This window comes from Pseudomonas sp. YQ_6, from assembly GCF_043103245.1.
Taxonomy (GTDB): domain Bacteria; phylum Pseudomonadota; class Gammaproteobacteria; order Pseudomonadales; family Pseudomonadaceae; genus Aquipseudomonas; species Aquipseudomonas alloputida.
This window is the reverse complement of the sequence record NZ_JBICJR010000006.1, coordinates 1-45,317: the sequence shown is the minus strand read 5'-3', so window position 1 is coordinate 45,317 and position 45,317 is coordinate 1. Positions and strand designations below refer to the sequence as shown.

The following is a 45,317-nucleotide window of genomic DNA, read 5'->3' as shown; positions in this document are numbered from 1 at the left end:
CTTCTTGGGGGCAGTCCATCCGTGTGGGAGCGGGTGTGCCCGCGAAACAGGCGCCGCGGTGCATGGCACCGGCTTTGCCGGTGTTCGCGGGCACGCCCGCTCCCACAGACTGATTGCCATTAAGCGGGCCTGTCGCTACAGTGACGGCCCGTTTTTTGTTGCCTCGCTAACGAATCATGACTCCCTTAGAACGCTATCAAGCAGATCTGAAACGTCCCGACTTCTTCCATGACGCGGCGCAGGAAACTGCGGTGCGTCACCTCCAGCGCCTGTACGACGACCTGGTGCATGCGCAGAACAACAAGCCGGGCGTGTTCGGCAAGCTGTTCGGCAAGAAGGAGCAGACTCCGGTCAAGGGCCTGTACTTCTGGGGTGGGGTGGGGCGAGGCAAGACCTACCTGGTTGATACCTTCTACGAAGCGCTGCCGTTCAAGCAGAAGATGCGTACGCACTTCCACCGCTTCATGAAGCGTGTGCACGAGGAGATGAAAACCCTCAAGGGCGAGAAGAACCCGCTGACCATCATTGCCAAGCGCTTCAGCGAAGAAGCCAAGGTGATCTGCTTCGACGAATTCTTCGTGTCGGACATTACCGACGCCATGATCCTCGGCACCTTGATGGAAGAGCTGTTCAAGAATGGCGTGTCGCTGGTGGCCACCTCCAACATCGTGCCGGACGGCCTGTACAAGGACGGCCTGCAGCGTGCGCGCTTCCTGCCGGCCATCGCCATGATCAAGCAGTACACCGACGTGGTGAACGTCGATAGCGGGGTCGACTACCGCCTGCGTCACCTGGAGCAGGCCGAACTGTTCCACTTCCCGCTCGATGACGCGGCGCACCAGAGCATGCGCGCCAGCTTCAAGGCGCTCACCCCTGAGTGCACCCAGGCGATCGAGAACGACGTGCTGATGATCGAGAACCGCCCGATCAATGCCCTGCGTACTTGCGACGACGTCGCCTGGTTCGACTTCCGCGCCCTGTGCGACGGGCCGCGCAGCCAGAACGACTACATTGAGTTGGGCAAGATCTTCCACGCCGTATTGCTGAGCAACGTGGAGCAGATGGGCGTCACCACCGACGACATCGCCCGCCGCTTCATCAACATGGTGGACGAGTTTTACGATCGCAACGTCAAGCTGATCATCTCGGCCGAGGTGGAGTTGAAGGACCTGTATACCGGTGGGCGTCTGAGCTTCGAGTTCCAGCGTACCCTGAGCCGGTTGCTGGAGATGCAGTCGCACGAATTCCTGGCGCGCGCACACAAGCCCTGACGCCAGCGGCAAGCTTCAGGCGGCAAGGAAAATTCAGGGCAATGCGCGATCCGCTCTGGTTTTTCTTGTCGCTTGAAGCTCGAAACCTGCCGCTCTGGAAGCCTTTCAGGCTTCCTGCATGAACTGCTGCCGATACTGGTTCGGCGACAACTCGGTGTGCTGGCGGAACAGTCGCGCAAAGAAACTGGCATCGTCATAGCCCACCTCGTAACTGATGGTCTTGATGCTCTTGCGCGTACTCGACAACAACCCCTTGGCTGTCTCGATGCGTAGCCGTTGCAGGTAGTGCAGCGGCTTGTCACCTGTTGCGCCCTGGAAGCGGCGCATGAAGTTGCGGATGCTCATGCCGTGGTTGCGGGCCACATCCTCGAAGCGGAACTTGTCGGCGAAGTGCTCCTCCAGCCAATGCTGGATCTGCAGGATGATCAGGTCCTGGTGCAGCTTCTGCCCGCCAAAGCCCATGCGCCCCGGGGTGTAGTTGCGTTGCACTTCGTAAAGGATATCGCGGGACACCGCACGGGCCACGTTGGCACCGCAGAAGCGTTCGATCAGGTAGATGTACAGGTCGCAGGCTGAAGTTGCACCGCCGGCGCAATAGATATTGTCGGCATCGGTCAGGTGCTTGTCCTGGTTCAGGCGGATCTGCGGGAAGCGTTCGGCAAAGCTGTTGAAGAAGCGCCAGTAGGTGGTCGCCTCCTTGCCATCGAGCAAGCCGGATTCGGCCAGCCAGAACACACCACTGGCCTCGGCGCACAGCACCGCGCCACGCGCGTGCTGTTCACGCAGCCACGGCAGCACCTGTGGATAACGTTGCAGCAGGTTGTCGAAATCATCCCAGTAGGCAGGGAGGATGATCACATCAGCGTCGTCCAGGCCGCCGTCAACCGGTAACTGCACATTGCTGAAGCTGTCCACGGGCTGGCTGTCGGGGCTCACCAGGCGGATTTCGAACATGGGCTGCAAGCCCAGGCCCAGCTGCTTGCTGTAGCGCAGGCTGGCGAGGTGGAAGAAGTCCTTGGCCTGCATCAAGGTCGAAGCGAACACCTTGTCAATGGCCAGGATGCTGACGCGCCGCAGCGACGCTGAGGGTTGGGTAAACATCATTGTCATTGTTCTTATAGGGTAGAGTGGTCAATCACCGGCTGGATCGTCTTATTTTTTGGCGATTGTGTCTACCCCATGTAACAGCGGCGCGAAGCGGGGCGCAGTGTTTGGCTCAAGGCGCCGGGTTGGGCTGCTCCTGATGAATGGCTTCGATCGCTGTCAGCAGATCGGCGCTCAGGTTCAGTTCAAGGCTGGCCAGGTTGCTGTCCAGTTGCTGCAAGCTGGTGGCGCCAATGATGTTGCTGGTCACGAACGGCTGTCGGGTGACGAACGCCAGGGCCATTTGCGCCGGGTCCAGGCCGTGCTCGCGGGCCAACTGCACGTAGCGGCTACAGGCCGCCACGGTCTGTGGGTTGGAGTAACGGGCAAAGCGGCTGAACAGGGTCAGGCGTGCATTGTTCGGCCGTGCGCCGTTCTCGTACTTGCCCGAGAGCATGCCGAAGGCCAGCGGCGAATAGGCCAGCAGGCCACACTGCTCGCGTATGGCCACTTCTGCCAGGCCCACCTCGAAGCTGCGGTTGAGCAGGTTGTAAGGGTTCTGGATCGATACCGCCCGTGGCCAGCCGCGGCTCTCGGCCAGCTGCAGGAATTTCATGGTGCCCCACGGCGTTTCGTTGGACAGGCCGATGTGGCGGATCTTGCCCGCACGCACCTGCTCGTCTAGCACTTCAAGGGTTTCTTCCAGTGGGGTGAAGTGATCTTGGGGCAGGTGCTGGTAGCCCAGCTTGCCGAAGAAGTTGGTGCTGCGCTCTGGCCAGTGCAGCTGGTACAGGTCAATGCGATCGGTCTGCAGGCGCTTGAGGCTTTCGTCCAGCGCCGCGACGATGTGCTGACGGTTGTGCTTGAGCTGCCCGTCACGGATATGGCTGATGCCGTTGCCCGGGCCTGCAACCTTGCTGGCCAGGATCCACGCGTCGCGGTCGCCATGGTCACGGAACCAGTTGCCGATGATGCGCTCGGTGGCCGCGTAGGTCTCCGGGCGGGGAGGGACCGGGTACATCTCGGCGGTGTCGATGAAGTTGACCCCGGCAGCCTTGGCCCGGGCAATCTGTTCGTAGGCCTCGGCCTGGATGTTCTGCTCGCCCCAGGTCATGGTGCCCAGGCACAGGGCGCTGACGTTGAGGTCGGTACGGCCGAGCTTGCGGTATTCCATCGGTTATTCACTCCTTGGCGATAGAAGCCAATCAAAGCAGGTTGAAATTTTTCGCGCAATCTGGATAATTCAGCCCCTCTCCGCGTGGCGGAAGTGATGCACCATCACGCAGGAAGAACCCCGTCGAACATTGGCGTGCCCGACCCGAGCCCCCAAAAGCGTCTGTGTTCGGCTGCGCGCTTGCCCTTGGCAAGCTGTGCACTATCCAGTAAGATTCGCCGTCTATTTTTCGCTGGGCGGCCTCTGAGGCTTTAGAGAATGAAAACTTTTACTGCTAAACCGGAAACAGTAAAGCGCGAGTGGTTCGTAGTCGACGCCGCTGGCCAGACCCTGGGTCGTCTGGCTACCGAAATCGCTACCCGTCTGCGTGGCAAACACAAACCAGAATACACCCCTCACGTTGACACCGGCGACTACATCGTCGTTATCAACGCCGAGCAGGTTCGTGTGACTGGTGCCAAGTCTTCCGACAAAATGTACTACTCCCACTCCGGTTTCCCAGGCGGTATCAAGGAAATCAACTTCGAGAAGTTGATCGCCAAGGCCCCTGAGCGTGTTATCGAAACTGCGGTCAAAGGCATGCTGCCTAAGAACCCGCTGGGTCGCGACATGTACCGCAAGCTGAAAGTGTACGCGGGTGCTGCTCACCCTCACACTGCTCAGCAGCCTCAAGAACTGAAGATCTAACGGGATAGTTCATTATGTCGGCGACTCAAAATTACGGCACTGGCCGTCGCAAGACCGCAACCGCTCGCGTATTCCTGCGTCCGGGTACTGGTAACATTTCCATCAACAACCGTTCTCTGGACGTGTTCTTCGGTCGCGAAACCGCTCGCATGGTTGTTCGCCAGCCGCTCGAGCTGACTGAATCCGTTGAGAAATTCGACATCTACGTCACCGTTTCCGGTGGTGGTGTCAGCGGTCAGGCCGGTGCGATCCGTCACGGTATCACCCGCGCTCTGATGGAATACGACGAAACCCTGCGTGGCGCTCTGCGTCGTGCTGGCTACGTCACCCGCGACGCTCGTGAAGTTGAGCGTAAGAAAGTGGGTCTGCGTAAAGCGCGTAAGCGTCCTCAGTACTCCAAGCGTTAATACCGCTTCGGCAGTCGAAAAAGCCCGGTTCCTTGGAACCGGGCTTTTTTTTTAGCCTTGAACTAACCTGTCAGCAGTCAGTGGCCGCTTGTCGCATAGACGTAGATCAAGCAAAGCGTGGGTTGTCGCCCTTGCCGGGGTAATCACCTTGTCAGTGTGTGGATTTGTTTCTTACCATGGCGGCCAATTTTTAGTGCCATTGACACAACCTAAGTACAGGCCAGGTCCAACTGGCCAAGCAAGCTGATGGGAGAGGACTGAATGAGCAATGACGGCGTCAACGCAGGCCGGCGCCGCTTCCTCGTAGCCGCGACATCCGTGGTCGGGGCGGCGGGGGCAGTGGGGGCTGCGGTACCGTTCGTGGGGTCATGGTTTCCCAGTGCCAAGGCGAAAGCCGCGGGTGCACCGGTGAAGGTCAACATCGCCAAGGTCGAGGCGGGGCAGCAGATGGTGGCCGAGTGGCGTGGCCAGCCCGTATTCATCGTGCGGCGAACGGAGGAAATCCTTGGCAATCTGAAAAAAATCACGGGTGACCTGTCCGACCCTGAGTCCAAGGCCTCGGTACAGCCAGCGTACGTCGACCCTGAGGTTCGCTCGATCAAGCCGGAAATTCTCATTCTCGTCGGCCTGTGCACGCACCTGGGCTGCTCGCCCACCTTCCGACCAGAAGTGGCGCCAGCCGACCTTGGGCCGAAATGGGTAGGTGGTTACTTCTGCCCGTGCCACGGCTCTCACTATGACCTGGCTGGCCGTGTCTACAAGTCCCAGCCAGCGCCTCTCAACCTGCCCGTGCCACCGCACTCTTATGAGTCGGACGAGATCATCGTCATTGGCGTCGACCAGGAGAACGCATGATGAGCAAGTTCATGGACTGGATTGATGCTCGCTTCCCCGCCACCAAGATGTGGGAAGACCACCTCAGCAAGTATTACGCACCCAAGAACTTCAACTTCCTGTACTTCTTCGGCTCCCTGGCATTGCTGGTGCTGGTCAACCAGATCGTGACCGGCGTGTGGCTGACCATGAGCTTCACGCCCTCGGCGGAAGAGGCGTTCGCCTCCGTCGAGTACATCATGCGTGACGTGGAATACGGCTGGATCCTGCGCTACCTGCATTCCACGGGGGCGTCAGCGTTCTTCATCGTGGTCTACCTGCACATGTTCCGCGGCCTGCTCTATGGCTCCTATCAGAAGCCACGCGAACTGGTCTGGCTGTTCGGTATGCTGATCTATCTGGCGCTGATGGCTGAAGCGTTCATGGGCTACCTGCTGCCATGGGGGCAGATGTCGTACTGGGGCGCCCAGGTGATCATCTCGCTGTTCGGTGCCATCCCGGTGATCGGTGATGACCTTACCCAGTGGATCCGTGGTGACTATCTGATCTCGGGCATCACCCTGAACCGCTTCTTTGCCCTGCATGTGGTTGCCCTGCCAATCGTGATTCTTGGCCTGGTGGTATTGCACATCCTCGCCTTGCACGAAGTGGGTTCGAACAACCCTGATGGCGTCGACATCAAGAAGAAAAAGGACGAAAACGGTATTCCGCTGGATGGTATTCCGTTCCACCCGTACTACACCGTCAAAGACATTGTCGGCGTGGTGGTGTTCCTGTTCGTGTTCTGCGCGGTGGTGTTCTTCTTCCCTGAAATGGGTGGTTACTTCCTGGAGAAACCTAACTTCGAGCAGGCCAACGCCTTCAAGACCCCAGAGCACATCGCGCCGGTGTGGTACTTCACACCGTTCTACGCAATCCTGCGTGCGGTGCCTGACAAACTGATGGGCGTCATTGCCATGGGGGCGGCCATCGCCGTGCTGTTCGTACTGCCTTGGCTCGACCGCAGTCCGGTGCGTTCCATGCGTTACAAGGGCTGGATCAGCAAGGTCTTCCTGCTGGTGTTCTGCGTGTCCTTCGTCATCCTCGGCGTGCTGGGCGTACTGGCACCGACACCTGGGCGTACTTTGCTGTCGCAGGTATGCACGGTGCTGTACTTCGCCTACTTCCTGCTGATGCCGTTCTACACAAGGCTCGAGAAGACCAAACCGGTTCCGGAAAGGGTGACTGGCTGATGAAAAAGTTGATTGCAGTATTTTTGCTGGCAGTGATGCCTGCCTTTTCCTTCGCTGCCGAAACTGGCCTTGAACTGGACAAGGTCGATATCGACCTGACTGACAAGGCCGCCATGCAGGACGGCGCGCGTACCTTCGCCAACTATTGCATGGGGTGTCACAGTGCCAAGTTCCAGCGTTACGAGCGGGTGGCTGATGATCTGGGTATCCCGCATGAATTGATGCTCGAGAAGCTGGTGTTCACAGGTGCCAAGATCGGTGACCACATGCAGATCGGCATGAAGCCCAGCGACGCCAAGACCTGGTTCGGTGCCGCGCCGCCCGATCTGACCCTGGTCGCCCGCGTGCGCGGTACCGATTGGCTTTACACCTACCTGCGCAGTTTCTATGAGGACCCATCGCGCCCTTATGGGGTGAACAACAAGGTATTCCCGAACGTCGGCATGCCTAACGTGCTGGTGGGTCTGCAGGGTAACCAGGTGGTGGGTTGCAAGCAGGTGCAGACGGTGGTCGATGGCAAGAAGCAATTCGACCCGTTGACCGGGAGCCCGTTGACCCATGAAGCTTGCGATCAGCTGACCATTACGCCGAATTCCGGTACCCTGACGGCCGAGCAGTTCGACGAGAAGGTCAAGAACCTTGTGACCTTCCTGGCCTATTCGGCCAACCCAGTCAAACTGGAAAGCCAGCGCATCGGCACCTATGTGTTGCTGTATCTGGCTTTCTTCTTCGTATTCGCCTACTTGCTCAAGCGTGAATACTGGAAGGACGTGCACTGATCACGCAGTAGTTTCTGGTTGTTGAACGCGCCCGGGGTGGCCTAGCAGTATTGCCAGGCCACCCCGGGCGCGTTTTCATTTAAAGTTGCACAAGCATCCGTGCGAGGAGCCGCTACATGGGCGCAACCAACAGGTTAGCCTGCTATTCCGATCCCGCTGATCACTATTCTCATCGGGTGCGCCTGGTTCTGGCCGAGAAGGGCGTCAGCGTGCAGTTGATCGATGTCGATCCCGCCCGCCTGCCGCCGAAGCTGGCCGAGGTCAACCCCTATGGCAGCGTGCCGACCTTGGTCGACCGTGACCTGGCGTTGTATGAATCGACCGTGGTGATGGAATACCTCGAGGAGCGTTACCCGCACCCGCCGCTGATGCCGGTATACCCGGTGGCGCGTGGCAACAGCCGTCTGCTGATGCACCGCATCCAGCGCGACTGGTGTGCCTTGGCCGATACCGTGCTTGACCCGCGTAGCAGTGAAGCTGCCCGAACCGAAGCGCGCAAGGCCTTGCGCGAAAGCCTGACCGGGGTCTCGCCGTTGTTCAGCGAGTTCGCCTGCTTCATGAGTGATGAGCAAAGCCTGGTCGATTGCTGTCTATTGCCCATACTCTGGCGTTTGCCGGTGTTGGGTATCGAATTGCCGCGGCAAGCCAAGCCGCTGCTGGATTACATGGAGCGCCAGTTCGCCCGCGAGCCTTTTCAGGCGAGCCTGTCCTCCGTAGAACGTGAAATGCGCAAGCTTTAAGGAGCCGTTGATGAACTCCAGTCGCCCCTATCTGGTTCGAGCACTGTACGAGTGGATCGTCGACAACGATTGCACGCCCCATATGCTGGTCAATGCCGAATTCCCGAAAGTTCAGGTGCCGGATGGTTTCGCCAGTGATGGCCAGATCGTCTTGAATATCTCGCCAAGTGCCGTGCGTAGCCTGCACATGGACAATGACGCAGTCAGCTTCGAGGGCCGCTTCAGTGGCGTGGCTCACTCGCTGTTCGTGCCGGTTGGTGCAATCCTGGGTATCTACGCCCGCGAAAATGGCCAGGGTATGGTCTTCGAGCTGGAGCCGTCTTCGATGGATGGCGACGAGCTGGAAGACGATGATGTGCAGCCGGATGACGATGGCCCGCCAGACGATGGAGGGCAGCCGCCGCGTCCGACTGGCCGGCCAAGCCTGAAAGTGGTCAAGTAACAAAAAAGGCGATCCGGATGGATCGCCTTTTTGTTTGGCCTGTCCAGGCAATCACTGAGTCAATCGATGTACTCGAACAGCTTGACGATCTTCTGCACGCCCGACACGCCCTGCACCACGGCAGTGGCCGAGTTGGCTTCTTGACGGGTGACCAGACCCAGCAGGTAGACGATCCCGTTTTCGGTAATCACCTTGATGCGCGAGCTGGGCACGGCGCTGTCGGTCAGCATCTGGGTCTTGATCTTGGTGGTCAGCCAGGCGTCGTTGTTGCGCGCCAGAATGGAGGAGGGCTGCATCACTTGCAGCTCGTTGTGGACTTTCTTGACCCGCTGGACCTGGCTGGCGGTTTGCTCCGCGAGGCTCTTGAGGTCGGCGCGCGGGGTCTGACCGGCCAGCAGAACGATGCCGTTGTAGCTGCTGACAACGATGTGCGAGCCCTTGTCCAGGTCTGGGTTGGCTTTGGAAATGTTCACGGCGGCCTTGGTCTCGATCAGCGAGTCGTCGATCTTGCTGCCGATGGTGCGCGTGCCGCGATCGTCCTCGATCGGCGAATTGCGGGTAGAGGTGAGTACCGAGCTGCAACCAGTGACGCTCAGGCACAGGGTCAGGGCCATCAGGCCGAGGCGCATAGGGGTCATTCTTCACTCCCGAACAGTTGGCTGTCGATCAGATCGCACAGGCAGTGGATCGCCAGCAGGTGGACTTCCTGGATACGCGCGGTAACTGTCGAAGGTACGCGGATTTCCACGTCCTCGGGCAGCAGCAGCGAAGCCATGCCGCCGCCGTCGCGACCCGTCAATGCTACGACAATCATTTCACGGTCATGTGCGGCCTGGATCGCCTGGATCACGTTGGCCGAATTGCCGCTGGTAGAGATCGCCAGCAGAACGTCACCGGGCTGGCCCAGGGCGCGGATCTGCTTGGAAAAGACTTCGTTGTAGCTGTAGTCGTTGGCGATCGAGGTCAGGGTCGAGCTGTCGGTGGTCAGCGCGATGGCCGGCAGGCTGGGGCGCTCGCGCTCGAAGCGGTTGAGCAGCTCCGATGAAAAGTGCTGGGCATCGCCGGCCGAGCCGCCGTTGCCGCAGGCGAGCATCTTGCCCTCGTTGAGCAACGCATTGACCATGACCAGGCTGGCCTGCTCGATGTGCGGTGCCAGGATGTCCATTGCCTGTTGCTTGGTTTCGATGCTGGCCTCGAACAGCCGGCGAATTCGGGATTGCATGTCCATCTGGTGACCTTAAATGGGGCGGTGGCCTTTGCTACGCGCAACAACGACCAGCCCGCGATACATAGAGCAAAAAAAACGAAGTGGGTTCAGCATTCGAAGGCGTTTTTCAGCCATTGAAGCGGTCTGCCTGCATGGTGGCTACCCTGCAGGGCGACCACGTCGAAGCGGCAGGGATAGTTGCCCCAGTGGGCCTCCTTCTGCAGGAACAGGCTGGCGGCAAGCACCAACCGTTTCTGCTTGCGCCCGTCGATACTGTCGAGGGCGCCTCCGAAGCCCGCGTGCAACCGGTAGCGGACTTCGACGAATACTACTGTATCGGCGTCGAGCATGACCAGATCAAGCTCACCGCCTTTGCATCGCCAGTTGCGTGCCAGCAACTGCAGCCCTTGCCCCTGAAGGTACTCAAGGGCTTGGGTTTCTGCCGCTTGCCCGGCACGGGTAGGCGATGCTGCGGCCATCAACGCACGGTGTCAGGCAGGCGCTTGACCTGGCCGCCGGCAAACTCGGCCCATGGCAGCTGGCGTTCGACGCGCTGGTTGGCATTGATGCTCAGGCTGCCCGAAAGGCCAAGGACGCGGTTGTCCGGTAGCGCTTTCAGTTGGCCCAGGCGCGGCGCCAGGCTGTAGGCATCGACGCCCATGGCATACAGGCGGCCGAGGCTGCCGGCGGCTTGCGGCCATTGCTGTACAACCTGTTGACGCAGGCTGTTGCTGGTGTCGAGCAGCCAGGGTGTTTCGCAGAAGCGGATGCCGTTCATGTCATTGTACTGGTTGACGTCACCGCTGGCGCTGTACAGGTTCGAGGTGGCATAGACCGGCACGTCACCGGCGTACTGGAAGTTCAGGGTCGGCTTGATCTGTTGCGCCTGTTGTGGGGTCGAGGCGAGGAAGATGAAGTCGATGTCCTGGCGGCGCGACGGTTGTGCAGCGATGCTGCCGCCCACCGTGCTTTGCAGGCTCTTGGCGCGGCCTTCGCTCTGGCGCAGCTGGAACAGGTCGGCAATTTGCTGGGCCAGGGCGACTGGCTGGGCGATGCGCTCGGCGGCGAGCAGGGTTCCGCCATTGCCTTCCCAGTCCTGGCGGAAGGCGGCCAGGACGCGGTCACCCCATTCGCCGCTCGGCACCAGGGCAACGGCGCGGACCATGCCATCGGCGCGGGCGCGGCGGGCCACTTCGCGGGCTTCGTCCTCGGCAGCCAGGCCGAACTGGAACAGTTGTGGCGGCGCCTTCTGACCGGCGTCGGCGTAGTTCAGGGCCAGTGTGGTGATCGGCAGCTGTGGTTTGGCGGCCAGTTGTTTGACCAATGGCTTTTCAAGCGGGCCGATGACCAGTTGCACGCCGGCGGCTTGCGCCTGGCGATAGAAGTCGTCCAGCGAGCCGATGCGTGAGCTGTCGAACACCTGCACCGCAGGCGCTGGCTGGCCGCTTTGCTGGGCCTGGAAGTGGGCGGCCATGAAGCCATCGCGCAGGGCGCGGGCTACACCGGCCAGCGGGCCTTCCTGAGGCAGCAGCAGGGCGATCTTGGTCAGCGGCTGGCTGGCCAGCTCCTTGAGCTTGGTCAGGGCCAGCGGCAGTTGCTGGGCGGCAGGGTGGTCCGGGTGCTGTTTGACCCAGGCTTCGATGGCCGCTTGCTGCTGCTCCAGGGTGCCGGCGCTTTTCACGGCGAAGGCCAGGCTGGTCCAGCCAGCCAGGGTCTGATCGTTGGTTGGCTGCTGCAGTTGCTCTGCAGGCAGCGAGGCGACCAAGGCCCAGATGGCGTCATTGTTGGTGCTGGCGGCCTGGCCGCCGAGCAGCGGGGCCAGCAGGATGCGCTGCTGTGCGGCAGCCAGGGCCTGGCCATCGGCTTCGAGCGCGGCAGCGTGCACACTGTAGGTGCGCGCTTGCAGGTCTGCCGGCAGTTCGGCGAGGCGCTGCAGGCTGGGGTGGGCCAGTGCGGTCAGCGCTGCCTTGGGCTGGTTGCGGCTCATGGCCAGCTCGGCCGCGAGGGTGCTGGCGAACACTTGCTGGGCCGGCTTGAGCGTATCCAGCGGGACCTGCTCGAGAATGCGTGCGGCGCGTGGGAAGTCCTTCTGCTTGTAGGCCAGGTCGGCTGCGCTCAGGCGCAGCAGTGCGGCGTCTTCAGCAGACGTGCTGGAAGCGGCCTTTTCGAGCAGTTGCTCGATGCTGGCGTCCGGGGTGCGTGGCAGTTCGCCCAGGCTGGATGAGGGCGAGCTGGCGCAGGCTGCCAGCAGGGCGGCGAGGCAGAGGGCTGTGAGCAGCCGCAGGCAAGCGATCATGTAAAGGTCCTGTTACTCGATCAAGTTGGCCGGCAATTGTACCCAAGCGCTGGCCGGGGCGCGATGTTGCTGTGTCGATCCTTCACTATAGGTGGCTTGTTCCTGATCGCTGGCGAAGTTCTTTGCGCCCTGTTGCAGGCGCTCGGGCTACAATGGCGCCTTTGATCCGAATGACAGGTGTGCGCAGTGACTGATGTGGCAGGGGCTTCGAAATCCACGGTGGGGACGCTGTATGTGGTGGCAACCCCCATCGGCAACCTTGACGACATGAGCGCCCGGGCGCTGAAGGTGCTGGCGGACGTGGCGCTGATCGCCGCCGAAGACACCCGTCATTCGATCCGCCTGCTGCAACACTTTGGCATCGATACGCCGTTGGCCGCTTGTCATGAGCACAACGAGCGTGACGAGGGCGGGCGTTTTCTCTCCAAACTACTGGCGGGTGAAAATGTGGCGCTGGTCTCCGATGCCGGCACGCCTCTGATTTCCGACCCGGGCTATCACCTGGTGCGCCAGGCCCGTGCTGCGGGGGTGAGTGTGGTGCCGGTGCCGGGCGCCTGTGCCTTGATCGCCGCGCTATCGGCGGCAGGCCTGCCCTCGGACCGCTTCATCTTCGAAGGCTTCCTGCCGGCCAAACAGGCAGGTCGCCGGGCGCGCCTGGAGCAGGTGAGGGAAGAGCCACGCACGTTGATCTTCTACGAAGCCCCGCATCGAATCCTGGAATGCCTTGAAGACATGGAGGCGGTATTTGGTGGCGATCGTCCGGCGTTGCTGGCGCGCGAACTGACCAAGACCTTCGAGACCCTAAAGGGCTTGCCGCTGGCTGAGTTGCGCGCCTTCGTAGCCGGCGACAGCAATCAGCAGCGTGGTGAATGCGTGGTGCTGGTCGGCGGCTGGAGTGCGCCGGAGGGCGAGCAGGCCATCAGTGCCGAAGCACAGCGCGTGCTCGACCTGCTATTGGCTGAGTTGCCACTGAAACGGGCGGCGGCGCTTGCAGCGGAAATTACCGGGGTGCGCAAGAACCTGTTGTATCAACTGGCCCTTGAAAAGCAGAAAGCCGAATAGTGGCAGTTTGATATAAATGGCGTTAGCGCTTGTTCTTGCGCCCGCGTGTCGGTAACCTTGGCGGCGGAGAGTCGATCGGACAGTCGCTGCCTGTTTTTGTTCCGCAACTTTTTGTTGTGTGAGCAGCAGGGGGAGGAAAGTCCGGGCTCCATAGGGCAGAGTGCCAGGTAACGCCTGGGAGGCGTGAGCCTACGGAAAGTGCCACAGAAAATAACCGCCTAAGCACTTCGGTGCCGGTAAGGGTGAAAAGGTGCGGTAAGAGCGCACCGCACGGCTGGCAACAGTTCGTGGCTAGGTAAACCCCACTCGGAGCAAGACCAAATAGGGTTCCATCAGGCGTGGCCCGCGTCGGAACCGGGTAGGTTGCTAGAGGCGTCCAGTGATGGCCGTCGTAGAGGAATGACTGTCCTCGACAAAACCCGGCTTACAGATCGACTCTCCACCTTTCTTTCCCTGCTTGAATCGATAGCAGATCCTCTCTGGTAATACCGAAAAAATCTTACTCTTAATAAATTACTTTAACTTCGAACTCCATTCGCTTGCGTGGGTTTGATTTTTCTCGTGTTTTTTTCTCTCTGGCAGTCCTTCCACATTCCGTTGTTGCGCTAAATCTCGGTCCTGTAAGGCTTTTCCTTATGAACGTGCCTTGACGGTGCTGCGGGCGGATTCCTATAGTGTGCGCAAGTGGCAGAAAGTGGGATGAAGTGGGTTTTCTGACACAAAAAAGCTAACATTGTGGGGAATCACAGCCGTGTTCCGCGGAGCCAACGCCGTCAGCCTCGATGCAAAGGGCCGTCTCGCCATGCCGAGTCGGTACCGTGACGAGCTCGACTCACGTTGCAATGGCCAACTGATCGTGACCATTGACGCCGTAGACCCCTGCTTGTGTGTTTATCCCCTCGATGAGTGGGAACAGATAGAAGCCAAGTTGCGTGCCTTGCCATCGTTGCGTGAGGAAAACCGCCGCCTGCAGCGTTTGCTGATTGGTAATGCGGTTGACCTGGAGCTCGATGGCAGTGGGCGTTTCCTGGTGCCGCCCCGCCTGCGTGAGTACGCCAAGCTCGACAAGAAGGCGATGCTGGTGGGGCAACTGAACAAATTCCAGCTGTGGGATGAAGATGCCTGGAACACGGTTTCGGCAGCTGACCTTGCAGCTATTCAACAACCGGGCGCCATGCCCGACGAATTGCGTGACCTGATCCTGTGACCATAGATAGCGGCTTCAACCACATCACCGTCCTGCTCGACGAAGCTGTCGAGGCATTGGCCCTGCGCGCCGACGGTTGCTATCTGGACGGTACTTTCGGCCGGGGCGGACACAGCCGTCTGATTCTCAGCAAGCTCGGGCCGCAAGGGCGGCTCCTGGGCTTCGACAAAGATCCACAAGCGATTGCCACGGGGCAAGCGCTGGCGGCCGAAGACGGCCGCTTTGTCATTGTGCAGCGCAGTTTTGCCGAGTTGGGTGCAGAAGTGGCAGCGCGCGGCCTGCACGGCAAGGTCAGTGGTGTGTTGCTGGACCTGGGCGTGTCCTCGCCGCAGCTGGATGACCCGGAGCGTGGCTTCAGCTTCCTCAATGATGGCCCGCTGGACATGCGCATGAACCCGGACCAGGGCATCAGTGCCGCTGAGTTCATCGCCACTGCGCCCGTGGAAGAAATCGCCCGCGTCTTCAAGGAGTACGGCGAAGAACGCTTTGCCGGGCGCATGGCGCGTGCAGTGGTCGAGCGCCGTGAAAAACAGCCCTTCACCCGTACCGCCGACCTGGCGGAGGTGCTCAAAGTGGCCAACCCGGCATGGGAAAAGGGCAAGAACCCGGCTACCCGTGCCTTCCAGGGCCTTCGCATTCACGTCAACAACGAACTGGGCGACCTGGAGGCCGGCCTTGAGGCTGCGCTCGATGCGCTCGAAGTCGGTGGTCGCTTGGCGGTCATCAGTTTCCACTCGCTGGAAGATCGTATCGTCAAGCTGTTCATGCGCAAGCTGGTGAAGGGTGAAGCCGACAACCTGCCGCGTAACCTGCCGGTTCAGCACAAGGCCTTCGAGCCGAAAATCAAGCTGATCGGCAAGGCTCAGTTCGCCTCCGAGGCCGAGCTCAAGGCCAACCCGCGGTCGCGTAGCGCCGTGATGCGCGTGGCGGAGAAGCTGCGGTGAGCAGGCTACTTGCCAAACCCTTGCCAGGCGGAAGCTTCCTGATGCTTTTGCTGTTCGTCGGCGTACTGGTTTCGGCCATTGCCGTGTCCTACAGTGCGCACTGGAACCGTCAACTGCTCAACACCCTGTACGGTGAATTGAACGAGCGCGACAAGGCTCAGGCCGAATGGGGCCGGCTGATTCTTGAGCAGAGTACCTGGACCGCTGCCAGCCGCATCGAGAGCCTGGCCTCCGAGCAGTTGAAGATGCGCGTGCCGTCAGCTGACGAAGTCCGGATGGTGGCGCCATGATGAAGCTCGAAGGCGCACTCTACCCGTGGCGCTTCCGCGTAGTGATCGGCTTGCTGGCGATCATGGTCGGCGCCATTTGCTGGCGCATCATCGACCTCCAGGTGGTTGACCGTGACTTCCTCAAGGGCCAGGGCGATGCACGCAGCCTGCGTCACATCCCCATCCCGGCGCACCGCGGCTTGATTACCGACCGCAACGGTGAGCCGTTGGCCGTGAGTACCCCGGTCACCACGTTGTGGGCCAACCCCAAAGAGATGCAGGCCTCCAAGGAGCGCTGGCCGCAATTGGCCGCTGCGCTGGGGCAAAACCCGCAGCAGTTGATCGAGCGCCTGACCCAGCAGGCCAACAAAGAGTTCATCTACCTGGTCCGGGGGCTGACCCCAGAGCAGGGGCAGCACGTGCTCGACCTCAAAGTGCCTGGCGTGTACGGCCTGGAAGAATTCCGCCGCTTCTATCCGGCCGGTGATGTGACTGCACACATGGTCGGCTTTACCGACCTCGACGACCACGGTCGTGAAGGGGTGGAGCTGGCCTATGACGAGTGGCTGGCCGGTGTGCCCGGCAAGCGCCAGGTGATCAAGGACCGGCGCGGTCGGCTGATCAAGGACATTCAGGTAACCAAGAACGCCAAGGCCGGGAAGACCTTGGCGTTGTCGATAGACCTGCGCCTGCAGTACCTGGCTACCCGCGAGTTGCGCAACGCCATTGCCGAACAGGACGCCAAGGCCGGCAGCCTGGTGATCATGGACGTCAAGACCGGTGAGGTCCTGGCCATGGTCAACCAGCCGACCTACAACCCCAACAACCGCCGTAGCATGTTCCCGGCGGCCATGCGTAACCGGGCGATCATCGACGTGTTCGAGCCGGGCTCCACGGTCAAGCCGATCTCCATGAGTGCGGCGCTGCAGAGTGGCCGCTGGAAGCCGACCGACAAGGTCGAGGTGTACCCTGGCAGCCTGCAGATCGGCCGCTACACCATCAAGGACGTGTCGCGCAGCGAGGGCCCGATTCTTGATTTGACCGGCATCCTGATCAACTCCAGTAACGTTGGCATGAGCAAGATCGCCTTCGACATCGGCGGCGAGGCCATCTACCGGGTCATGTCCCAGGTCGGCCTGGGCCAGTACACCGGCCTTGGCTTCCCGGGCGAGCGTGTCGGCAACCTGCCCAACCACCGTGAGTGGCGCAAGGCCGAGACCGCCACCCTGTCCTATGGCTACGGCGTATCGGTGACCGCCCTGCAGCTGGTGCATGCCTACGCGGCGCTGGCCAACGACGGCAAGATGGTGCCGCTGTCGATCATCAAGGTCGACAAGGCGCCGGAAGCCGTGCAGGCCATTCCGAAGGAAGTCGCCGAAACCGTTCAGGGCATGCTGCAGCAGGTGATCGAAGCGCCGCGTGGCGTCTTCCGTGCCCAGGTGCCGTTCTATCACGTGGCCGGCAAGTCCGGCACCGCGCGTAAGGCCACCGTGGGTGCCAAGGGGTACACCGAAAACGCCTACCGCTCGCTGTTCGCCGGCTTCGGGCCAATGAGCGACCCGCGCTACGCCATCGTCGTGGTCATCGACGAGCCAAGAAAGGGCGGTTACTTCGGTGGCCTGGTTTCGGCGCCCGTATTCAGCAACGTCATGTCCGGCACCCTGCGCCTGATGAACGTGCCGCCAGACAACCTGCCGCCACCTGCACCAGCCGTGCCATCACAAGTCAATGCAGCAGCCGCCAAGGGAGGGCGTGGATGATGACAATGCCATTAAGCAAACTTTTCGCCCACGCCAGCCGTGATCCGTTGATTCGCGAGCTGACCCTGGACAGCCGTAGTGTGCGCCCGGGGGACTTGTTCCTGGCGGTGCCGGGTGCCAAGGTCGATGGTCGCGAGCATATCGCCGATGCCCTGGCCCGTGGTGCTGCTGCCGTGGCCTATGAAGAGCAGGGCGCCAACGTGCTGCCGCTGACCGATGTGCCCCTGATTCCGGTCAAAGGCCTGATAGCTCAGCTGTCAGATATCGCCGGGCGCTTCTACGGTGAACCGAGCCGCCAGTTGAATCTGGTCGGCGTGACCGGCACCAACGGCAAGACAAGTGTTACCCAACTGGTCGCCCAGGCGCTCGACCTGCTTGGCCAGCGCTGCGGCCTGATTGGCACCCTGGGTACCGGTTTCTACGGCGAGTTGCAGAGCGGCCGCCTGACCACGCCGGACCCGATTGCCGTGCAATCGACCCTCAACGACCTCAAGAAAGGCGGCGCCAAGGCCGTGGCCATGGAAGTGTCTTCCCATGCCCTGGAGCAAGGCCGGGTTGCCGCACTGGAATTCGACATCGCGGTGATGACCAACCTGTCCCGCGACCACCTCGACTATCACGGCAGCATGCAAGCCTATGAGGCCGCCAAGGCCAAGCTGTTCGCCTGGCCGAGCCTGCGTTGCCAGGTGGTCAACCTGGATGACGGGTTTGGTCGTCGTCTGGCCGCCGACTTCGCTCGCCGCCCGAGTGTCGACCATATCGAAACCCGGCTGCTGAGCTACAGCCTGGAAAGCCCTGAGGCCTCGTTGTTCTGCCGCGAAGCCGTGTTCAGTGACGATGGCGTGCGCGCCACGATCGTCACTGCCCAAGGTGAACGTATCCTGCGCAGCCAACTGCTGGGCCGCTTCAACCTGAGCAACATGCTTGCCGCTGTGGCGACCCTGCTGGCGCTGGACTATGCGCTGGACGAGATCCTCAAGGTCACGCCGCAACTGCAGGGGCCGGTAGGCCGCATGCAGCGCCTGGGTGGCGGCGACAAGCCGCTGGTGGTGGTCGACTACGCGCACACACCGGATGCACTTGAAAAAGTGCTCGAGGCCCTGCGCCCGCACGCTCATGGCAAGCTGTTGTGCCTGTTCGGCTGCGGCGGTGACCGTGATCGCGGCAAGCGCCCGCTGATGGCCGAAGTGGCCGAGCGCCTGGCCGACCGCGTACTGGTCACCGACGACAACCCGCGTACTGAAGATCCGTTGCGCATCTTCGATGATATCCGCCCCGGTTTCACCAGGCCTGACGACGTCGAGTTCGTCGCCGGCCGTGGCGAAGCCATCGCGCACCTGATTGCTACCGCCGCTGCCAACGATGTGATCGTGCTGGCCGGCAAGGGGCACGAGGATTACCAGGAGATCAATGGCGAGCGCCATGACTTCTCCGATTTGACCGAAGCCGAAAAGGCACTTGCAGCCTGGGAGGCTCCACATGCTTAAGCCGCTGTCACTCAGCCAGCTGACCACCGCACTGAAGGGGCAACACATCGGTGGCGACGCCACGTTCACCGGCGTCAGCATCGATAGCCGCAGTGTCAGCGCCGGGCAACTGTTCGTCGCCCTGGCCGGCCCGCGTTTCGACGGCCATGACTACCTGGCAGATGTGAAAGCCAAAGGCGCAGTAGCCGCCCTGGTCGAGCGTGAAGTAGCCGATGTCGACCTGCCGCAGTTGCAGGTGGCCGATTGCCGCCTGGCCCTCGGCCAGCTCGGTGCATTGAACCGCGCCGCTTTCGACAAGCCGGTGGTGGCCATTACCGGTTCCAGCGGCAAGACCACGGTCAAGGAAATGCTCGCCAGCATCCTGCGTACCCGTGGCCTGGTGCACGCCACCCGCGGCAACTTGAACAATGACCTCGGTGCACCGCTGACACTGCTGGAGATCGCCCCGGAACACAGCGCGGCAGTGATCGAGCTGGGCGCCTCGCGCATTGGCGAAATCCGCTACACCGTAGGCCTGACGCAACCGCAGGTGGTGATCATCAACAACGCCGGTACTGCCCACGTTGGCGAATTCGGCGGCCCGGACAAGATCGTCGAAGCCAAAGGCGAGATTCTCGAAGGCCTGGGCCAGGGCGGTATTGCCATCCTCAACCTGGACGACAAAGCCTTTGACATCTGGAAGGCGCGTGCCGGTGCGCACAAGGTCGTCAGTTTCGCACGCGGCAACCCGAAGGCCGATTTCCACGCGTCAGACATTGGTCGCGATGCCCGTGGCTGCCCGTCCTTCACCCTGCATGGCGCCGGTGAAACGGTAGCCGTGCAACTCAATGTGCTGGGTGAACACAACGTCAGCAATGCCTTGGCCGCCGCCGCCGCTGCACATGCCGTTGGTCTGAGCCTGAGCGGCATCGCCGCCGGCCTGGCTGCGGTGCAACCGGTCAAGGGGCGTACCGTGGCGCAGATCGCGCCGAACGGGGTACGGGTAATCGACGACAGTTACAACGCAAATCCCACCTCTATGTGCGCAGCGATTGATATACTCGCCGGCTTTTCCGGACGCACCGTTCTGGTGCTTGGGGATATCGGCGAATTGGGGCAATGGGCGGAAGAAGGCCACCGTCAGGTGGGTGACTACGCGCGTGGCAAGGTTGACGCCCTGTACGCAGTGGGTTCCAACATGGCACATGCGGTCAAGGCGTTCGGCGCCAATGGCCGCCATTTCGCTACTCAAGCTGAGCTGATCGATGCGGTTAGCGCCGAGAATGCCAGTGACACCACTATCTTGATCAAGGGCTCGCGCAGCGCTGCGATGGAAAACGTCGTGGCGGCATTGTGCGGTGCCAGCGGGGAGAAACATTAATGCTGCTGCTGTTGGCCGAGTATCTGCAACAGTTCCACAAAGGCTTCGCGGTCTTTCAGTACCTGTCCCTGCGCGGGATTCTTGGTGTACTGACCGCGTTGTCTCTGGCGCTGTGGCTGGGCCCCTGGATGATCCGTACCCTGCAAATTCGCCAGATCGGCCAGGCCGTGCGTAACGACGGCCCGCAATCGCACCTGTCCAAGTCCGGCACCCCGACCATGGGTGGGGCGCTTATCCTGTCGGCCATCGCCGTCAGCACCTTGCTGTGGGCCGACCTGAGCAACCGCTATGTATGGGTTGTGCTGATCGTTACCCTGGCGTTCGGTGCCATTGGCTGGGTCGATGACTACCGCAAGGTGATCGAAAAGAACTCGCGTGGCCTTCCAAGCCGCTGGAAGTACTTCTGGCAGTCGGTGTTCGGCCTGGCGGCGGCGGTGTTCCTGTACAAGACGGCGCCAACCAGCGTCGAGACCACGCTGATCCTGCCGTTCATCAAGGATGTCACCATTCCGCTGGGCGTCGGCTTCGTCGTACTGACCTACTTCGTCATTGTCGGTTCGAGCAACGCGGTCAACCTCACCGATGGCCTTGACGGCCTGGCAATCATGCCGACGGTGATGGTCGGCGGCGCGCTGGGCATCTTCTGCTACCTGTCGGGTAACGTGAAGTTCGCCGAGTACCTGCTGATCCCCTACGTGCCGGGCTCGGGCGAGCTGATCGTGTTCTGCGGCGCGCTGATCGGTGCCGGCCTGGGCTTCCTGTGGTTCAACACTTACCCGGCGCAAGTGTTCATGGGCGACGTCGGCGCGCTGGCGCTGGGTGCCGCGCTGGGCACCATCGCCGTCATCGTGCGCCAGGAAATCGTGCTGTTCATCATGGGCGGCATCTTCGTGGTGGAAACCCTGTCGGTGGTGATCCAGGTCGCCTCCTTCAAGCTGACCGGCAAGCGCGTGTTCCGCATGGCGCCGATTCATCACCACTTTGAACTCAAGGGCTGGCCAGAGCCCCGGGTGATCGTCCGATTCTGGATCATCACCGTGATCCTGGTACTGATTGGCCTTGCAACCCTGAAACTGAGGTAGATGAGCGTGTCTTTGATCGCTTCCGACCAATTCCGCATCGTTGTCGGCCTCGGCAAGAGCGGCATGTCCCTGGTTCGCTTCCTGGCGAGCCGGGGCATTGCCTTTGCGGTCGCCGATACCCGCGAGCAACCGCCGGAACTGGAAACCCTGCGCCGTGATTACCCGCAGGTGGAAGTGCGCTGTGGTGAACTGGACGTGGACTTCCTGTGCCGCGCCAACGAGTTGTACGTGAGCCCCGGTCTGGCCTTGGCCACGCCGGCCTTGCAGCAGGCGGCCGCGCGTGGCGTGAAGCTGTCTGGCGACATAGAGCTGTTTGCTCGCCATGCCAAGGCGCCGATCATTGCCATCAGCGGCTCCAACGCCAAGAGCACCGTTACGACGCTGGTCGGTGAAATGGCCGCCAAGGCCGGCAAACGCGTGGCCGTGGGCGGTAACCTCGGTACCCCGGCGCTCGACCTGCTGGCCGATGACATCGAGCTGTACGTGCTGGAGCTTTCCAGCTTCCAGCTGGAAACCACTGACCAGCTCAACGCCGAAGTGGCGACCGTTCTGAACATCAGCGAAGACCACATGGACCGCTATAGCGGCCTTCCGGCCTACCACCTGGCCAAGCACCGGATTTTCCGCGGTGCCCGCCAGGTGGTGGTCAACCGCCAGGACGCCCTGAGCCGGCCGCTGCCGGTGGAAGGCCGTCCATGCTGGACCTTCGGCCTCAACCCGCCCGACTTCAAAGCGTTTGGCCTGCGTGAAGTGGACGGTGAGAAATACCTGGCATTCGAGTTCCAGACGCTGATGCCGGCGCGCGAACTGAAGGTTCGCGGTGCTCACAACCAGAGCAACGCCCTGGCGGCGCTGGCCCTGGGGCATGCTGCAGGCCTGCCGTTCGAGCCCATGCTCGAGGCCCTGCGCGAGTTCGGTGGCCTGGCCCACCGTTGCCAGTGGGTACGCGAGCGTAATGGCGTGAACTGGTATGACGATTCCAAGGCCACCAACGTCGGTGCAGCCCTGGCCGCCATCGAAGGCCTGGGCGCCGATATCGAAGGCAAGTTGGTGCTGATCGCCGGTGGTGACGGCAAAGGTGCTGAATTCACTGCGCTGCGCGAGCCGGTCAAGCGTTTCTGCCGCGCCGTGGTACTGCTTGGCCGTGATGCCGAGCGCCTGGCCGAGGCCTTGGGCGATGCCGTGCCACTGGTTCGGGTCAAGACCCTTGACGATGCCGTACAGCAGTGTGCCGAGCTGGCCCAGGCCGGCGATGCCGTGCTGCTGTCGCCAGCATGCGCCAGCCTCGACATGTTCAAGAACTTCGAGGAACGGGGGCGCCTGTTCGCCCAGGCAGCGGGAGGCCTTGCATGATCTTCGGCATCTTCAAACCCTACCCGTCGCCGCTGATCAGCGGCCGTGGCGTCGACCTGGACTTCCCGATGCTCGCCGGTTGCCTGGCCTTGCTGGGCCTGGGCCTGGTGATGATTACTTCGGCCTCCTCGGAAGTGGCTGCGGTACAATCCGGAAACCCGCTGTATCACATGTTCCGCCACCTGGTGTACGTGTTCCTTGGCCTGGTGGCCTGTGGTGCAACCATCCTGGTGCCGATCGCCACTTGGCAGCGGATGGGCTTCATGATGCTGCTTGGCGCCTTCGGCTTGCTGGTACTGGTACTGGTGCCGGGTATCGGCCGTGAGGTTAACGGCTCCATGCGCTGGATCGGTTTCAGCTTCTTCAACGTACAGCCTTCGGAAATCGCCAAGGTGTTCGTGGTCATCTACCTGGCCGGCTACCTGGTACGCCGACAGACCGAGGTGCGCGAAACCTGGATGGGCTTCTTCAAGCCGTTCATCGTGCTTCTGCCCATGGCCGCATTGCTGCTGATGGAACCGGACTTCGGCGCCACGGTGGTGATGATGGGCGCGGCGGCGGCCATGTTGTTTTTGGGAGGGGTGGGGCTGTTCCGCTTCAGCCTGATGGTGGTGCTGGCGGTGCTGGCGGTATTTGTTCTGGTTCAGGCGCAGCCCTACCGGATGGCGCGCCTTATTACGTTCACCGACCCCTGGGCCGATCAGTTCGGCTCCGGCTACCAGCTGACCCAGGCACTGATTGCCTTCGGCCGTGGCGAGTGGCTGGGCGTTGGCCTGGGCAACAGCGTGCAGAAGCAGTTCTACCTGCCTGAAGCGCACACCGACTTCGTGTTCTCGGTCCTGGCGGAAGAACTGGGCGTGGTCGGCTCGCTGCTGACCGTCGCGCTGTTCGTGTTCGTCACCGTGCGCGCCCTGTACATCGGCCTGTGGGCCGAGAAGGCCAAACAGTTCTTTGCCGCCTACATGGCGTTCGGCCTGGCTTTCCTGTGGATTGGCCAGTTCCTGATCAACATCGGTGTGAACGTCGGCCTGCTGCCGACCAAGGGCCTGACCCTGCCGTTTCTCAGTTACGGGGGCAGCTCGCTGGTGATCTGCTGCGCCTGCGTAGGGCTGTTGCTGCGCATCGAGTGGGAGAGCCGCACGCATCTGGGCAGTGAGGAGCACGAATTCAGCGAAAGTGATTTTGCCGAGGAGACCAGTCATGGCCGCTGAAGGCAAAAATGTATTGATCATGGCCGGCGGCACCGGGGGGCACGTATTCCCGGCGCTGGCCTGCGCCCGTGAGTTCCAGAAGCGCGGTTACAGCGTGCACTGGTTGGGCACCCCACGTGGGATCGAAAACGAGTTGGTGCCACAGGCGGGTTTGCCATTGCACCTGATTCAGGTCAGCGGCCTGCGCGGCAAGGGCAAGTTGTCGTTGCTCAAGGCGCCTTTCACGTTGGTCAAGGCCGTGCTGCAGGCACGGCGCATCATTCGCCAGCTCAAGCCCGTATGTGTCTTGGGCTTTGGCGGCTATGTGACCGGCCCCGGCGGCGTGGCCGCGCGGCTGTGCGGCGTGCCACTGGTGATCCATGAGCAGAACGCCAGGGCCGGTACCGCCAATCGGTTGCTGGTGCCCCTCTCGGCGCGGGTCTGCGAAGCTTTCCCGAACACCTTCGAGGCCAGCGACAAGCGTCGCACCACCGGCAACCCGGTGCGTCCGGAACTCTTCATGGACGCGCAACGCGTGCCCTTGGGCGAGCGCCGCGCACGCCTGTTGGTGCTGGGTGGCAGCCTGGGTGCGGAACCATTGAACAAATTGTTGCCTAAGGCCCTGTCTGAAGTGCCCGCGGCGCTGCGGCCTGAAGTGTTCCACCAGGCCGGCAAGCAGCACGCACCGATCACCGCCGAGCGTTATCACGAGGTGGGCGTCGAGGCTCAGGTAGAGCCCTTCATCAACGACATGGCCCAAGCTTATGGCTGGGCCGACCTGGTGGTGTGCCGGGCCGGTGCCCTGACTGTCAGCGAACTGGCGGCAGCAGGCCTGCCTTCGATGCTGGTGCCTTTGCCCCACGCGATCGACGACCACCAGACCCACAACGCCCAATATCTGGCCCGCGAAGGCGCTGCCTTCCTGATGCCACAAGCGACAACTGGCGCAGCGCAACTCGCTGAACGCCTGAACGAGGTGCTGATGCAACCCGAGAAACTCAACGTCATGGCTGGCACCGCACGGCGCCTGGCCAAACCTGCTGCAACCAGCACCGTGGTCGATATCTGCCTGGAGGTGGCCCATGGTTGAGAGCCAGAAAGCCATGCCCCAGCCGAAGATGGGCCGTATTCGCCGTATTCACTTCGTCGGCATCGGCGGCGTGGGCATGTGCGGTATTGCCGAAGTGTTGCTGAACCTGGGCTATGAAGTGTCCGGTTCGGACCTTAAAGCCTCGCCGGTCACCGAACGCCTGGAGTCCTTCGGCGCTGAGATCTTCGTCGGCCACCGCGCCGAGAACGCCGCCACCGCCGATGTGCTGGTGGTGTCCAGCGCCATCAACCCGGCCAACCCGGAAGTTGCCACCGCCCTCGAGCGGCGCATACCGGTAGTGCCGCGTGCCGAGATGCTCGCCGAGCTGATGCGTTACCGCCATGGCGTGGCCGTTGCCGGTACACACGGCAAGACCACCACGACCAGCCTGCTGGCTTCAGTGTTCGCCGCCGGTGGCCTGGACCCGACCTTCGTCATTGGTGGCCGCCTTACCGCTGCCGGCACCAATGCGCAGCTGGGCACCAGCCGCTACTTGATCGCTGAAGCAGACGAAAGCGATGCCAGCTTCCTGCACCTGCAGCCGATGGTGGCGGTTGTCACCAACATCGACGCCGACCACATGGCGACCTACGAAGGTGACTTCAACAAGCTGAAGAAAACCTTCGTCGAGTTCCTGCACAACCTGCCGTTCTATGGTTTGGCGGTGATGTGCCTGGACGACCCGGTGGTTCGCGAGATCCTGCCGCAGGTCAAGCGTCCTACCGTGACCTACGGCTTCAGCGAAGAGGCCGACATCCGCGCCATCAATGTGCGTCAGCAGGGCATGCAGACCCACTTCACCGTGCTGCGCCGTGACCGCGAGCCGTTGGAGGTTTCGGTGAACATGCCCGGCAACCACAACGTGCTCAACGCCCTGGCTACCATCGCCATCGCCACTGACGAAGGCATTACTGACGAGGCTATCGTCCAGGGCCTGTCCGGCTTCCAGGGTGTTGGTCGTCGCTTCCAGGTATACGGCGAGCTGCCGGTCGAGGGCGGCAGTGTGATGCTGGTCGACGACTACGGCCATCACCCCACCGAAGTGGCGGCGGTGATCAAGGCTGTGCGCGGTGGCTGGCCAAGCCGCCGCCTGGTGATCGTCTACCAGCCGCACCGCTACAGCCGCACCCGTGACCTGTACGACGATTTCGTCCAGGTACTGGGCGATGCCAACGTGCTGCTGCTGATGGAAGTCTACCCGGCCGGCGAAGAGCCGATCCCCGGTGCCGACAGCCGTCAGCTGTGCCACAGCATCCGCCAGCGCGGCAAGCTGGACCCGATCTACATCGAGCGCGGCGCCGAACTGGCACCGCTGGTCAAGCCACTGCTGCGCGCTGGCGACATCCTGCTCTGCCAGGGTGCCGGTGATGTCGGCGGCCTGGCCCCCCAGTTGATGAAAAGCCCGCTGTTCGCAGGCGCCAAGCAGGAGAAGTCGAAATGACCAGCGCCTACGACAAGCTGCACTCGACCCTGGACGTCAAGGCGTTCGGCCGCGTCGCCGTTCTGTACGGTGGCAAGAGCGCCGAGCGTGAGGTGTCGCTGAAATCCGGCGCGGCAGTGATCGATGCGCTGAGCACTGCCGGCGTCGACGTGGTCGCCATCGACGTCGGTGACGACCTGCTCGCTCGCCTGCAGAGCGAGAAGATCGACCGCGCCTTCATCATCCTCCACGGCCGTGGCGGTGAAGACGGGAGCATGCAAGGTTTGCTGGAGTGCCTGGGCATCCCCTACACCGGCAGCGGCATCCTGGCTTCGGCGCTGGCGATGGACAAGCTGCGCACCAAGCAGGTGTGGCAGAGCCTGGGCATTCCCACGCCACGCCACGCGGTGCTGGCGAGCGAAAGCGATTGTTTGCAGGCCAGTACGGAACTGGGCTTCCCGCTTATCGTCAAACCCGCCCATGAAGGCTCTAGCATCGGCATGGCCAAGGTGAACAGCGCCCAGGAACTGGTCGCCGCCTGGCAGGACGCCGCCAAATACGATTCCCAGGTACTGGTGGAGCAGTGGATCCACGGCCCGGAGTTCACCATCGCGGTACTGCGCGGCCAGGTGCTGCCGCCGATCGCCCTGGGTACGCCGCACGTGTTCTACGACTACGACGCCAAGTACATCGCCAACGATACCCAGTACCGCATCCCGTGCGGGCTGGATAGCGTCAAGGAACAGGAACTGATCGACCTGACCGCGCGCGCCTGCGATGCCATTGGCATCGAAGGCTGGGGGCGGCTGGACGTGATGCAGGACGAGCAGGGCCGGTTCTGGCTGCTCGAAGTCAACACCGCACCAGGCATGACAGATCATAGCCTGGTGCCCATGGCGGCCCGCGCGGCTGGCCTGGACTTCCAGCAACTGGTGCTGGCAATCCTGGCCGAAAGCGTGGCGACGCGAGGTTAATAACCATGCAAGGCGCGATGATACGTCAGCAGCAACCCGTTACCGGCCGTAGCAAGCCGGTGCCGCGTGGTGCCAGCCGGCTGGTGGCCGACGAGCCCGTATCGGCGCGCCTGCCCCGGCCAAGCCTGGGCGGCCTCAAGCGCTTGCTGTGGCCGGTGTTGCTGGTGGCGGCCGGCTTTGGTGCCTACGAGGGCGCCATTCGCCTGATGCCGTACGCCGACCGCCCGATCACCAAGATCGATGTGCAGGGTGACCTCAGCTACATCAGTCAGCAATCGGTGCAGCAGCGTATCGCGCCCTACGTGGCGGCGAGCTTCTTCAGCGTCGACCTGCCGGCGATGCGCGCCGAGCTCGAGCAGATGCCGTGGATCGCCCACGCCGAAGTGCGCCGGGTGTGGCCCGACGAGGTGGTGATCCGCCTTGAAGAGCAACTGCCGGTGGCACGCTGGGGGGACGCAGCCCTGCTCAACAACCAGGGTCAGGCTTTCACCCCGCGCGAGCTGGCCAACTATGAGCACCTGCCGCAGCTGGCCGGGCCGCAGCGTGCTCAGCAACAAGTCATGCAGCAGTATCAGGTATTGAGCCAGATGCTGCGCCCCTTGGGCTTTTCCATCGCTCGCCTGGAGCTGCGCGAGCGAGGCAGCTGGTTCCTGACCACCGGTGCGAGCAGTGCCGGGCCAGGCATCGAGTTGCTGCTGGGGCGCGATCATCTGGTGGAGAAGATGCGCCGTTTCATTGCCATTTACGACAAGACACTCAAAGACCAGATCACCACTATCGCCCGCATTGATCTGCGTTATTCCAACGGACTTGCCGTTGGTTGGCGGGAACCGATTGCACCGACGACGGCCCAACCCGCCGTTGCGAAGAATTAGAGAGAGGCAGGACCATGGCAAACGCGCATAGCGGCAAAATGATCGTCGGGCTGGACATTGGCACCTCCAAGGTGGTGGCGCTGGTGGGCGAAGTGGGCGAAGACGGCACCCTGGAAATCGTCGGGATCGGCACCCATCCGTCCCGTGGCCTGAAAAAAGGCGTGGTGGTGAACATCGAGTCCACCGTGCAGTCGATCCAGCGCGCCGTGGAAGAGGCGCAGCTGATGGCCGGCTGCCGTATCCACTCGGCGTTCGTCGGTGTGGCCGGTAACCACATCCGCAGCCTGAACTCCCACGGCATCGTCGCCATCCGTGACCGCGAAGTCAGCCTGGCCGACCTGGAGCGCGTACTCGACGCTGCCCAGGCCGTGGCGATTCCGGCCGACCAGCGCGTGCTGCATACCTTGCCGCAGGACTACGTGATCGACAACCAGGAAGGCGTGCGCGAGCCGCTGGGCATGTCTGGTGTGCGCCTGGAAGCCAAGGTTCACGTGGTCACTTGCGCAGTCAACGCCGCCCAGAACATCGAGAAGTGTGTGCGCCGCTGCGGCCTGGAAATCGACGACATCATCCTCGAGCAGCTGGCCTCGGCCTACTCGGTACTGACCGATGATGAAAAAGAGCTGGGCGTGTGCCTGGTGGACATCGGTGGCGGCACCACTGACATCGCCATCTTCACCGAGGGTGCCATCCGCCACACGGCGGTCATCCCGATTGCTGGCGACCAGGTGACCAACGACATCGCCATGGCCCTGCGTACACCGACCCAGTACGCCGAAGAAATCAAGATCCGCTACGCCTGTGCCTTGGCCAAACTGGCTGGCGCTGGCGAGACCATCAAGGTGCCGAGCGTGGGCGATCGCCCACCGCGCGAGCTGTCGCGCCAGGCCCTGGCCGAGGTGGTGGAGCCACGTTACGACGAGCTCTTCACCCTGATCCAGGCCGAACTGCGCCGCAGTGGCTACGAAGACCTGGTGCCCGCCGGCATCGTCCTCACCGGCGGCACCGCGAAGATGGAAGGCGCCGTGGAACTGGCCGAGGAAATCTTCCACATGCCGGTACGCCTGGGCGTGCCGCACAGCGTTCGGGGGCTGAGCGACGTGGTGCGCAACCCGATCTATTCCACTGGCGTGGGCTTGCTCACCTACGGCCTGCTGAAGCAGTCCGAGGACTTGGCCCTGACCGGTAACAGCAACAGCAGCAGCAACAGCTATGGCGATGAACCGAAGGCCCCAGTGCTTGAACGCTTCAAGAAGTGGGTCCAGGGCAACTTCTAAGTTTCAAAGCAGTAGTGGTAGGCGCAACAACTAGAGAACTGTAAGGAGAGGGAAAATGTTCGAGCTCGTAGACAACGTCCCGCAAAGTCCGGTCATTAAAGTGATCGGCGTTGGTGGTGGTGGCGGCAACGCCGTCAATCACATGGTCAAGAGCAGCATCGAAGGCGTGGAATTCATCTGCGCCAACACCGATGCCCAGGCGCTGAAAAACATTGGCGCGCGCACCATCCTGCAATTGGGCACGGGTGTGACCAAGGGCCTGGGTGCCGGTGCCAATCCGGAAGTCGGCCGTCAGGCCGCGCTGGAAGACCGTGAGCGCATCGCCGAAGTGCTGCAGGGCACCAACATGGTGTTCATCACCACCGGCATGGGTGGCGGTACCGGTACCGGTGCAGCGCCAATCATTGCCGAAGTGGCCAAGGAAATGGGTATCCTCACCGTAGCAGTGGTGACCCGTCCGTTCCCGTTCGAAGGCCGCAAGCGCATGCAGATCGCCGATGAAGGCATCCGCATGCTGGCTGAAAGCGTCGACTCGTTGATCACCATCCCCAACGAGAAGCTGCTGACCATCCTGGGCAAGGATGCCAGCCTGCTGTCCGCCTTCGCCAAGGCTGACGATGTACTGGCTGGTGCCGTACGCGGTATCTCCGACATCATCAAGCGCCCAGGCATGATCAACGTCGACTTCGCCGACGTGCGCACCGTGATGGGTGAAATGGGCATGGCCATGATGGGTACTGGCTGCGCCAGCGGCCCGAACCGTGCGCGTGAAGCCACCGAGGCAGCTATCCGTAACCCGCTGCTGGAAGACGTCAACCTGCAGGGCGCCCGCGGTATCCTGGTGAACATCACCGCAGGCCCGGACCTGTCGCTGGGTGAGTACTCCGACGTGGGTAGCATCATCGAAGCCTTCGCCTCCGACCACGCGATGGTCAAGGTCGGCACCGTGATCGACCCGGACATGCGTGACGAACTGCACGTGACCGTGGTGGCCACTGGTCTGGGCGCACGCATCGAGAAGCCTGTGAAGGTGGTCGACAATACCCTGCAGACTGCCCAGCAGGCGTACGAAGCGTCCAACCCTGCACCGGTACGCCAGGAGCAGCCAGCGGTCAACTACCGTGACCTGGAGCGCCCGACCGTCATGCGCAACCAGGCGCATGCAGGTGCTGCCGCAGCCGCTAAACTGAACCCTCAGGATGACCTGGACTACCTCGATATCCCAGCATTCCTGCGTCGTCAGGCTGATTAATGGAATTTATCAGGGGTATAAAGGTGATTGGTATTCATCAAAGGTTGGGTCTGTTATCATCCCCAGCCTTTGTTGATACCTGTTCGCAATTTGCGCTGAAGCGGCCAATGCCATGATTAAACAACGCACCCTGAAGAATACCATCCGTGCCACAGGTGTCGGTCTGCACTCCGGGGAGAAGGTTTACCTGACCCTCAAGCCTGCACCTGTTGACACCGGCATCGTCTTCCGCCGCGCCGACCTCGACCCTGTCGTCGAGATCCCTGCGCGTGCGGCCAACGTCGGCGAGACAACCATGTCGACGACGTTGGTCAACGGTGACGTCAAGGTCGATACGGTCGAGCACCTGCTCTCCGCCATGGCGGGTTTGGGCATCGATAACGCCTACGTCGAGCTCTCCGCCTCGGAAGTGCCGATCATGGATGGCAGCGCCGGTCCTTTTGTATTCCTGATTCAGTCTGCCGGCCTGGAAGAACAGGACGCAGCCAAGAAGTTCATCCGCATCCTGCGTGAGGTAACCGTGGAAGAGGGCGACAAGCGCGCCACGTTCCTGCCTTTCGAAGGTTTCAAGGTGAGCTTCGAGATCGATTTCGATCACCCGGTGCTTCGCAACCGGACCCAGAGCGCCAGCGTCGACTTTTCCAGCACGTCGTTCGTGAAGGAAGTCAGCCGCGCGCGTACTTTTGGTTTCATGCGTGACATCGAGTACCTGCGCAAGCACAACCTTGCGTTGGGTGGCAGTGTCGAGAACGCCATCGTGGTCGATGAGGACGGCGTGCTCAACGAAGACGGCCTTCGTTACGAAGACGAATTCGTCAAGCACAAGATCCTCGACGCCATCGGCGATCTGTACCTGCTGGGCAACAGCCTGATCGGCGAGTTCAAGGGCTTCAAGTCCGGCCACGCGCTGAACAACCAGCTGTTGCGCAAGCTGATTGCTGAAACCGATGCCTGGGAAGTGGTCACTTTCGAAGATGCCAGTACGGCACCGATCTCGTACATGCGCCCTGTTGCGGCCGTGTAAGTTCGAACACTCTCTAGTTCATTAAGGCCACCTTCGGGTGGCCTTTTTTATGGCTTGCCCTCGGCGTGGGCGGCCAACCGTTCCAGTGCTGCGCGCAGTTTGGGGTCGGTAATGCCCTCGGCGGTGTCACGCAGGCTCTCGGCCGCGCTGTTCGAAAGCTCGGCCGCATGCCCGCCACGCTTGGCCGGTACCAGCGGCGGTTGCACCTTGTACAGGATGCGCCTGAGGTTGCCGAATGCTTCCATGGCCTGCAGGGCCGCCAACAAGCGCTTCTGCTGGTAGCGCAGGCGGGTTGCCCAATGGCCGTCGGTAACCACCAGCAACAAAGTACCATCGCGCCAGGACGCCACATGGCAGTGCTCGCGGGCAGCCGGTTGCAACTGGCTTTCCAGCAGGCGCTGCAAGTGTTCCAGGCGCTCGGCCTGGTTCAGCAGCAGGCGCAGCGGGCGCACCTGGCGCAGCAGGGCGGAGGGCGGCTGGGCGGGGGAGGGTTTGTAGGCCATGGGGGTACGCGTGAGGTGACGTGGGCACAGTCTAACATCTCCGTTGCCTGTGCCGGCCTCTTCGCGGGTTAACCCGCTCCTACAGGGTTATCGATACCTCGTAGGAGCGGGCTTGCCCGCGAAGAGGCCGGTACGGGCGACACAAGATAGGAGTCATTCTCGATACGTTTCATGATCCCGGGCCTTGAACTCAGGGAAAATGCCCCTATCTAAAACAGGCCCCCGCCAAAACGCTGTATCAGCATCGTGGAAATCCACCACTTTCCTCACCATCGTTTCCGGGTAGAATGCTCGTTCGCATGCGGCCTATGGGCTGCACGGGCGACTCATGGGGCCGCCCTCCATCCCTACGTGTGGAAGATCCTGCCGATATGTTTGCGCCTTTGTTAAAAAAACTTTTTGGAAGCAAGAACGAGCGTGAAGTCAAACGCATGCTCAAGACGGTGAGTATCGTCAATGCCTTCGAAGAGAAGATGGTGGCCCTCTCCGACGAGCAACTGCGGGGCAAGACTGCAGAGTTCAAGGAGCGCCTGGCCAAAGGCGAGACACTGGACCAATTGCTGCCCGAAGCCTTCGCCGTGGCCCGCGAGGCCGGCAAGCGCGTAATGGGCATGCGCCATTTCGATGTGCAGCTGATCGGCGGCATGACCCTGCACGAGGGTATGATCGCAGAAATGCGCACCGGTGAAGGCAAGACCTTGGTCGGTACCCTGGCCGTCTACCTCAACGCATTGTCCGGCAAGGGCGTGCATGTGGTCACCGTCAACGACTACCTGGCGCGCCGTGACGCCAACTGGATGCGCCCGCTGTACGAATTCCTCGGTCTGTCGGTCGGTATCGTCTCTGCCTTCCAGCCGCCGGAAGAAAAGCGCGCCGCCTATGCGGCCGACATCACCTACGGCACCAACAACGAATTCGGGTTCGACTACCTGCGCGACAACATGGCGTTCAGCCAGGACGAGAAGTTCCAGCGTGAACTGAACTTCGCCGTGATCGACGAAGTCGACTCCATCCTCATCGACGAAGCGCGTACCCCGCTGATCATTTCCGGTCAGGCCGAGGACAGCTCCAAGCTGTACATCGAGATCAACCGCCTGATCCCGCGCCTCACCCAGCACATCGAAGAGGTCGAAGGCCAGGTCACCCAGGAAGGCCACTTCACCATCGACGAGAAGAGTCGCCAGGTGGAGCTGAACGAAGCCGGTCACCAGTTCATCGAAGAGATGCTGGCCCAGGCGGGCCTGCTGGCTGAGGGCGAGAGCCTGTACTCCGCGCACAACCTGGGCTTGCTGACACACGTCTACGCCGGTCTTCGCGCACACAAGCTGTTCCACCGTAACGTCGAGTACATCGTCCAGGACGGCCAGGTTCTGCTGATCGACGAACACACCGGCCGTACCATGCCGGGCCGTCGCCTGTCCGAGGGCCTGCATCAGGCCATCGAGGCCAAAGAGAACCTGAACATCCAGGCCGAGAGCCAGACCCTGGCTTCGACCACCTTCCAGAACTACTTCCGCCTGTACACCAAGCTGTCCGGCATGACCGGTACCGCCGACACCGAAGCATTCGAGTTCCAGTCGATCTACGGCCTGAACGTGATGGTCATTCCGCCGAACAAGCCACTGGCGCGCAAGGACTACAACGACCTGGTGTACCTGACCGCTGACGAGAAGTACGCCGCAATCATCGCCGACATCAAGGAAAGCATGAAGCTGGGCCGTCCGGTGCTGGTAGGTACCGCGACCATTGAAACTTCCGAGCACATGTCCAACCTCCTGAAAAAGGAAGGGATCGACCACAAGGTGCTCAACGCCAAGTATCACGAGAAGGAAGCCGAGATCATCGCGCAAGCAGGCGCGCCCGGTGCACTGACCATCGCCACCAACATGGCTGGCCGTGGTACCGACATCCTGCTGGGCGGTAACTGGGAAGCCGAAGTGGCTGCCCTGGAAAACCCGACAGCCGAGCAGATCGCCCAGATCAAGGCCGACTGGCAGAAGCGTCACCAGCAAGTGATCGAGACGGGTGGCCTGCATGTAATCGCTTCCGAGCGCCACGAATCGCGCCGTATCGACAACCAGCTGCGCGGCCGCTCCGGTCGTCAGGGCGACCCGGGTTCCAGCCGCTTCTACCTGTCGCTGGAAGACAGCCTGATGCGCATCTTCGCCTCTGACCGGGTGAAGAACTTCATGAAGGCACTGGGCATGCAGTCGGGCGAGGCCATCGAGCACCGCATGGTCACCAACGCTATCGAGAAAGCCCAGCGCAAGGTCGAAGGCCGCAACTTCGACATTCGTAAGCAATTGCTCGAATATGACGACGTCGCCAACGAGCAGCGCAAGGTGATCTACCACATGCGCAACAGCCTGCTGGCCGCCGACAACATTGGCGACACCATCGTCGAATTCCGCAAGGAAGTCCTGGACGCTACCATCAGCCAGCACATTCCGCCGCAGTCGCTGCCAGAGCAGTGGGACGTAGCCGGCCTGGAGGCTTCGCTGGCCAGCGATTTCGCCATCAAGTTGCCAATCCAGCAATGGCTCGACGAGGACGATCACCTCTACGAAGAGACCTTGCGCGAGAAGCTGCTGAACGAGATCACCACTGCCTACACCGAGAAGGAAGACCAGGCCGGTCTCGAGGCCCTGCGAACCTTCGAGAAGCAGATTCTGCTTCGCGTACTGGACGACCTGTGGAAAGACCACCTGTCGACCATGGACCACCTGCGTCATGGTATTCACCTGCGTGGTTATGCGCAGAAGAACCCGAAGCAGGAGTACAAGCGCGAGTCGTTCAGCCTGTTCCAGGAGCTGTTGGAGTCGATCAAGCGCGACACCATCCGCGTGCTGTCACACGTACAGGTTCGCCGCGAAGACCCGGCCGAAGAAGAAGCCCGCCTGCGCCGCGAGGCCGAAGAGCTGGCGAGTCGCATGCAGTTCCAGCACGCCGCTGCACCGGGCCTGGGAAGTGAGCAACTGAGCGAGGAGGGTGCCGAAGTAGCGGTAGCCTCGGCGCCAGTACGCAATGACCAGAAGCTGGGCCGCAACGAGCCGTGCTGGTGTGGTTCGGGCAAGAAGTTCAAGCATTGCCACGGTCAGATCGAGTGATCTGAACCTTACGTTGTACAAGCCTGGGGTCGCTTTGCGGCCCTTTCGCGACACAAGGCCGCTTCTACAGGTACCGCGCTCGTCCATGAACGGGCGCGATCCTTGTGGGGGCGGCCTTGTGTCGCGATGGGGTGCGAAGCGGCCCCTTTTTCGACATCATCGTTTTTTCTAGGAGCGCTCTAATGGCTGTTGGTCTTGGTCCTTTGCCCACCCTGCACCCGGTTCCGGGTTTTGAACTCGGTATCGCTTCTGCCGGTATCAAGCGCCCGGGGCGCAAGGATGTGGTGGTCATGCGCTGTGCCGAAGGCTCCAGCGTGGCTGGCGTGTTCACCCTCAACGCCTTCTGCGCAGCGCCGGTGATCCTGTCCAAGCAGCGTGTACAGGGCACCGTGCGCTACCTGCTGACCAACACGGGAAATGCCAACGCCGGCACCGGCGCGCCAGGCCTGGCCGCCGCCGAGCGCACCTGCGCCAAGCTGGCCGAACTGGCTGGCGTACCGGCCGAGTCGGTACTGCCGTTCTCCACCGGCGTGATTGGCGAGCCGCTGCCGGTCGAAAAGATCGAAGGCGCGCTGCAGGCCGCCCTCGACAACCTGTCGGAGAACAACTGGGCTGAGGCCGCTACCGGCATCATGACCACCGACACCCTGCCCAAAGGGGCCAGCCGCCAGTTCCAGCACGATGGCGTGACCGTCACCGTTACCGGTATCAGCAAGGGTGCAGGCATGATCCGCCCGAACATGGCGACCATGCTGGGCTACATCGCCACCGACGCCAAGGTGGCGCCAAAGGTACTCAAGGACCTGATGCTGGACGGCGCCAACAAGTCGTTCAACCGCATCACGATCGATGGTGACACTTCGACCAACGATTGCTGCATGCTGATCGCTACCGGCAAGGCCGACCTGCCGGAAGTGACCGAAGCCAGCGGCGCGCTTTTCGAAGCGCTGAAAAAGGCCGTGTTCGAAGTGTGCATGGAAGTGGCCCAGGCCATTGTCCGTGACGGCGAAGGCGCGACCAAGTTCGTGACCGTGCAGGTCAACGGTGGTGGCAACCACCAGGAGTGCCTGGACGTCGGCTACGCCGTGGCCCACTCGCCGCTGATCAAGACCGCGCTGTTCGCTTCCGACCCGAACTGGGGCCGTATCCTCGCTGCGGTAGGCCGTGCCGGTGTACCGGAACTGGATGTAAGCCTGATCGATGTTTACCTGGACAGCGTTTGCATTGCGAGCAAAGGTGGCCGCAGCCCGAGCTATACCGAAGCGCAGGGTTCGGCAGTGATGGCCCAGGAAGAGATCACCATCCGAATCGAGCTGGGCCGTGGCCAGTGCAGCGAAACCATCTGGACGACCGACCTGTCCCACGAGTACGTGAAGATCAACGCCGAGTACCGTACCTGATCTACTGATCCGAAGGCCTCTTCGCGGGCACGCCCGCTCCCACAGGTGTTGCAATGCCTGCAGGAGCGGTGCGGTCCCTGCAGGAGCGGGCTTGCCCGCGAAAGGCCGCGCAGCGGCCTGCGGGTTTTGCAATACAAACCTGATGGAGCCGAACCATGAGCTATCACCTGATCATCGGCGACAAGCTGTACTCCTCCTGGTCGCTGCGTGGCGCCCTGGCCCTCGAGCTGGCTGGCGTGCCCTACGAAGAAACCCTGATCAAGCTGAACCAGCCTGATACCCGCCAGCGCATCCTCGCTTTCTCCTCCACCGGCAAGGTGCCGCTGCTCAAGAGCGAGCACGGTGTGATCGCTGACTCGCTGGCCATTGCCGAATACCTCAACGAACGCCACCCCGAAGCCCAGCTGTGGCCTGCCGATGTGGCGGCGCGTGCTCAGGCCCGTTCGGCCTGTGCGCAGATGCATAGCGGCTTCTTTGCCCTGCGCGGCGCCATGCCGTTCGACTTGTCGCGCGACCAGGCGCTGGACAGCGTGCCGCTGGACGTACAAATCGACATCGACCGTATCGTTGCGCTGTGGTCCGAATGCCGTCTGGTGGCCAAGGACAGCGGCCCGTTCCTGTTCGGCAAGCCAAGCCTGGCCGATGCCTTCTTTGCCCCGGTAGCCGTGCGCCTGCGCACCTACCGCGTAGAAGTCCCCGCCGAGGCGGCAGCCTACATCGAAACCATTTATCAGTGGCCAGCCTTCCAGGCATGGCAACAGGCAGGCCTGGAGGAGCGTGAAGCGTGAAACGGATTCATGTAGTGGCTGCCGTCATTCGCGGCGCTGATGGCCGTATTCTGATCGCACGCCGTGCCGATACCCAGCACCAGGGCGGCTTGTGGGAGTTCCCCGGTGGCAAGGTGGAAGAAGGCGAAAGCGTCGAAGTGGCGCTTGCCCGCGAGTTGCGCGAGGAGCTGGGCATTGAGGTAAGCCATTCGCGTGCGCTGATCAAGGTCAGCCATGACTACTCGGACAAGCAGGTGCTGCTGGACGTGCGCGAGGTCGAAGCGTTCACTGGCGAACCGCATGGTGCCGAAGGCCAGCCGCTGGAGTGGGTTGCCCCGCGCGATTTGCCGCAGTACGAATTCCCCGAGGCCAACAAGCCGATCGTCGCCGCTGCGCGCCTGCCGGACCAGTACCTGATCACCCCGGACGGCCTGGAAGTGCCGCAAATGCTCAAGGGCATCCAGAAGGCGGTGGCCAATGGTATTCGCCTGATCCAGTTACGTGCCCCGGACATGTACGACCCCAAGTACCGCGACGTGGCGGTGGATGCGGTCGGGCTGTGTGCGGGCAAGGCGCAGCTGATGCTTAAAGGGCCACTGGAATGGCTGGGTGATTTCCCGGCGGCCGGTTGGCACCTGACGGCCGCGCAGCTGCGCAAGTACGCCGCCAGGGGCCGGCCGTTCCCCAAGGAGCGCTGGTTGGCGGCATCCTGCCACAGTGCCGAAGAGCTGGCGCTGGCTGAGCAGATGGGGGTGGACTTTGTCACCTTGTCGCCAGTGCAGGCTACCCAGACTCACCCTGAGGCGGTGCCGTTGGGATGGGATGAGGCGCAGCGGTTGATTGCCGGGTTCAACAAGCCGGTTTACCTGCTGGGTGGGGTAGGGCCGGGTGAGCGCGAGCATGCTTGGGAAGCCGGGGCACAGGGCGTAGCCGGGATCCGGGCTTTCTGGCCCGAGGTTTGAGTCCCCTGTAACAGGGGCCGCTGCGGGGCCCATTCGCGGGGCCCGCTCCTACAGGAAACTCACAAGCTTCAAGCCTGCTCGAAACCTGTGGGAGCGGGCAAGCCCGCGAATGGGCTGCAAAGCAGCCCCAGAAGTATCAGCCTTTCGGTTTCTCTGCGGGCTGCCACAAAACCTCAGCCACCCCCTGGCGCCGCCCGATGATCCGCGCCGCCACGAACAATAGATCGGAAAGCCGGTTGATATACGCCAAACCAACGCCTTCCAGCGGCTCCATGGCATTCAACTGCTGGCACCGGCGCTCTGCACTGCGCGCCAGACTGCGGCACACATGCGCCTGCGCCACCAGCGCCGAACCACTGGGCAGAATGAAGTTCTTCAGTGGCCCCAGCTCTTCGTTCCACACATCGATGGCCGCCTCCAGGCGTTCCACTTCCGCCAGGTTCAACGCCTGGTAACTGGGCATCGCCAGCTCGCCACCCAGGTCGAACAAGCGGTGCTGACACGGCGCCAATACTGCGGTCACTTCATTCAGCCCGTGCTCGGCGAGCCCCGCCAGCAGCAACCCCAACTGGCTGTTCAGGCTGTCCACCTCGCCAATCGCTTCGATCCGCGGGTGGTCCTTGGGCACCCGGCGGCCGTCGCCCAGGCCGGTTTCGCCTTTGTCGCCGGTGCGGGTATAAATCTTCGAAAGGCGGTAGCCCATGTCATTGCTCCGTTCTGGCCGGCACCGCCGCTGCCGGCTGGGTGAGGGGCAGGCGTAGGGTAAAGCAGGTGCCTTGGCCTGGCGTGGATTGCACTTCCATCTGCCCCTTGTGGTTGTTGGTGATGATGAAGTAGGAGACCGACAGGCCCAGGCCGGTACCCTGGCCGATTTCCTTGGTGGTGAAGAACGGCTCGAAGGTGCGCTTGCGCACCGCCTCGGGCATGCCGACGCCGTTGTCTTCGACCTGGATTTCGGCCCATGGCGGGCTTAGCCGGGTGCGCAGTGTGATGCGTCCGGGCTCGCTGGGTTGCGGGCGTTGGTGGATGGCCTGGGCTGCATTCTTCAGCAAGTTGAGCAGTACTTGTTCCAGCTCGTTGGCGGTGCATGGCACCGGCCCCAGGTCGGGGTCGAACTGGCGCACGATGGCTTGCCCCTTGAAGTCGAAGCCGATGGCCAGATCGAAGTCATTGCCGGCAATTTCAAGCGCCTGATCGATCAGTGCCGGCAGCTCGCATGGCACCAGCTGGCGGTTGCTGCGGCGGCTGAAGCTGAGCATGTGGGTGACGATCTTCGCCGCCCGGGCGCCGGCCTGCTGAATGCCGTCGAGCAGTTGCGGCACCTCGCGGCTGTCCAGGTAGCGGTTGATCGTGGCCAGGTCGATGCCCAGCTCTTCGGCCTGTTCCTGGTTGCGCGGCAGGTCGGACGACAGGCGTCGGCGAATGTTCTGCACGTTGTGCAGGATAGCGCCCAGCGGGTTGTTGATTTCGTGCGCCATGCCGGCAGCCAGCCCCCCGACCGAGAGCATTTTTTCTGACTGCACCATCATCTCTTCCAATGACAGACGCTGGGTGATGTCGTCGATACGAATGACCACGCCGCGCCCGCCGCCGCCCGTCAGTGGGTAGAAGGTCAGGGCGTAGTGGCGTAGGTCGTCGCCCTTGGGCCAGGTTACCCGCTCGATCTTCGCCACTCGATGTTTTTCCACGGTTTCCTTCAGTTGCGGGAGGAACGGCTTCAGCGGCTCGAACGCAATGAACACCGGCTGGTTAAGTGCCTCGTCCAGTGGCGTGCCGGAAAGCACCGTGGCTTCGTGGTTCCATTGGGTCACGTAAAGCTGTTCGTCGAGGGCGATCAGTGCCGAGGGCATCGAGTCGATGATGCTGTTGAGGTAGTTCTGAAAACCGGTGAGCTTTTTCTCGATCTTGCTGCGTACCTGTACTTCCAGTTCCAGCTTGCGGTTGGTGTGGCGGGTTTCTTCGGCAAGGCCCTGAGCCTGGTCGTAGGCACTCTGGAACTCGTCGCGGGCGCTCTTGAGCTGCTGCTCGCGGGCCTCGATGCGCGACAGCATGGTGTTGAAGGCCTCGGCCAGGCTGCCGATTTCATCATCGTTGCCGCGTTGGGCGCGCAAGGCGTAGCTCTCTTCGCGGGTAACCTGGCGGCTGAGTTCCTCAAGCTGGTTGATCGGTTGGGTGATCAGGCGTTTGATCTGCCGGGCGATGACGATCCATAGCAGGACACTGAACACCAGGATGCCCAGGCTGGCGCTGAGTGTGCCGGTGTAGAAGGCCGTGGGCAGTTCGCTGCTGGCTACCAGCAGCAAGTGTGCCGGTGGGTTGGCATCGCGGGGGATGCGGATCAACTGAGTGCTGCGAAACTCCATCAGGCGCCAGCCGTCGATGTTGCGAAAACGTTTGGGCAGGGCCAGCGGCTCGCCATGCTGCAACTGCGCCAGCATTCGGCCATCGCCACCGTAGACCGCGGCGGCGCGCAGCGGTGTGTAACTGTCCAGTTCCTTGAGCAGGGCACGGGCGGTTTCCGGGGTGTCGCCGGCGCGGGCTGCAAGCTGAGGATTGGCCACCAGCCGGCCGATGGTCTGCATGGCCTGGGGCGCCATGCTTTCCTGGGTGATCCAGTAGGCGGCGCTGATGAAGGTGAGGTTGGCCATCAGCAAGATGGTCACCAGCAATACCAGCAGGGCCGCCAGCAGCTTCTGCCCGACCGGGAGGTTTTCCAGGCGTTGGCGCAAGGTCATGGGCAAGGCAATGTCCGTATCCGGTTGAAGGGCCGCGTCAGTCGCAGGGCAAACCACGCGCGCGCAGGTTTTCGACCAAGCGCTGCAGCAGGTGTTCCAGCTGCGGCAAGTGCAGGCCATGACGGCCCGCAGCGCGGCAAGCATGGCCGAGCAGGTAGTGCAACTCGGTGCGTCGTCCTGCATGCACGTCCTGGTACATGGAAGAGTAGTTGGCTGCGGTGGCGAGGATTACCCGCTGCACTTCTTCCTCCAGCCCCTCGGCTGCTTGCGGCTGGCCGCAACGGCGCAGCAGTCGGGCCAGTTCGACGCACAGGGCTTGCACTTCACCCAGGTGCCCCAGCAGCCCGCCATTCTGGCAATCGTGAAGCACGGTCAGCGGGTTGATGGCGCAATTGAGCGCCAACTTGCGCCACAGGCGGGTCAGTATGTCTACTGTCCATTCTGCGGGGATACCGGCCTCGTGCAGGTCATCGAACCAGGCGGGGATCATTGGGTTACGTGGGTCGCCCAGCCAGTTGAAGCCATGGCCGGCAAAACGCACCTGCCAGTCCCCCTCGCGGAAGGCGCCTTCGGTGCTGGAGGCGAAGATGCAGCGAGCGTGCGGCACCAGGTCTGCGACTTCATCCTGGCTGCCAAGGCCATTCTGCAACAGCAGCACTTCGGCGCTCTCGGCCAGCCGTGGCGCTAGACCGGCAATCGCCGGGGCAGCGTCATAGGCCTTGCAGGCCACCAGCAGCCGGTGGATCGGGCCTTGCGCTTGCGCCGTTTCGGCAGGTATGGCGTAGTGCCGGGTTTGCTCCTGTTCGACCAGGGTCAGGCCACCGGCCTGCTGATAAGCCTGTAGCCGTTGCCCGTCACGCAGGATCAGGCGCACGGCCTTGCCTGCGCGTGCCAGGCGGCAGGCCCACAGACTGCCAAGGCTACCGGCGCCGAGAATATGCCAGGTGCTGCTCATATGCGTTTCGCAACCCGTTATAATGAGCCCGCATTTTAACCTTCAAACCCAGCGCGCTCCATCTTCAGCCTGAGCGCGCTTTTATTTTGGGAGAACAACCATGCCTTCGTTCGACGTGGTATCGGAACTGGACAAGCACGAAGTGCAGAACGCGGTCGACAACGCCATCAAGGAACTGGACCGCCGCTACGACCTCAAGGGCAAAGGCACCTTCGAGTTCAAGGACAAAGAGCAGACCGTGATGCTCACCGCCGAGGAAGAGTTCCAGCTCGAGGCGATGCTGGAGATCCTGCGCCTGGCACTGGTCAAGCGCAAGATCGACGTGAAGTGCCTGGAAACCAAGGACCCCTACGCCTCCGGCAAGGAAAAGAAACAGGAAGCCAAGTTCCGCGAAGGCATCGACAAGGACCTGGCAAAAAAGATCGTAGCCACCATCAAGGATGGCAAGCTGAAAGTACAGGCCGCCATCCAGGGTGAGCAGGTACGGGTAACCGGCAAGAAACGTGACGATCTGCAGGAAGCCATTGCCCTGCTGCGCACCAAGGAATTCGACATGCCGCTGCAGTTCAACAACTTCCGCGACTGATGCGGGGGTGGCCCGGAACCCCGATGGCCAAATGATGTCCATGGGGGCCGTGGTTGCGTAATAACACGCGCGGCCTGTTCTACCGTGTACTTGCCGCTCGGCATCAGGAGATGAATATGGATTTGAACGCTGAGGTCGACCAGCTCGTCCGCCAATCCCAAACGTGGATCCCTTTGATCATGGAATACGGCAGCCGTGTGCTGCTGGCACTGCTGACCTTGGCGGTCGGCTGGTGGATCATCAACAAGGTCAGCGCCCGCCTCGGCAAGCTGGTTGGCCTGCGCAACGCCGACCTGGCGCTGCAGGGCTTCATCAGCACCCTGGCGAACATCGTGCTGAAGGTGCTGCTGTTGGTCAGCGTGGCCTCGATGATCGGCATCGAGACCACCTCGTTCGTCGCCGCCATCGGTGCCGCAGGCCTGGCCATCGGCCTTGCCTTGCAGGGCAGCCTGGCGAACTTCGCCGGTGGTGTGCTGATCCTGATGTTCCGCCCGTTCCGTATCGGTGACTGGATCGAGGCGCAGGGCGTTGCCGGCACCGTCGACAGTATCCAGATCTTCCACACCGTGCTGCGCACCGGTGACAACAAGACGGTCATCATGCCCAATGGCAGCCTGTCCAACGGCATCATTACCAACACCAACCGCCAGCCGACGCGCAAGGTGGTGTTCGATGTGGGCGTTGACTACGAGGCCGACCTGCAGAAGGCCCGCAATGTGTTGCTGGAGCTGGCAAAGGACCCGCGTGTTCTGCAAGACCCGGCACCGCAGGCGGTCGTGTCGACGCTGGGCGACAGCTCGATCACCGTATCGCTGCGCTTGTGGACCAAGACCTCCGATTACTGGGATGTGATGTTCATGCTCAACGAGTATGCGCGTGACCGGTTGAAAGCCGAAGGGATCGACATTCCGTTTCCGCAGCGGGTTATTCGCGTGGTGCAGGAGACTGCAACGCAGTAATACCGCGTTCAAGCCGGGGCCGCTTTGCGCCCCTTCGCGGGCAAGCCCGCCCCTACGAGGACATACGTGTTTGTAGGAGCGGGCTTGCCCGCGAAGGGGCGCAAAGCGGCCCCAGCTTTTTCCGACCCTGATTACACTTGTTCACAGCAATTTCCAGCCATTTCTGGCATATAGCGTGACCCCGCCCGCCACACCCGATACGCCATCATGAAACCACTGCTGTATATCACCCCTCTGCGTGCCTTGCTGTTCGGCCTGACCCTGGCCCTGTTCGAACTGCTGACCTACCTGGCCAGCGACGCGGTCATGCCGGCCATGCCGGTCGTGGTCAGCGACCTCGACGCCAGCCCCGAATACATTCCCCATGCCCTCAACCTGTACCTGCTGGGGGGCGTGGTACTGCAATGGCTGATCGGCCCGTTGGCCGACCGTTATGGACGGCGCCCGTTGCTGCTGGTCGGCTGCGCATTCTTTGGCCTGGCCTGCCTGGCTACCTTCTGGGTCCAGGACATCGGCCTGTTCAACCTGTTGCGCCTGTTGCAGGGCATTGGCCTGGGCTTTGTGGTCACCGTCAGCTACCCAGCCCTGAACGAGGCTTTCAGCGAGGCTGATGCCGTACGCATGATGGCCCTGCTGGCCAACATCGCCTTGCTGTCGCCCCTGCTCGGGCCGCTGGTGGGCACCTTGCTGCTGCAATGGCTGGACTGGCGCTGGCTGTTCGTGGCGTTCGCCATCGGCGCGGTGCTGGCCTGGCTGCTGCTGTACCGCCTGATGCCGGAAACCCTGGGCGTGGAGCGCCGTGACGGCTCGCGGCTGGCGTTCACGCCGATTCACCTGCTGCCACTGTTGGCGGGCTATGGCCAGTTGCTGGGCAACCGCCGCTTCGTTGCAGGCAGCGCCGCCCTTGGGTTGGTCGGCTTACCGCTGATTGGCTGGATTGGCCTGTCGCCGGTGCTGCTGATTCACGATGAGGGGTTGAGTACCCTGGAGTATGCCTTGTGGCAGTTGCCGGTCTTTGGCGGGCTGATCCTCGGTAACCTGATCATCAACCGTATTGCCGATCGCTACCCGCTGCCAGCCCTGGTGCGTGGCGCGCTCTGGCCATACCTGGCTGGCCTGTGCCTGATGGTGCTGGCGACTTGGCGCTGGCCCAGCGTGACCAGTGTGGTGGCCGGCATGTCGCTGTACGCGCTTGGGTTGGGCGTGGCCAATGCGGTGCTGTACCGCATGACGCTGTTCTCCAGTGAGCAGAGCAAGGGGCTGGTTTCGGCCATGCTGGGGATGATCACCATTGCCTTGCTGGGGCTCGGTGGAGCGCTGCTGGCGATGATTGGCGCCGGCGCCAGCTTGCTGCATTTTGCCCTGGCAGCGGGGGTGGCGGGGGCGTTGGCGCTGTGGCCGCTGTGGTTTGTGGTGGGTGGGCGGCCTGGGGAAGGGGCTGTTGCTTGATAAGCGGTATTGCCTGTGCCGGCCTCTTCGCGGGTAAACCCGCTCCTACAAGACAACGCGGCCTGGCCTCTTCGCGGGTAAACCCGCTCCTACAAGGCAACGCGGCCCGGCCTCTT

Annotated in this window: 42 protein-coding genes and 1 other RNA gene; 33 read left to right on the top strand and 10 right to left on the bottom strand. The window is 62.1% G+C overall.

Going from position 1 to position 45,317, the window contains the following annotated elements:
- Window positions 1-176 precede the first annotated feature (176 nt).
- On the top strand, window positions 177-1,271 hold the full coding sequence (gene zapE, locus ACF8FG_RS01975; protein ID WP_014592295.1) for a cell division protein ZapE: 1,095 nt from the start codon (window positions 177-179) through the stop codon (window positions 1,269-1,271).
- Between the two features lie 105 nt (window positions 1,272-1,376).
- Here zapE and ACF8FG_RS01970 read toward each other — a convergent pair whose 3' ends face one another.
- Window positions 1,377-2,297 (bottom strand): GlxA family transcriptional regulator, encoded by a 921-nt coding sequence (locus tag ACF8FG_RS01970; RefSeq protein WP_172402841.1) that lies wholly within the window; start codon window positions 2,295-2,297, stop codon window positions 1,377-1,379.
- Between the two features lie 190 nt (window positions 2,298-2,487).
- Entirely contained in the window at window positions 2,488-3,528 is a 1,041-nt protein-coding gene (locus ACF8FG_RS01965) for an NADP(H)-dependent aldo-keto reductase (protein WP_019439048.1), read from the bottom strand.
- 258 nt (window positions 3,529-3,786) lie between these two features.
- Here ACF8FG_RS01965 and rplM point away from each other — a divergent pair, with 258 nt between their 5' ends.
- The 7 genes from rplM to ACF8FG_RS01930 all read left to right on the top strand — a co-directional run bounded on the left by rplM (window position 3,787) and on the right by ACF8FG_RS01930 (window position 8,649).
- On the top strand, window positions 3,787-4,215 hold the full coding sequence (gene rplM / locus ACF8FG_RS01960) for a 50S ribosomal protein L13 (RefSeq protein WP_003251819.1): 429 nt from the start codon (window positions 3,787-3,789) through the stop codon (window positions 4,213-4,215).
- Window positions 4,216-4,229: 14 nt separating this feature from the next.
- Complete coding sequence (gene rpsI / locus ACF8FG_RS01955) at window positions 4,230-4,622, top strand: 30S ribosomal protein S9 (RefSeq protein WP_003251821.1); 393 nt, start codon at window positions 4,230-4,232, stop codon at window positions 4,620-4,622.
- A 261-nt stretch (window positions 4,623-4,883) separates the two neighbouring features.
- Window positions 4,884-5,477 (top strand): ubiquinol-cytochrome c reductase iron-sulfur subunit, encoded by a 594-nt coding sequence (gene petA / locus ACF8FG_RS01950; protein WP_003251823.1) that lies wholly within the window; start codon window positions 4,884-4,886, stop codon window positions 5,475-5,477.
- Complete coding sequence (locus ACF8FG_RS01945; protein WP_010952438.1) at window positions 5,477-6,688, top strand: cytochrome bc complex cytochrome b subunit; 1,212 nt, start codon at window positions 5,477-5,479, stop codon at window positions 6,686-6,688. Before petA ends, ACF8FG_RS01945 begins: the two co-directional genes overlap by 1 nt.
- Complete coding sequence (locus tag ACF8FG_RS01940; protein WP_014592291.1) at window positions 6,688-7,467, top strand: cytochrome c1; 780 nt, start codon at window positions 6,688-6,690, stop codon at window positions 7,465-7,467. The genes ACF8FG_RS01945 and ACF8FG_RS01940 overlap by 1 nt, the downstream gene beginning before the upstream one ends.
- A 116-nt stretch (window positions 7,468-7,583) precedes the next feature.
- Window positions 7,584-8,207 (top strand): glutathione S-transferase N-terminal domain-containing protein, encoded by a 624-nt coding sequence (locus tag ACF8FG_RS01935; protein ID WP_014592290.1) that lies wholly within the window; start codon window positions 7,584-7,586, stop codon window positions 8,205-8,207.
- A 10-nt stretch (window positions 8,208-8,217) separates the two neighbouring features.
- Complete coding sequence (locus tag ACF8FG_RS01930) at window positions 8,218-8,649, top strand: ClpXP protease specificity-enhancing factor (protein WP_003251830.1); 432 nt, start codon at window positions 8,218-8,220, stop codon at window positions 8,647-8,649.
- 59 nt (window positions 8,650-8,708) lie between these two features.
- Here ACF8FG_RS01930 and ACF8FG_RS01925 read toward each other — a convergent pair whose 3' ends face one another.
- The 4 genes from ACF8FG_RS01925 to ACF8FG_RS01910 all read right to left on the bottom strand — a co-directional run bounded on the left by ACF8FG_RS01925 (window position 8,709) and on the right by ACF8FG_RS01910 (window position 12,152).
- A complete protein-coding gene (locus ACF8FG_RS01925; protein WP_019439045.1) occupies window positions 8,709-9,287 on the bottom strand; it encodes a BON domain-containing protein in 579 nt (192 codons plus the stop codon).
- Window positions 9,284-9,877 (bottom strand): phosphoheptose isomerase, encoded by a 594-nt coding sequence (locus ACF8FG_RS01920; RefSeq protein ID WP_012053657.1) that lies wholly within the window; start codon window positions 9,875-9,877, stop codon window positions 9,284-9,286. The genes ACF8FG_RS01925 and ACF8FG_RS01920 overlap by 4 nt, the downstream gene beginning before the upstream one ends.
- An 86-nt stretch (window positions 9,878-9,963) precedes the next feature.
- Window positions 9,964-10,335 carry a YraN family protein gene (locus ACF8FG_RS01915; protein ID WP_003251836.1) on the bottom strand — a complete coding sequence of 124 codons (372 nt, stop codon included), beginning with the start codon at window positions 10,333-10,335 and terminating at the stop codon, window positions 9,964-9,966.
- Window positions 10,335-12,152, bottom strand: a complete 1,818-nt coding sequence (locus ACF8FG_RS01910; protein ID WP_014592288.1) for a penicillin-binding protein activator — start codon at window positions 12,150-12,152, stop codon at window positions 10,335-10,337. The genes ACF8FG_RS01915 and ACF8FG_RS01910 overlap by 1 nt, the downstream gene beginning before the upstream one ends.
- Before the next feature lie 186 nt (window positions 12,153-12,338).
- Here ACF8FG_RS01910 and rsmI point away from each other — a divergent pair, with 186 nt between their 5' ends.
- The 18 genes from rsmI to lpxC all read left to right on the top strand — a co-directional run bounded on the left by rsmI (window position 12,339) and on the right by lpxC (window position 31,778).
- Window positions 12,339-13,214 carry a 16S rRNA (cytidine(1402)-2'-O)-methyltransferase gene (gene rsmI, locus ACF8FG_RS01905; protein ID WP_014592287.1) on the top strand — a complete coding sequence of 292 codons (876 nt, stop codon included), beginning with the start codon at window positions 12,339-12,341 and terminating at the stop codon, window positions 13,212-13,214.
- A 67-nt stretch (window positions 13,215-13,281) separates the two neighbouring features.
- An RNA gene (gene rnpB, locus ACF8FG_RS01900) (RNase P RNA component class A) lies at window positions 13,282-13,657 on the top strand.
- 308 nt (window positions 13,658-13,965) lie between these two features.
- Window positions 13,966-14,421 (top strand): division/cell wall cluster transcriptional repressor MraZ, encoded by a 456-nt coding sequence (gene mraZ, locus ACF8FG_RS01895; protein WP_019439042.1) that lies wholly within the window; start codon window positions 13,966-13,968, stop codon window positions 14,419-14,421.
- Window positions 14,418-15,365 carry a 16S rRNA (cytosine(1402)-N(4))-methyltransferase RsmH gene (gene rsmH / locus ACF8FG_RS01890; protein ID WP_014592285.1) on the top strand — a complete coding sequence of 316 codons (948 nt, stop codon included), beginning with the start codon at window positions 14,418-14,420 and terminating at the stop codon, window positions 15,363-15,365. Before mraZ ends, rsmH begins: the two co-directional genes overlap by 4 nt.
- Window positions 15,362-15,655, top strand: a complete 294-nt coding sequence (ftsL, locus tag ACF8FG_RS01885) for a cell division protein FtsL (RefSeq protein WP_003251845.1) — start codon at window positions 15,362-15,364, stop codon at window positions 15,653-15,655. Before rsmH ends, ftsL begins: the two co-directional genes overlap by 4 nt.
- On the top strand, window positions 15,655-17,394 hold the full coding sequence (locus tag ACF8FG_RS01880; protein WP_162912026.1) for a penicillin-binding protein 2: 1,740 nt from the start codon (window positions 15,655-15,657) through the stop codon (window positions 17,392-17,394). Before ftsL ends, ACF8FG_RS01880 begins: the two co-directional genes overlap by 1 nt.
- On the top strand, window positions 17,391-18,881 hold the full coding sequence (locus tag ACF8FG_RS01875; RefSeq protein WP_019439040.1) for a UDP-N-acetylmuramoyl-L-alanyl-D-glutamate--2,6-diaminopimelate ligase: 1,491 nt from the start codon (window positions 17,391-17,393) through the stop codon (window positions 18,879-18,881). Before ACF8FG_RS01880 ends, ACF8FG_RS01875 begins: the two co-directional genes overlap by 4 nt.
- Window positions 18,874-20,241, top strand: coding sequence for a UDP-N-acetylmuramoyl-tripeptide--D-alanyl-D-alanine ligase (murF, locus tag ACF8FG_RS01870; RefSeq protein WP_019439039.1), 1,368 nt, complete (start codon window positions 18,874-18,876; stop codon window positions 20,239-20,241). Before ACF8FG_RS01875 ends, murF begins: the two co-directional genes overlap by 8 nt.
- Window positions 20,241-21,323, top strand: coding sequence for a phospho-N-acetylmuramoyl-pentapeptide-transferase (gene mraY / locus ACF8FG_RS01865; RefSeq protein WP_003251852.1), 1,083 nt, complete (start codon window positions 20,241-20,243; stop codon window positions 21,321-21,323). Before murF ends, mraY begins: the two co-directional genes overlap by 1 nt.
- Before the next feature lie 6 nt (window positions 21,324-21,329).
- On the top strand, window positions 21,330-22,676 hold the full coding sequence (gene murD / locus ACF8FG_RS01860) for a UDP-N-acetylmuramoyl-L-alanine--D-glutamate ligase (RefSeq protein WP_026031974.1): 1,347 nt from the start codon (window positions 21,330-21,332) through the stop codon (window positions 22,674-22,676).
- Window positions 22,673-23,887: a putative lipid II flippase FtsW gene (gene ftsW / locus ACF8FG_RS01855; RefSeq protein WP_014592279.1), complete on the top strand. Its 1,215-nt coding sequence runs from the start codon at window positions 22,673-22,675 to the stop codon at window positions 23,885-23,887. The genes murD and ftsW overlap by 4 nt, the downstream gene beginning before the upstream one ends.
- A complete protein-coding gene (gene murG, locus ACF8FG_RS01850) occupies window positions 23,877-24,956 on the top strand; it encodes an undecaprenyldiphospho-muramoylpentapeptide beta-N-acetylglucosaminyltransferase (RefSeq protein ID WP_003251858.1) in 1,080 nt (359 codons plus the stop codon). Before ftsW ends, murG begins: the two co-directional genes overlap by 11 nt.
- On the top strand, window positions 24,949-26,397 hold the full coding sequence (murC, locus tag ACF8FG_RS01845; RefSeq protein WP_010952455.1) for a UDP-N-acetylmuramate--L-alanine ligase: 1,449 nt from the start codon (window positions 24,949-24,951) through the stop codon (window positions 26,395-26,397). The genes murG and murC overlap by 8 nt, the downstream gene beginning before the upstream one ends.
- The gene (locus ACF8FG_RS01840) at window positions 26,394-27,350 is read left to right on the top strand and encodes a D-alanine--D-alanine ligase (protein WP_014592278.1); all 957 of its coding nucleotides are present in this window, start codon (window positions 26,394-26,396) and stop codon (window positions 27,348-27,350) included. Before murC ends, ACF8FG_RS01840 begins: the two co-directional genes overlap by 4 nt.
- 5 nt (window positions 27,351-27,355) lie before the next feature.
- The gene (locus ACF8FG_RS01835) at window positions 27,356-28,225 is read left to right on the top strand and encodes a cell division protein FtsQ/DivIB (protein WP_003251865.1); all 870 of its coding nucleotides are present in this window, start codon (window positions 27,356-27,358) and stop codon (window positions 28,223-28,225) included.
- Window positions 28,226-28,239: 14 nt separating this feature from the next.
- Entirely contained in the window at window positions 28,240-29,502 is a 1,263-nt protein-coding gene (gene ftsA / locus ACF8FG_RS01830) for a cell division protein FtsA (RefSeq protein WP_003251867.1), read from the top strand.
- A gap of 55 nt (window positions 29,503-29,557) precedes the next feature.
- Window positions 29,558-30,754 carry a cell division protein FtsZ gene (gene ftsZ, locus ACF8FG_RS01825; protein ID WP_003251871.1) on the top strand — a complete coding sequence of 399 codons (1,197 nt, stop codon included), beginning with the start codon at window positions 29,558-29,560 and terminating at the stop codon, window positions 30,752-30,754.
- A gap of 112 nt (window positions 30,755-30,866) precedes the next feature.
- Window positions 30,867-31,778 (top strand): UDP-3-O-acyl-N-acetylglucosamine deacetylase, encoded by a 912-nt coding sequence (gene lpxC / locus ACF8FG_RS01820; RefSeq protein ID WP_003251873.1) that lies wholly within the window; start codon window positions 30,867-30,869, stop codon window positions 31,776-31,778.
- Window positions 31,779-31,825: 47 nt separating this feature from the next.
- On the opposite strand, the gene ACF8FG_RS01815 is transcribed toward lpxC, so the two are convergent.
- A complete protein-coding gene (locus tag ACF8FG_RS01815) occupies window positions 31,826-32,281 on the bottom strand; it encodes a DUF721 domain-containing protein (protein WP_014592276.1) in 456 nt (151 codons plus the stop codon).
- Between the two features lie 371 nt (window positions 32,282-32,652).
- Here ACF8FG_RS01815 and secA point away from each other — a divergent pair, with 371 nt between their 5' ends.
- The 4 genes from secA (at window position 32,653) to ACF8FG_RS01795 (ending at window position 38,517) form a co-directional block, all read left to right on the top strand.
- Window positions 32,653-35,388, top strand: coding sequence for a preprotein translocase subunit SecA (gene secA, locus ACF8FG_RS01810; protein WP_076402237.1), 2,736 nt, complete (start codon window positions 32,653-32,655; stop codon window positions 35,386-35,388).
- A gap of 182 nt (window positions 35,389-35,570) precedes the next feature.
- A complete protein-coding gene (gene argJ, locus ACF8FG_RS01805; protein ID WP_010952461.1) occupies window positions 35,571-36,788 on the top strand; it encodes a bifunctional glutamate N-acetyltransferase/amino-acid acetyltransferase ArgJ in 1,218 nt (405 codons plus the stop codon).
- A 155-nt stretch (window positions 36,789-36,943) separates the two neighbouring features.
- Window positions 36,944-37,576 (top strand): glutathione S-transferase family protein, encoded by a 633-nt coding sequence (locus ACF8FG_RS01800; protein WP_014592274.1) that lies wholly within the window; start codon window positions 36,944-36,946, stop codon window positions 37,574-37,576.
- Window positions 37,573-38,517 (top strand): Nudix family hydrolase, encoded by a 945-nt coding sequence (locus tag ACF8FG_RS01795; RefSeq protein ID WP_014592273.1) that lies wholly within the window; start codon window positions 37,573-37,575, stop codon window positions 38,515-38,517. Before ACF8FG_RS01800 ends, ACF8FG_RS01795 begins: the two co-directional genes overlap by 4 nt.
- Before the next feature lie 136 nt (window positions 38,518-38,653).
- Here ACF8FG_RS01795 and ACF8FG_RS01790 read toward each other — a convergent pair whose 3' ends face one another.
- Genes ACF8FG_RS01790 through ACF8FG_RS01780 form a run of 3 tightly spaced genes read right to left on the bottom strand, consistent with a single transcriptional unit; the run spans window position 38,654 to window position 42,207 of the window.
- Window positions 38,654-39,220 carry a cob(I)yrinic acid a,c-diamide adenosyltransferase gene (locus ACF8FG_RS01790; RefSeq protein ID WP_014592272.1) on the bottom strand — a complete coding sequence of 189 codons (567 nt, stop codon included), beginning with the start codon at window positions 39,218-39,220 and terminating at the stop codon, window positions 38,654-38,656.
- A gap of 1 nt (window position 39,221) precedes the next feature.
- Window positions 39,222-41,252, bottom strand: a complete 2,031-nt coding sequence (locus ACF8FG_RS01785; RefSeq protein WP_014592271.1) for an ATP-binding protein — start codon at window positions 41,250-41,252, stop codon at window positions 39,222-39,224.
- 37 nt (window positions 41,253-41,289) lie between these two features.
- A complete protein-coding gene (locus ACF8FG_RS01780; protein ID WP_014592270.1) occupies window positions 41,290-42,207 on the bottom strand; it encodes a putative 2-dehydropantoate 2-reductase in 918 nt (305 codons plus the stop codon).
- 100 nt (window positions 42,208-42,307) lie between these two features.
- Here ACF8FG_RS01780 and ACF8FG_RS01775 point away from each other — a divergent pair, with 100 nt between their 5' ends.
- From ACF8FG_RS01775 to ACF8FG_RS01765, 3 genes are all read left to right on the top strand, one after another.
- The gene (locus tag ACF8FG_RS01775; RefSeq protein WP_003251890.1) at window positions 42,308-42,793 is read left to right on the top strand and encodes a YajQ family cyclic di-GMP-binding protein; all 486 of its coding nucleotides are present in this window, start codon (window positions 42,308-42,310) and stop codon (window positions 42,791-42,793) included.
- A 116-nt stretch (window positions 42,794-42,909) separates the two neighbouring features.
- A complete protein-coding gene (locus tag ACF8FG_RS01770) occupies window positions 42,910-43,752 on the top strand; it encodes a mechanosensitive ion channel family protein (protein WP_003251892.1) in 843 nt (280 codons plus the stop codon).
- 207 nt (window positions 43,753-43,959) lie between these two features.
- Complete coding sequence (locus ACF8FG_RS01765) at window positions 43,960-45,201, top strand: MFS transporter (RefSeq protein WP_014592268.1); 1,242 nt, start codon at window positions 43,960-43,962, stop codon at window positions 45,199-45,201.
- The last annotated feature ends 116 nt before the right edge of the window (window positions 45,202-45,317 follow it).

Bases quoted from the DNA above. Each gene is read 5' to 3' on its own strand.
- zapE (WP_014592295.1), top strand. From the start codon at position 177: ATGACTCCCTTAGAACGCTATCAAGCAGATCTGAAACGTCCCGACTTC.
- ACF8FG_RS01970 (WP_172402841.1), bottom strand. From the start codon at position 2,297: ATGCAGGCCAAGGACTTCTTCCACCTCGCCAGCCTGCGCTACAGCAAG.
- ACF8FG_RS01965 (WP_019439048.1), bottom strand. From the start codon at position 3,528: ATGGAATACCGCAAGCTCGGCCGTACCGACCTCAACGTCAGCGCCCTG.
- rplM (WP_003251819.1), top strand. From the start codon at position 3,787: ATGAAAACTTTTACTGCTAAACCGGAAACAGTAAAGCGCGAGTGGTTC.
- rpsI (WP_003251821.1), top strand. From the start codon at position 4,230: ATGTCGGCGACTCAAAATTACGGCACTGGCCGTCGCAAGACCGCAACC.
- petA (WP_003251823.1), top strand. From the start codon at position 4,884: ATGAGCAATGACGGCGTCAACGCAGGCCGGCGCCGCTTCCTCGTAGCC.
- ACF8FG_RS01945 (WP_010952438.1), top strand. From the start codon at position 5,477: ATGAGCAAGTTCATGGACTGGATTGATGCTCGCTTCCCCGCCACCAAG.
- ACF8FG_RS01940 (WP_014592291.1), top strand. From the start codon at position 6,688: ATGAAAAAGTTGATTGCAGTATTTTTGCTGGCAGTGATGCCTGCCTTT.
- ACF8FG_RS01935 (WP_014592290.1), top strand. From the start codon at position 7,584: ATGGGCGCAACCAACAGGTTAGCCTGCTATTCCGATCCCGCTGATCAC.
- ACF8FG_RS01930 (WP_003251830.1), top strand. From the start codon at position 8,218: ATGAACTCCAGTCGCCCCTATCTGGTTCGAGCACTGTACGAGTGGATC.
- ACF8FG_RS01925 (WP_019439045.1), bottom strand. From the start codon at position 9,287: ATGACCCCTATGCGCCTCGGCCTGATGGCCCTGACCCTGTGCCTGAGC.
- ACF8FG_RS01920 (WP_012053657.1), bottom strand. From the start codon at position 9,877: ATGGACATGCAATCCCGAATTCGCCGGCTGTTCGAGGCCAGCATCGAA.
- ACF8FG_RS01915 (WP_003251836.1), bottom strand. From the start codon at position 10,335: ATGGCCGCAGCATCGCCTACCCGTGCCGGGCAAGCGGCAGAAACCCAA.
- ACF8FG_RS01910 (WP_014592288.1), bottom strand. From the start codon at position 12,152: ATGATCGCTTGCCTGCGGCTGCTCACAGCCCTCTGCCTCGCCGCCCTG.
- ACF8FG_RS01880 (WP_162912026.1), top strand. From the start codon at position 15,655: ATGAAGCTCGAAGGCGCACTCTACCCGTGGCGCTTCCGCGTAGTGATC.
- ACF8FG_RS01875 (WP_019439040.1), top strand. From the start codon at position 17,391: ATGATGACAATGCCATTAAGCAAACTTTTCGCCCACGCCAGCCGTGAT.
- murF (WP_019439039.1), top strand. From the start codon at position 18,874: ATGCTTAAGCCGCTGTCACTCAGCCAGCTGACCACCGCACTGAAGGGG.
- mraY (WP_003251852.1), top strand. From the start codon at position 20,241: ATGCTGCTGCTGTTGGCCGAGTATCTGCAACAGTTCCACAAAGGCTTC.
- ftsW (WP_014592279.1), top strand. From the start codon at position 22,673: ATGATCTTCGGCATCTTCAAACCCTACCCGTCGCCGCTGATCAGCGGC.
- murG (WP_003251858.1), top strand. From the start codon at position 23,877: ATGGCCGCTGAAGGCAAAAATGTATTGATCATGGCCGGCGGCACCGGG.
- murC (WP_010952455.1), top strand. From the start codon at position 24,949: ATGGTTGAGAGCCAGAAAGCCATGCCCCAGCCGAAGATGGGCCGTATT.
- ACF8FG_RS01840 (WP_014592278.1), top strand. From the start codon at position 26,394: ATGACCAGCGCCTACGACAAGCTGCACTCGACCCTGGACGTCAAGGCG.
- ACF8FG_RS01835 (WP_003251865.1), top strand. From the start codon at position 27,356: ATGCAAGGCGCGATGATACGTCAGCAGCAACCCGTTACCGGCCGTAGC.
- ftsA (WP_003251867.1), top strand. From the start codon at position 28,240: ATGGCAAACGCGCATAGCGGCAAAATGATCGTCGGGCTGGACATTGGC.
- ftsZ (WP_003251871.1), top strand. From the start codon at position 29,558: ATGTTCGAGCTCGTAGACAACGTCCCGCAAAGTCCGGTCATTAAAGTG.
- lpxC (WP_003251873.1), top strand. From the start codon at position 30,867: ATGATTAAACAACGCACCCTGAAGAATACCATCCGTGCCACAGGTGTC.
- ACF8FG_RS01815 (WP_014592276.1), bottom strand. From the start codon at position 32,281: ATGGCCTACAAACCCTCCCCCGCCCAGCCGCCCTCCGCCCTGCTGCGC.
- secA (WP_076402237.1), top strand. From the start codon at position 32,653: ATGTTTGCGCCTTTGTTAAAAAAACTTTTTGGAAGCAAGAACGAGCGT.
- argJ (WP_010952461.1), top strand. From the start codon at position 35,571: ATGGCTGTTGGTCTTGGTCCTTTGCCCACCCTGCACCCGGTTCCGGGT.
- ACF8FG_RS01800 (WP_014592274.1), top strand. From the start codon at position 36,944: ATGAGCTATCACCTGATCATCGGCGACAAGCTGTACTCCTCCTGGTCG.
- ACF8FG_RS01790 (WP_014592272.1), bottom strand. From the start codon at position 39,220: ATGGGCTACCGCCTTTCGAAGATTTATACCCGCACCGGCGACAAAGGC.
- ACF8FG_RS01785 (WP_014592271.1), bottom strand. From the start codon at position 41,252: ATGACCTTGCGCCAACGCCTGGAAAACCTCCCGGTCGGGCAGAAGCTG.
- ACF8FG_RS01780 (WP_014592270.1), bottom strand. From the start codon at position 42,207: ATGAGCAGCACCTGGCATATTCTCGGCGCCGGTAGCCTTGGCAGTCTG.
- ACF8FG_RS01775 (WP_003251890.1), top strand. From the start codon at position 42,308: ATGCCTTCGTTCGACGTGGTATCGGAACTGGACAAGCACGAAGTGCAG.
- ACF8FG_RS01770 (WP_003251892.1), top strand. From the start codon at position 42,910: ATGGATTTGAACGCTGAGGTCGACCAGCTCGTCCGCCAATCCCAAACG.
- ACF8FG_RS01765 (WP_014592268.1), top strand. From the start codon at position 43,960: ATGAAACCACTGCTGTATATCACCCCTCTGCGTGCCTTGCTGTTCGGC.